The sequence below is a fragment of the Xylanibacter ruminicola 23 genome, assembly GCF_000025925.1.
GTDB classification, from domain to species: Bacteria; Bacteroidota; Bacteroidia; order Bacteroidales; family Bacteroidaceae; genus Prevotella; species Prevotella ruminicola.
Map to the genome: position 1 here is coordinate 690,935 of NC_014033.1, position 57,671 is coordinate 748,605.

General features: G+C 49.3%; 50 protein-coding genes (2 of these 50 running past the window's edge). 37 read left to right on the forward strand and 13 right to left on the reverse strand.

The window, feature by feature from the left end; all coding sequences use genetic code 11:
* Positions 1-85, reverse strand: the beginning of a protein-coding gene (locus tag PRU_RS02980; RefSeq protein ID WP_013065308.1) for a YtxH domain-containing protein. Its footprint begins 131 nt before the window's first position; the window shows 85 of its 216 coding nt (coding positions 1-85); it begins with the start codon at positions 83-85; its stop codon lies off the left edge, out of view.
* A gap of 230 nt (positions 86-315) precedes the next feature.
* Here PRU_RS02980 and PRU_RS02985 point away from each other — a divergent pair, with 230 nt between their 5' ends.
* The 8 genes from PRU_RS02985 to rplT all read left to right on the forward strand — a co-directional run bounded on the left by PRU_RS02985 (position 316) and on the right by rplT (position 7,264).
* Positions 316-810, forward strand: coding sequence for an SPOR domain-containing protein (locus tag PRU_RS02985; RefSeq protein WP_041385597.1), 495 nt, complete (start codon positions 316-318; stop codon positions 808-810).
* Positions 811-819: 9 nt separating this feature from the next.
* A complete protein-coding gene (gene ruvX, locus PRU_RS02990) occupies positions 820-1,233 on the forward strand; it encodes a Holliday junction resolvase RuvX (protein ID WP_013063827.1) in 414 nt (137 codons plus the stop codon).
* 26 nt (positions 1,234-1,259) lie between these two features.
* Entirely contained in the window at positions 1,260-1,820 is a 561-nt protein-coding gene (gene def / locus PRU_RS02995; protein ID WP_013064617.1) for a peptide deformylase, read from the forward strand.
* Between the two features lie 2 nt (positions 1,821-1,822).
* The gene (locus PRU_RS03000; RefSeq protein ID WP_013064898.1) at positions 1,823-3,772 is read left to right on the forward strand and encodes a tetratricopeptide repeat protein; all 1,950 of its coding nucleotides are present in this window, start codon (positions 1,823-1,825) and stop codon (positions 3,770-3,772) included.
* Positions 3,773-3,857: 85 nt separating this feature from the next.
* Positions 3,858-5,801: a threonine--tRNA ligase gene (gene thrS / locus PRU_RS03005; protein ID WP_041386570.1), complete on the forward strand. Its 1,944-nt coding sequence runs from the start codon at positions 3,858-3,860 to the stop codon at positions 5,799-5,801.
* Between the two features lie 99 nt (positions 5,802-5,900).
* On the forward strand, positions 5,901-6,608 hold the full coding sequence (infC, locus tag PRU_RS03010; protein WP_013063391.1) for a translation initiation factor IF-3: 708 nt from the start codon (positions 5,901-5,903) through the stop codon (positions 6,606-6,608).
* Positions 6,609-6,687: 79 nt separating this feature from the next.
* Positions 6,688-6,885: a 50S ribosomal protein L35 gene (gene rpmI, locus PRU_RS03015; RefSeq protein WP_013064185.1), complete on the forward strand. Its 198-nt coding sequence runs from the start codon at positions 6,688-6,690 to the stop codon at positions 6,883-6,885.
* 34 nt (positions 6,886-6,919) lie between these two features.
* On the forward strand, positions 6,920-7,264 hold the full coding sequence (gene rplT, locus PRU_RS03020) for a 50S ribosomal protein L20 (RefSeq protein ID WP_013064385.1): 345 nt from the start codon (positions 6,920-6,922) through the stop codon (positions 7,262-7,264).
* 62 nt (positions 7,265-7,326) lie between these two features.
* On the opposite strand, the gene PRU_RS15190 is transcribed toward rplT, so the two are convergent.
* Positions 7,327-7,635, reverse strand: a complete 309-nt coding sequence (locus PRU_RS15190) for an STAS domain-containing protein (RefSeq protein WP_013065147.1) — start codon at positions 7,633-7,635, stop codon at positions 7,327-7,329.
* A 21-nt stretch (positions 7,636-7,656) separates the two neighbouring features.
* Positions 7,657-9,873, reverse strand: a complete 2,217-nt coding sequence (locus tag PRU_RS03030) for a SpoIIE family protein phosphatase (RefSeq protein ID WP_080517160.1) — start codon at positions 9,871-9,873, stop codon at positions 7,657-7,659.
* A 214-nt stretch (positions 9,874-10,087) separates the two neighbouring features.
* Between PRU_RS03030 and PRU_RS03035 the strand changes: the two genes are divergently transcribed.
* Positions 10,088-10,723, forward strand: coding sequence for a cytidylate kinase-like family protein (locus tag PRU_RS03035; protein ID WP_013063974.1), 636 nt, complete (start codon positions 10,088-10,090; stop codon positions 10,721-10,723).
* A 30-nt stretch (positions 10,724-10,753) separates the two neighbouring features.
* Here the strand turns inward: PRU_RS03035 and PRU_RS03040 are convergent, their stop codons facing one another.
* Positions 10,754-12,949, reverse strand: a complete 2,196-nt coding sequence (locus PRU_RS03040; RefSeq protein ID WP_013065669.1) for a Tex family protein — start codon at positions 12,947-12,949, stop codon at positions 10,754-10,756.
* A 92-nt stretch (positions 12,950-13,041) separates the two neighbouring features.
* On the opposite strand from PRU_RS03040, the gene PRU_RS03045 reads away from it, so the two are divergent.
* The 11 genes from PRU_RS03045 to PRU_RS03095 all read left to right on the forward strand — a co-directional run bounded on the left by PRU_RS03045 (position 13,042) and on the right by PRU_RS03095 (position 30,690).
* On the forward strand, positions 13,042-13,659 hold the full coding sequence (locus PRU_RS03045; RefSeq protein ID WP_177168195.1) for a LolA-like putative outer membrane lipoprotein chaperone: 618 nt from the start codon (positions 13,042-13,044) through the stop codon (positions 13,657-13,659).
* Positions 13,656-15,644 (forward strand): ABC-F family ATP-binding cassette domain-containing protein, encoded by a 1,989-nt coding sequence (locus PRU_RS03050; RefSeq protein ID WP_013064443.1) that lies wholly within the window; start codon positions 13,656-13,658, stop codon positions 15,642-15,644. Before PRU_RS03045 ends, PRU_RS03050 begins: the two co-directional genes overlap by 4 nt.
* 13 nt (positions 15,645-15,657) lie before the next feature.
* Positions 15,658-17,691 (forward strand): M13 family metallopeptidase, encoded by a 2,034-nt coding sequence (locus tag PRU_RS03055; protein ID WP_013064341.1) that lies wholly within the window; start codon positions 15,658-15,660, stop codon positions 17,689-17,691.
* Between the two features lie 118 nt (positions 17,692-17,809).
* Complete coding sequence (locus PRU_RS15975) at positions 17,810-18,733, forward strand: zinc ribbon domain-containing protein (protein ID WP_013063175.1); 924 nt, start codon at positions 17,810-17,812, stop codon at positions 18,731-18,733.
* The gene (locus PRU_RS03065; RefSeq protein ID WP_041385600.1) at positions 18,733-22,185 is read left to right on the forward strand and encodes a serine/threonine protein kinase; all 3,453 of its coding nucleotides are present in this window, start codon (positions 18,733-18,735) and stop codon (positions 22,183-22,185) included. The genes PRU_RS15975 and PRU_RS03065 overlap by 1 nt, the downstream gene beginning before the upstream one ends.
* A 6-nt stretch (positions 22,186-22,191) precedes the next feature.
* Positions 22,192-25,497, forward strand: a complete 3,306-nt coding sequence (locus PRU_RS03070) for an AAA family ATPase (RefSeq protein WP_041385601.1) — start codon at positions 22,192-22,194, stop codon at positions 25,495-25,497.
* A 6-nt stretch (positions 25,498-25,503) separates the two neighbouring features.
* Positions 25,504-26,286: an FHA domain-containing protein gene (locus PRU_RS03075; RefSeq protein ID WP_074684058.1), complete on the forward strand. Its 783-nt coding sequence runs from the start codon at positions 25,504-25,506 to the stop codon at positions 26,284-26,286.
* 15 nt (positions 26,287-26,301) lie between these two features.
* Positions 26,302-27,045: a PP2C family protein-serine/threonine phosphatase gene (locus PRU_RS03080; RefSeq protein WP_041385603.1), complete on the forward strand. Its 744-nt coding sequence runs from the start codon at positions 26,302-26,304 to the stop codon at positions 27,043-27,045.
* Between the two features lie 21 nt (positions 27,046-27,066).
* Positions 27,067-27,984 (forward strand): homoserine O-acetyltransferase MetA, encoded by a 918-nt coding sequence (gene metA / locus PRU_RS03085; RefSeq protein ID WP_013063445.1) that lies wholly within the window; start codon positions 27,067-27,069, stop codon positions 27,982-27,984.
* A gap of 5 nt (positions 27,985-27,989) precedes the next feature.
* Positions 27,990-29,774: a peptidase U32 family protein gene (locus tag PRU_RS03090; RefSeq protein ID WP_013063209.1), complete on the forward strand. Its 1,785-nt coding sequence runs from the start codon at positions 27,990-27,992 to the stop codon at positions 29,772-29,774.
* Positions 29,758-30,690, forward strand: coding sequence for a hypothetical protein (locus tag PRU_RS03095; RefSeq protein WP_013064563.1), 933 nt, complete (start codon positions 29,758-29,760; stop codon positions 30,688-30,690). The genes PRU_RS03090 and PRU_RS03095 overlap by 17 nt, the downstream gene beginning before the upstream one ends.
* On the opposite strand, the gene hemW is transcribed toward PRU_RS03095, so the two are convergent.
* Positions 30,687-31,814 carry a radical SAM family heme chaperone HemW gene (gene hemW, locus PRU_RS03100; protein WP_013065325.1) on the reverse strand — a complete coding sequence of 376 codons (1,128 nt, stop codon included), beginning with the start codon at positions 31,812-31,814 and terminating at the stop codon, positions 30,687-30,689. The genes PRU_RS03095 and hemW overlap by 4 nt on opposite strands.
* A gap of 127 nt (positions 31,815-31,941) precedes the next feature.
* On the opposite strand from hemW, the gene PRU_RS03105 reads away from it, so the two are divergent.
* The 12 genes from PRU_RS03105 to PRU_RS03165 all read left to right on the forward strand — a co-directional run bounded on the left by PRU_RS03105 (position 31,942) and on the right by PRU_RS03165 (position 44,229).
* On the forward strand, positions 31,942-34,101 hold the full coding sequence (locus PRU_RS03105; RefSeq protein ID WP_013063152.1) for an elongation factor G: 2,160 nt from the start codon (positions 31,942-31,944) through the stop codon (positions 34,099-34,101).
* Positions 34,102-34,285: 184 nt separating this feature from the next.
* On the forward strand, positions 34,286-35,848 hold the full coding sequence (locus PRU_RS03110) for a sensor histidine kinase (RefSeq protein WP_013063768.1): 1,563 nt from the start codon (positions 34,286-34,288) through the stop codon (positions 35,846-35,848).
* Positions 35,849-35,900: 52 nt separating this feature from the next.
* Positions 35,901-36,605 carry a response regulator transcription factor RprY gene (gene rprY, locus PRU_RS03115; protein WP_013063842.1) on the forward strand — a complete coding sequence of 235 codons (705 nt, stop codon included), beginning with the start codon at positions 35,901-35,903 and terminating at the stop codon, positions 36,603-36,605.
* A 309-nt stretch (positions 36,606-36,914) separates the two neighbouring features.
* Complete coding sequence (rpsF, locus tag PRU_RS03125) at positions 36,915-37,259, forward strand: 30S ribosomal protein S6 (RefSeq protein WP_013063574.1); 345 nt, start codon at positions 36,915-36,917, stop codon at positions 37,257-37,259.
* Positions 37,260-37,262: 3 nt separating this feature from the next.
* Positions 37,263-37,529, forward strand: coding sequence for a 30S ribosomal protein S18 (gene rpsR / locus PRU_RS03130; RefSeq protein WP_013064765.1), 267 nt, complete (start codon positions 37,263-37,265; stop codon positions 37,527-37,529).
* A 22-nt stretch (positions 37,530-37,551) separates the two neighbouring features.
* Positions 37,552-38,142, forward strand: coding sequence for a 50S ribosomal protein L9 (rplI, locus tag PRU_RS03135; RefSeq protein WP_013064329.1), 591 nt, complete (start codon positions 37,552-37,554; stop codon positions 38,140-38,142).
* Positions 38,143-38,317: 175 nt separating this feature from the next.
* A complete protein-coding gene (locus tag PRU_RS03140; protein ID WP_041386576.1) occupies positions 38,318-38,986 on the forward strand; it encodes a helix-turn-helix domain-containing protein in 669 nt (222 codons plus the stop codon).
* Positions 38,987-39,106: 120 nt separating this feature from the next.
* Positions 39,107-39,601 carry an RNA polymerase sigma factor gene (locus tag PRU_RS03145; RefSeq protein WP_013063302.1) on the forward strand — a complete coding sequence of 165 codons (495 nt, stop codon included), beginning with the start codon at positions 39,107-39,109 and terminating at the stop codon, positions 39,599-39,601.
* Positions 39,598-40,257 (forward strand): hypothetical protein, encoded by a 660-nt coding sequence (locus PRU_RS03150; protein WP_013064309.1) that lies wholly within the window; start codon positions 39,598-39,600, stop codon positions 40,255-40,257. The genes PRU_RS03145 and PRU_RS03150 overlap by 4 nt, the downstream gene beginning before the upstream one ends.
* Positions 40,247-41,212 (forward strand): hypothetical protein, encoded by a 966-nt coding sequence (locus PRU_RS03155; RefSeq protein WP_013064218.1) that lies wholly within the window; start codon positions 40,247-40,249, stop codon positions 41,210-41,212. Before PRU_RS03150 ends, PRU_RS03155 begins: the two co-directional genes overlap by 11 nt.
* Before the next feature lie 114 nt (positions 41,213-41,326).
* Positions 41,327-41,869: a hypothetical protein gene (locus tag PRU_RS03160; protein ID WP_041386578.1), complete on the forward strand. Its 543-nt coding sequence runs from the start codon at positions 41,327-41,329 to the stop codon at positions 41,867-41,869.
* 146 nt (positions 41,870-42,015) lie between these two features.
* Positions 42,016-44,229 (forward strand): outer membrane beta-barrel family protein, encoded by a 2,214-nt coding sequence (locus PRU_RS03165; protein ID WP_373314249.1) that lies wholly within the window; start codon positions 42,016-42,018, stop codon positions 44,227-44,229.
* Between the two features lie 17 nt (positions 44,230-44,246).
* On the opposite strand, the gene PRU_RS03170 is transcribed toward PRU_RS03165, so the two are convergent.
* From PRU_RS03170 to PRU_RS15980, 3 genes are all read right to left on the reverse strand, one after another.
* The gene (locus tag PRU_RS03170; RefSeq protein WP_013065583.1) at positions 44,247-44,747 is read right to left on the reverse strand and encodes an STM3941 family protein; all 501 of its coding nucleotides are present in this window, start codon (positions 44,745-44,747) and stop codon (positions 44,247-44,249) included.
* On the reverse strand, positions 44,747-45,682 hold the full coding sequence (locus PRU_RS03175; RefSeq protein ID WP_013064633.1) for a TraB/GumN family protein: 936 nt from the start codon (positions 45,680-45,682) through the stop codon (positions 44,747-44,749). The genes PRU_RS03170 and PRU_RS03175 overlap by 1 nt, the downstream gene beginning before the upstream one ends.
* A gap of 168 nt (positions 45,683-45,850) precedes the next feature.
* Positions 45,851-46,021 carry a PG1828 family lipoprotein gene (locus PRU_RS15980; RefSeq protein ID WP_013064048.1) on the reverse strand — a complete coding sequence of 57 codons (171 nt, stop codon included), beginning with the start codon at positions 46,019-46,021 and terminating at the stop codon, positions 45,851-45,853.
* 267 nt (positions 46,022-46,288) lie between these two features.
* On the opposite strand from PRU_RS15980, the gene mtaB reads away from it, so the two are divergent.
* Both mtaB and PRU_RS03185 read left to right on the forward strand, forming a co-directional pair.
* On the forward strand, positions 46,289-47,614 hold the full coding sequence (gene mtaB / locus PRU_RS03180) for a tRNA (N(6)-L-threonylcarbamoyladenosine(37)-C(2))-methylthiotransferase MtaB (protein ID WP_041386582.1): 1,326 nt from the start codon (positions 46,289-46,291) through the stop codon (positions 47,612-47,614).
* Positions 47,615-47,631: 17 nt separating this feature from the next.
* Positions 47,632-48,654, forward strand: a complete 1,023-nt coding sequence (locus PRU_RS03185; protein ID WP_013063275.1) for a glycosyltransferase family 2 protein — start codon at positions 47,632-47,634, stop codon at positions 48,652-48,654.
* Here the strand turns inward: PRU_RS03185 and PRU_RS03190 are convergent, their stop codons facing one another.
* Positions 48,655-49,908 (reverse strand): DUF4861 domain-containing protein, encoded by a 1,254-nt coding sequence (locus PRU_RS03190; RefSeq protein WP_033151271.1) that lies wholly within the window; start codon positions 49,906-49,908, stop codon positions 48,655-48,657.
* A 204-nt stretch (positions 49,909-50,112) separates the two neighbouring features.
* On the opposite strand from PRU_RS03190, the gene PRU_RS03195 reads away from it, so the two are divergent.
* Positions 50,113-50,916 (forward strand): gliding motility protein GldB-related protein, encoded by an 804-nt coding sequence (locus PRU_RS03195; protein ID WP_013064484.1) that lies wholly within the window; start codon positions 50,113-50,115, stop codon positions 50,914-50,916.
* Here the strand turns inward: PRU_RS03195 and PRU_RS03200 are convergent.
* Positions 50,889-51,830, reverse strand: a complete 942-nt coding sequence (locus PRU_RS03200; protein ID WP_013063887.1) for a TIGR01212 family radical SAM protein — start codon at positions 51,828-51,830, stop codon at positions 50,889-50,891. The two genes, PRU_RS03195 and PRU_RS03200, sit on opposite strands and share 28 nt — an antisense overlap.
* Before the next feature lie 65 nt (positions 51,831-51,895).
* Between PRU_RS03200 and PRU_RS03205 the strand changes: the two genes are divergently transcribed.
* Entirely contained in the window at positions 51,896-54,106 is a 2,211-nt protein-coding gene (locus PRU_RS03205; RefSeq protein ID WP_013065467.1) for a S9 family peptidase, read from the forward strand.
* A 42-nt stretch (positions 54,107-54,148) separates the two neighbouring features.
* Here PRU_RS03205 and glyA read toward each other — a convergent pair whose 3' ends face one another.
* From glyA to pyrB, 3 genes are read right to left on the reverse strand one after another with little or no spacing between them, the layout of a single operon-like run.
* Positions 54,149-55,429, reverse strand: coding sequence for a serine hydroxymethyltransferase (gene glyA, locus PRU_RS03210; protein ID WP_013065107.1), 1,281 nt, complete (start codon positions 55,427-55,429; stop codon positions 54,149-54,151).
* Positions 55,430-55,480: 51 nt separating this feature from the next.
* Complete coding sequence (locus PRU_RS03215; protein WP_013065436.1) at positions 55,481-55,927, reverse strand: aspartate carbamoyltransferase regulatory subunit; 447 nt, start codon at positions 55,925-55,927, stop codon at positions 55,481-55,483.
* A 26-nt stretch (positions 55,928-55,953) separates the two neighbouring features.
* The gene (gene pyrB, locus PRU_RS03220) at positions 55,954-56,901 is read right to left on the reverse strand and encodes an aspartate carbamoyltransferase (RefSeq protein ID WP_013064233.1); all 948 of its coding nucleotides are present in this window, start codon (positions 56,899-56,901) and stop codon (positions 55,954-55,956) included.
* A gap of 107 nt (positions 56,902-57,008) precedes the next feature.
* On the opposite strand from pyrB, the gene PRU_RS03225 reads away from it, so the two are divergent.
* Positions 57,009-57,671: the start of a transglycosylase domain-containing protein gene (locus tag PRU_RS03225; RefSeq protein ID WP_013064810.1), read on the forward strand. The gene runs 1,662 nt beyond the window's last position; only the first 663 of its 2,325 coding nucleotides appear in the window; its start codon is at positions 57,009-57,011; the stop codon falls past the right edge of the window.

Consider the following 57,671-nt stretch of genomic DNA (forward strand, 5'->3'; position numbering starts at 1 on the left):
CCTTTTCGGGGGCTACCAGAATACCAAGAGCTGCGCCAGCAATGGCACCGCCAAGAAATGCGCCAATGTAACCTAAACTTTTCATAATCTTACTGCTTTTAAAATTAATACTTAATACTTAGACTATTTGTCTGCAAATATACGAAAGTTTTCGGTTGTTATGCAAAAATCAGCCAATTTTTTAATAAAAAAGTTGTGTTTTGCCCGATTTAACAAACTTTATGTGGTGTTTTGGCTCGCTTTTGCGCAATAATTAGTAATTTCGCACACAAAAATAGAATCAAATAAGTAATTAAAAAATAAAAATTAGGAAAAATGAAAAAGTACACTGTATTATGCGCAGGTTTGTGCATGGCATTGGCAATGACAAGTTGTAAGACTAACGAGAGTGCCTATAAGAAGGCTTACGAGAAGGCTAAGCAGTACGATACAGCTCAGCAGCAGGCTGCTCCTGTTGTTGAAACAGCCCCCGTTGTAGCTCCTGTAGAGGCTAAGCCAGCTACTGAGACTCAGGTAGTAGACAATCTCGACAACGTATCAGTACGCCAGGAGAGTGTATCGCTGATTAGTGGTAGTGGTTTGAAAGCATTCAGCGTAGTTGTTGGCTCGTTTGGTGTTCGCGCCAATGCCGAGGGCTTGATGCAGCGCCTGAAGAATGCTGGTTACGATGCCCAGGTGGTTAAGAACGATGATAAGAATATGTATCGCGTTGTCGCCTCTACCTTCTCTGATAAGGCTGCAGCAGCTGCTAGCCGCGATCAGATTCGTGCGTCATATCCCGATGCTTGGTTGCTGTATAACGCTCGTTAATTAGCAACATTGGCTCGAATATTATCAATAGATTACGGTAAGAAACGTACCGGACTGGCAGTCACCGATCCTCTACAGATTATAGCTGGAGGATTGGCGACTGTTGCTACATCCGAACTCTTCGACTTCCTGAAGGCTTATATTGCCCGTGAACAGGTAGAGATGATAGTGATTGGCGAACCACGTCAGCCTAATGGCGAACCTAGTGAGAACCTGGCACGTGTGCAGCAGTTTGTGAACCGTTGGCGCAAGGCTGTGCCCGAAGTTCCTATCCAGTATTACGACGAGCGTTTTACCTCGGTGCTGGCCCATCAGGCCATGCTGGATGGTGGATTGAAGAAAAAGGCTCGACAGAACAAGGGATTGGTAGATGAAATCTCGGCTACCATCATTCTCGAAGATTTTATGCGTTCAAAAAAATAATTATCAATTATTAATTTTCAATTAGAATGATATTACCTATTTATATATTTGGTCAGCCTGTGCTTCGTAAGGTGGCCGAAGATATTACACCCGATTATCCTCAGTTGAAGGATTTGATTGGTGATATGTGGGAGACACTCGCTGAGTCGGAAGGTATCGGACTGGCTGCTCCTCAGATTGGTAAGCCCATCCGCTTGGTTGTGATCGACCTGGATGTGCTTTCGGATGATCTGCCTGAGTACAAAGGCTTTAAGCAGGTGTTTATCAATGCTCATATCGTAGAGTACGATGAGAGTAATACCGATGTGTCGGAAGAGGGTTGTCTGTCAATTCCTGCTATCCACGAGAAGGTTACACGTCCTACCCGTATCCACGTAGAGTGGGATGACGAGAACTTTGAGCACCACGACGAGTGGGTTGAGGGTTATCTGGCTCGTGTTATGCAGCATGAGTTCGACCACCTCGACGGTAAGATGTTTGTCGACCGTATCTCGCCACTCCGCAAGCAGCTCATTAAAAGCAAGTTGCGTGCTTTGACACAGGGTCGTTTCCGTTGTGGTTACAAGACCAAAGTGGCCAGAAAATAAAAATGCGTCGCATTTTCCTGTTTCTGGCATTCCTGCCGTTATTGGTCCAAGCGCAGTTTAATACCGATCGCTTGGTGATGATAGGGCGCTCGGCACTCTATTACGAAGATTATGTGCTGTCGATCCAGTATTTTAATCAGGCCATCAGCATGAAACCTTGGCTCTATGAGCCTTGGTTTTTTCGTGGGGTGGCCAAATTTTATTTGGACGACTACCGTGGAGCCGAGAGCGACTGTACCGAGGCAATCGAGCGCAACCCTTATGTGGTGAGCGCTTACGAATTGCGCGGTTTGTGTCGCATTAACCAGAAGAAATATAGCGCAGCGGTGAGCGATTACGATCGTGCCCTGCGTTACGATCCTGACAATCAGGGACTTTGGCATAATCGTGTGCTCTGTTTGATTCAGGATAAGAAATACGATTTAGCTTTGGCGCAGATTGATACGATTTCGGCCCGCTGGTCGAAATATGCGCGTGCTTACTCGATGCAGGCCGAGATTTATCTGCTGCAGCAGGATACTGCCAAAGCTGTGAAATCGCTTGATAAGAGTTTGGAACTCGATCCTTACGATGGTGGCATCTGGGCCGAGAGAGCCGTGATTAGTCTGGCTCGCCAGAAGTGGAAGGAGGGCGAGGAGTTCCTGACTAAGAGTATCCACTTGTTGCCCAAACACTCGGGTAACTATATTAACCGTGCATTGGCCCGATTTAATCAGAATAACCTGCGTGGTGCAATGGCCGATTATGATACAGCGCTCGATTTAGATCCAAACAACTTCTTAGGTCACTATAACCGCGGACTGTTGCGTGCCCAGGTGGGTGACGATAACCGTGGTATTGAGGACTTTGACTTTGTGCTGAAGTTGGAGCCCGACAACCTGATGGCGCTATTTAACCGTGCCCTGTTGTTGGAGCAGACGGGAAACCTGCGTGCGGCCATCCGCGACTATTCGAAGGTAATCGAGGAGTATCCTAACTTCTGGTTCGGATTGCAGCATCGTGCCTCGTGTTATCGCCGATTGGGTAATACCAAACAGGCCGAACTTGACGAGTTCCGTATCCTGAAAGCTCAATTGGATAAACGATATGGTAAGCAGCCACGACTCTCGAAAAAGCAGATGCGTAAGCGCAGCGATATCGATCCTGATAAGTATAACCAGCTGGTTGTAGCCGACGAGCAGGAAGTGGAGCATGAGTACAAGAGCGACTATCGTGGACGAGTGCAGAACCGTAAGACTGCGGTAAGTTTGCAGCCCATGTACGGACTTACTTTTGTGCAGCCACAGAACGACGTGAAGGTTGAGAATCCATACGAAAACAGTGTGGATGCCTTTAATCAGACGTCGGGTTCGCATACTGTTTATCTTTCGTGCGAGCAGCGTAACCTGAGCGAGGTTCACATGAAGCGTACCTTTGCGTATATCGACTCGTTGAGTAATGTCATCGATCAGACGAAGGTAACGTCGAAAGTGGCACCGTTGCTGTTGCTGCGTGCCATTGCTTACGCCACTATCCAGAACTTTGATAATGCAATCGACGACCTGAGTATCTGCTTGCAGATCGACTCAACCTCGTCGTTGGCCTATTGGCAGCGAGCCGTTTGTCAGGCTAAGATTAATGAGTTTAATGCCTCTGAGGGTACCAATGTAGATCTTAAGTCGGCTAATGTGCTTGGCGATTTGTCGGATGCCATCATGTTGGCACCACATAACGCGTACCTATATTATAATAGAGGTAACCTTTACGCTATGCGTCGCGACTATCAGCGTGCCATCGCCGATTACTCGCAGGCACTCAAACTTAATCAGGATCTGGCCGAGGCTTGGTTCAATCGCGGACTGGCAAAAATCTACGCCAAACACGTGGATGAAGGTATCGAGGATCTTTCGAAAGCTGGCGAATTAGGACTCTATCAGGCATATAGTGTCATCAAAAAGTATCGCGAAAAGTAAATTTTTCGATTAATTTGCATTAATTTGGAATAAAAGCACTATCTTTGCACGCAATTTCAAAATTCAAACATATATTGTAGATATGATGATTAACATTACATTCCCAGACGGATCTGTTCGCTCGTATGAGCAGGGCGTAACTGGTTTCCAGATTGCAGAGAGCATCTCTCCGGCTCTCGCACGCAGCGTTGTAAGCTGTGGAGTAAACGGTGAGACAGTAGAGCTGAACCGTCCTATCAATGAGGACGCTACCATCGAGCTCTACAAGTTCGACGATGAGCAGGGTAAGCATACCTTCTGGCACACATCGGCCCACTTGCTGGCCGAGGCACTGCAGGAGTTGTATCCTGGCATACAGTTCGGTTTCGGACCTGCTGTCGAGAATGGTTTCTTCTATGATGTACTGCTGAAGGACGGCGAGAGCATCAAGGAGAGCGATTTTCCAAAGATTGAGGCTAAGATGAAGGAACTGGCTGGTAAGAAAGAGCCTGTTGTTCGTCGTGAGGTACCTAAGGCCGAAGCCCTGAAGCAGTTTGCTGAGTGGGGACAGACCTATAAGTGCGAGCACATCGAGCAGGATCTTGAAGACGGTTCAATCACTACCTATACCCAGGGTAATTTCACCGATCTGTGCCGTGGTCCACACCTCGTGGATACAGGCGAGATCAAGGCCGTTAAGCTCACCTCAGTAGCAGGTGCTTTCTGGCGTGGCGATGCTAACCGCGAGCAGATGCAGCGCTTGTACGGTATCTCATTCCCAAAGAAGAAGATGCTCGACGAGTATCTTGAGATGCTGGAGGAGGCTAAGAAGCGCGACCACCGTAAGATTGGTAAGGAGATGGAACTCTTTATGTTCTCAGAGAAGGTAGGTAAGGGTCTGCCTATCTGGTTGCCAAAGGGTACTGAGCTCCGTCTGCGTCTGCAGGATCACCTGCGTAAGGTGCAGAAGCGTTTCGGCTATCAGGAGGTTATCACTCCACATATTGGTTCTAAGAACCTTTACGTTACCTCTGGTCACTATGCACACTATGGCAAGGATTCGTTCCAGCCTATCCATACCCCTGAGGAGGATGAGGAGTACATGCTGAAGCCAATGAACTGTCCTCACCACTGCGAGATCTTCGCTTGGAAGCCACGTTCATACCGCGATCTGCCTCTGCGTATCGCTGAGTTCGGTACTGTATATCGCTATGAGCAGAGTGGTGAGCTGCACGGACTGACTCGTGTACGTTCGTTCACACAGGATGATGCGCACCTGTTCTGTCGTCCCGACCAGGTTAAGCAGGAGTTCCTGAACGTGATGGATATTATCGGTATCGTGCTTACTGCCTTCGGATTTAACTTCGAGGCTCAGATTTCTCTGCGCGATCCTAACGACCATGATAAGTATGTAGGTACTGATGAGGACTGGGCTCTGGCTGAGAAGGCTATTGTTGAGGCTTGTCAGGAGAAGGGCCTGCCTGCAAAGGTTGAATATGGCGAGGCTGCTTTCTATGGTCCTAAGCTCGACTTCATGATTAAGGATGCTATCGGTCGTCGTTGGCAGCTGGGTACTATTCAGGTTGACTATAACCTGCCTAAGCGTTTCAACCTCGAATATACCGATGAGGATAACCAGAAGAAGACACCTGTCATGATTCACCGTGCACCATTCGGATCGATGGAGCGTTTCTGCGCTGTGCTGATCGAGCACACCAGCGGTCACTTCCCCTTGTGGCTGACACCTGACCAGGTAGCTATCCTGCCTCTGTCGGAGAAGTACAACGACTATGCTCAGGAGGTTGCCAAGAAGTTTGATATGGGTGGTGTTCGTGCTACCGTTGATATGCGTAACGAGAAACTGGGGCGTAAGATTCGCGACAACGAGTTGAAGCGTATTCCTTACATGGTTATCGTAGGTGAGAAAGAGGCTGCCGAGGGTACTGTAGCTGTACGCCCACAGGGTGGTGGCGAGCAGAGTGTTAAGACCATTCAGGAGTTCATCGACGAGGTAAATGCTCGTGTAGCTGAGATGACCAAAGACTTCTAAAGTTAAATATTTATAAAATTATTCAGATAATTAATAGTCCAGAGCTCAAAGTTCAAAGAAAATTAGTAATTTTGCAGCCGATTTCTTAAAAAGTAGTTAATGAAGAATGACAAATTGAAGAATCAGTACCGTATCAATGAACAGATTCGAGTACGTGAAGTCCGCATCGTAGGCGACGAGGGATCGTCGGTTATGTCTACGCGTGATGCACTCAACCAGGCCCGTGACATGGGAGTAGACCTCGTGGAGATTTCTCCTAATGCCAACCCGCCAGTGTGTCGTCTCATCGACTACTCCAAGTTCCTCTACCAGCAGAAGAAGCGCCAGAAGGAAATGAAGGCCAAGCAGGTAAAGGTTGAGGTAAAGGAAATTCGATTCGGACCTCAGACTGATGAGCACGACTATCAGTTCAAGCTGAAGCATGCTCGTGAGTTCCTCGAAGAGGGCAACAAGGTACGTGCATACGTATTCTTCCGTGGCCGCTCTATCCTGTTCAAAGAGCAGGGCGAGGTGTTGCTGCTCCGTTTTGCTAACGACCTTGAAGAGGTTGGAAAGGTTGAGGGCATGCCATCACTCGAAGGCAAGAAGATGTTCCTCTACTTGGCTCCTAAGAAGGCTGGTTCGGCCAAGAAGAGCCAGCAGGCTCGCGACCGTGAGGCCGCTCAGCTCGAAGCTAAGGAGGCAGCAAAGCAGCAAAAAGAGGCTCAGACTGAAGAGACAGCTGAGATTCCAGCAAACGGTGGTCTTTTGGGTAATGCTAAGATTAGTGCCGATGCACTGAAGAAGCTGACTGAGAGCGAGGATTAATTAGAGAAGAAAAAGAAGGTGGCGCGCCCGGTATATGCGTGGCCGCTGGATATTAATAACAATTTAAATTTTTAAAACAATGCCAAAAGTAAAGACAAACTCTGGTGCAAAGAAGAGATTCTCTTTCACTGGAACAGGTAAGGTAAAGAGACGTCATGCCTTCCACAGTCACATTCTGACAAAGAAGACCAAGAAGCAGAAGCGCAACTTGGTAGGTACAACTATCGTTGATCCTAGCAACATGAAGCAGGTTCGTGATCTGTTGTGTCTCCGTTAAACCTATTGTCTAACATTTAAAAGAAGTAAGAATTATGCCAAGATCAGTAAATCACGTTGCATCAAGAGCAAAGCGTAAGAGAATTTTGAAGCTTACCCGCGGTTACTTCGGTGCCCGCAAGAATGTTTGGACAGTAGCAAAGAACACATGGGAGAAGGGTTTGACCTACGCCTATCGTGATCGTCGCAACAAGAAGCGTAACTTCCGCAGCCTGTGGATCCAGCGTATCAACGCTGCCGCTCGCCAGGAGGGTATGAGCTACTCAGTTCTGATGGGTAACCTCGCTAAGGCAGGTATCGAGATTAACCGTAAGGTTCTCGCTGACCTCGCTATGAACAATCCCGAGGCTTTCAAGGCCATCGTAGAGAAGGTAAAGTAAATTAAACGACTTACCAAGTCTTAAAATAAAACCCCTGCCAATTGGCGGGGGTTTTACTTTTGTTAATCCTTAAACTTAAACAGATGTACAAAGCCTGTGGTTTTGAACACGTCGTACACATTAGGCTGCAGGCCATGGATGAATATTTCGCAGTGGTTGATCCAGCCCTGCTGGGCGATGTGCATCAGTATTCGCAGACCGCTCGACGATATGTATTCGAGCTGGGTGCAGTCAATTACTATTTCTTGCTCAAAGTAGTCGTACAGCGGCCTAACTTCTCTTTCGGCGGCTGTTGATACCGATGTGTCCAAGCGCCCTATCAGTATCAGTGTTACCTGGCGCTCGCCTGTTTTCTCGATTTTAATTTCCATCTCTATCTCTTCTCTTTATTTTTATTTCTCAATTATTTTCTGCATGGTGAGTATGTTCTCATCATTCTTGCGCTCGTAGCTGATATGGTCCATATAGTGACGCATCAGATGGATACCCAATCCGCCCTCAACGCGCTGCTCGGCTTGCTGCTCAACATCTACTTCGGCTGCCTTGGTGGCATCAAAGGGCATACCTTTGTCGTGGAGTATAAATGTCAGCATCAAGTCGTTAGCCTCGGCCTCCAGTATAATATGACTTGGTTCGCGGTCGGGGTAAGCGTATTTCATGACGTTCACCACAGCCTCTTCAACAGCCAGGGTGGTATAGGTTGTTGCCGTCTCGTTCATCTCGAGGTCTTGGCAGATGCTGTTCACGAATGCTGTCAGCTCAACTACCTCTTCTACATCGTTGCCTAATGTGAGGCAGCGGTGATAGAGACTGCCGTAGGCAGGTTGGGGGATGTATCTGATAGCCATCAGTGAAATGTCGTCGTTTTGTGGCGTGTCGCCCACAAAGTTCTGTGCTGTTTCAAAATGCTGATGTGCATATTGACGCGCATCCAAATGCAAATCGGCCAGTCGGTTGGCTCTGTTACTGATGCGATCGCGACCAAACTGTTCGTGGTTGGCCGTCTCGGCCTCGGTATAACCGTCGGTATACATAAACAGTATCTCGTTGCGATCCATGAGTATGGTCTGATTGGTGTACTCCCACTCTGGGCGCAAACCCAATGGTATGTTATTATCTACATAAATAAAGCGTGCCAGTGTGCCTACCAGCATGGGGGGCTCGTGACCGGCATTGCTGTAGTTCAGTTGGCCTGTCTTCAGGTCGAGTACGCCTAAGAAGAGAGTAACGAACATGTACGAGTCGTTGGTGTCGCATAAAGTCTTGTTCATGCGACTGATAATGTTACTGGGATCAGTATCCAGCATCGCCTCGCAACGGAACAGTGATATGGTTTCGGCCATCATCAATGCTGCAGGTACGCCCTTGCCGCTCACGTCGCCAATGCAGAAGAACAGCTTGTTGTCGTGCATCAGGTAGTCGTATAGGTCGCCGCCTACCTCCTTGGCCGTTACTATCTCACCGTAGATGTCAACATCTGGGCGCTCGGGGTAGGGAGGATATTTCTTGGGAAGCATCGACTGCTGTATGTGACTGGCAATCTTTAACTCCTGCTCGATACCTGCCTTCTGGGCTGTGGTTTTTCTCAACTGGTCGATGTTGCGTATCAGGGCGCGACTCAGGAAGAAGATAACTATCAGACCAAAGAGCATAACAGCCAGAATGATGGCGCCAAGCACGTTGCCCTGATGGTTAATGATGGCCTCGGGTACAACAATCACTACTGTCCACTCGGCGTATTTCACAAACGAGTAGAACAATACTGAGCTCACACCGTCTTTGGTAATCTTACAGCTACCGCTCTCATGGTTTCTCATGTGGTTGGCCACTTCGTCATCTGCAGTGTCGGCTGTTTGGGATGCAACCTCCTGGAAAGTGGTTTTCAGAATAAGATCCTCGTTGGGATGAATGAGATAGGTACCATCGTTATCGAGTACAAAGCTGTACGATTTTTCCTTAAATCCCTTTTCAAAACGCTCATGGTTTTGGGCGTCAATACGCTTGTGGCGCAATCGGAGCCACTCCAGCGACACATCGGCACCCAGCATGGCCACCTTATTACCATTCTTATCGTGAATGTGTGTCATATAAGTGGTGGTAAGCTGTTGCGATGCAGCCTGATCGAAGTAAGGCGGTGTCCAATCGCCTTCATCGCGTTCATAAGCTGTTTGGTACCAGGGGTGCGTCAGGAAATCGGGATGATCCTCGTTCATCTGCTTACCCTTGATAACGCCGTCCGAATCGCGCCAGGCATATATCTCGAAGTAGTGTCCACGCTGTGGGTAGAAGTCGGGTTCAAATATCAGGCGACAGCTCGACATGTATTTGTTAAGCTTTACCATTTGCTCCAAATGTGCCTGCAACTTGTCGGGATTGTTGAGATCGTTCTCAATCACACTAGTGCTATTGATGGCTGCCACATACACGTCGGACAGCACACCACGTATTTTCTCGTTGGCGTGCAGCATAATACCCTCGTAACGCGATTCAACCTCGCGTGCGGTAGAGTTACGTGTAATGACAAATACAAAGCTCATAATGGTGGCCCACATGACTAACAGTACCACCATGATGATTAAGCTTAGTTTGTATGCAGATGCTTTCTTCATTATTCTTCCTTTTACTTTTTATTCATTCCAATTTTGTTTTAGGAGCGATGTTGGCAACAAAGGTACGTTTTTTTAGGAAAATAGCCAAATTTTTATTGTTTTTTTACAAAAAAATAGTCGGATTCTGAGAGCAGAAATACTAAAAAATACAATTATTTCTTGTATATATCACCAAAAACATGTAATTTTGTCGCAGTTATTAAAAATTACCAATATGAATAAGAACGAGAAATTTGTAATTACTATTAATCGAGAAGTAGGAAGTGGTGGACGTACCGTAGGCCGTAAACTGGCTGAAAAGCTCGGTGTGAAATATTGTGATAAGTCTGTTATCAACGGACTGACTCAGCGTTTTGGTCTCTCTGTTGAAAAGATTGAGGAGATTAAGGCACAGAAGAAAACATGGTGGAATGAGATTACCACCTATTATAATACATTGGTAAATAGTGCCTCTTTGCCTATGGAAGCTGAGGTGAAGCTTGATAATGCCAGTCTTTTCGAAACCGAGAAACGTATTCTGCTTGAGTTAGCCGAGCAGACATCGTGCGTGGTGGCAGGTCGTACGGGCTTTATGGTCTTCCGTGACCATCCTAACCGTATCAACGTTTTCATTCAAGCCTCGACCGCCCATCGTATCCAGCGCATTATGCGTCGCCAGAATGTCAACGAGCAGGAGGCACGCAACATTATAGCCCAGCTTGATGCCAGTCGTGAAACTTACATCAAGAAGTTCGAGGATACGTCGCGCTATGATACCCGTAACTATCAGCTCGTTATTTCGATGGACGGTCTGACCGAAGATGATGCCGTTGACATCATCTTGGATTATATCAATCGTACCAGTAAGTAGCTATCATTGCCTCAATACTGGTGCCATGGGCTATAGGCCTTTCATGGACAGAGAGATGCGCTGACGACGGTGATCAACCTCGGTTACGCGTACTTGTACGTGCTGGTGAAGCTTAACCACGTCGAGTGGGTGAGCAATACGGCGGTTGGCCATTTGCGAGATGTGTACCAAACCGTCGTGATGCACACCAATATCTACAAAGGCTCCAAAGTTGGTGATGTTGGTAACAATACCGGGTAGCACCATGCCCTCAACCAAATCGTCGATGGTACTAACGTTCTTGTCAAATTCGAAAGCCTCAAGCTGCTGGCGTGGGTCGCGCCCAGGCTTTTCTAGTTCGGCCATAATATCGGTAAGTGTAGGCATACCCACATCGGCTGTTACGTAGCGGTGCAACTCCAGAGCTTCGCGCTTTTCCTTGTTATGAATAAGGTCGGCTACGGTGCAGCCCTGATCTTTGGCCATTTGCTGCACAATAGGATAACTCTCAGGGTGTACAGCGGTGCCGTCAAGCGGGTTCTTGGCGTTGTGGATACGCAGGAATCCAGCACACTGCTGATAAGCTGAGGGACCCAATCGGGGAACTTTAAGAAGCTGGGCACGCGAGGTAAAAGCACCATGTTCGCGGCGATAGTCAATAATGTTTTTGGCCAGTGTGGCACCAAGGCCACTCACGTACATCAACAGGTGCTGCGAGGCGGTGTTCAAATCTACTCCTACCAGGTTTACACAACTCTCTACTGTTTGGTCGAGAGAGTGCTTGAGTTTGGTTTGGTCCACGTCGTGCTGATACTGTCCTACACCAATGCTCTTAGGATCGATTTTTACCAGTTCGGCCAGTGGATCCATCAGTCGTCGACCAATAGAAACGGCACCACGAACGGTTACATCCTCATTGGGGAATTCATCGCGAGCCACTTTCGAGGCAGAATAAACTGAGGCACCAGCTTCGGAAACAACAAAGACCTGTGGGGTGGGAGCATTTTTGTCATCAGCTTTCGCTTTGGAAGATTTTGAATCTGCTGCAACATTGTATTTACCAGCGAGTACATCTTTTACAAAACTATCTGTTTCGCGACTGGCGGTACCATTACCAATAGAGATGGCTTCTATCTGAAATTTCTGAATCAGGCGCTGCAGGGTGATAGCGGCCTCAGTACGTTTGTTTACAGGTGGGTGGGGCATAATCACATCGTGGTGCAGCAGGTTGCCTTGGGCATCTAAGCATACTACTTTGCAACCAGTACGAAAACCTGGGTCGATACCCAATACGCGCTTCTGACCTAACGGGGCGCCTAACAACAGTTGGCGTAGATTTTCGGCAAATACGTGGATAGCTTCTTCATCGGCCTTTTCTTTACTTTGTGCGGCAAACTCGGTTTCGATAGCTGGTTTCAACAAACGTTTGTAACCATCGTCGATAGCCTCGGCTACCAAGCGGCCGCATGGGGTGTTACCATAAACATAGTGGTGCTTCAGGCGCTCAAGGGCTTCATCATCGTTGGGCGAAATACTGATGCGTAAGATACCCTCTGATTCGCCTCGGCGCATGGCCAGCAGACGGTGGGACGAACAACGTTTTAGTGGTTCGCTCCAGTCAAAATAGTCGCTATATTTGGCTGCTTCGTCGCTATTGGCCTTGGCTTTTACCACTTTAGAGGTGATAACAGCTTGGCGGGTAAAGGCATTACGTAGCTGTTGGCGTGATTTCTCGTTTTCGCTTACCACCTCGGCAATAATGTCCTGAGCCCCTTTGATGGCGCTTTCTACGCTGTCCACATCGCCCTTTGCAAACTTGGCTGCAGCTGCTTCTGGATCACGCTCGCGTTGTTTCATCAGCAGCAGAGCCAGTGGCTCCAGCCCTTGTTCACGGGCCACTTGTGCGCGGGTGCGACGTTTAGGCTTGTAGGGTAGGTAGATATCCTCGATTTCGGTGGCATCCCAGCACTGATTAATGCGCTCTTGGAGTTCGGGTGTCATCTTATCAAGGTCGGTGATGGTTTTGATAACTGTTTCCTTGCGTTTCTGTATATCGAGCAGCTTCTCGTAACGGTCGCTGATAGCAGCTATCTGTACCTCATCCAGTCCGCCTGTACGCTCTTTGCGGTATCGGGCAATAAAGGGTATGGTGCAGCCCTCGTCGAGCAAGGCTAACGTGGCTTCAACGAACTTCTGACTGATGCCTAATTGTGTGGCAATTTGACAGGAAAAAACGTTCTTTTGCATAAATATAAGTAGTAATTACGTTAATTTGTGTGCAAATATAGTGATAAATCGTGAGAAATGTGTATTTTTGCAGTTCGAAAATGAAAAGATTAATGAGAAAAGGGATAATTTTAGCGGTAATCATGCTGATTGGCACCATTTGCAGCGTGCAAGCACAAGATAACGCCAACAGCCGACAGGCACGCCGCATTTTTAACAATGCCTACCAGCAGGTGTTTGGTGAACAGGGCGCTACGTTGCACTACGATGTGAATATTACTGGCATTTATAAAACCCGAGGCACCATCTGGTACAAAGGCAAGAAGAGTAAGTTCGATGAAGCGAGAATGACCTCGTGGAATGATGGCAAATACGTGTACACCTTTAAGAAAAAGAAACGTGAGGTAGAGCTGCACACAGCCAAGAACAATAAGAGTGATAAGTATTCGCAGAAGTTTAAGTTTGAGCCCGAAAACTATAACTACAGTATAGCTGAGGCCGATAATGGACTGCTGGTTACATTAAAGCTCATAAAGGGACGCAAAGGTATGAAGGAGATACACGCCTTGCTGGAGCGTAAAACCTATCACCCGATAAGTGTACGCATTAAAATCGCTTTTATATGGACTACCATTAAGATTAGCGACTTTCAGAGCGGAGGCATAACCGATGAGATGCTGCGTTTCCCCAAAGAGCAGTTTAAGGATTATAAATTTGTTGACAAGCGATGATATCAGTAGAAGGACTGAAAGTTGAATTTGGCATAAAACCCTTGTTTGATGGCGCCAGTTTCGTCATTAACGACAAGGACCGCATTGCCCTTGTGGGCAAAAATGGAGCTGGTAAATCTACCATGCTCAAAATACTGTGTGGACAGCAGAAACCTACCGCAGGCACTGTTAGTGTGCCTAACGATACAAAGGTGGGCTACCTGCCACAGGTCATGATTTTGCAGGACGATACCACCGTTCGTGAAGAAGCACAGAAAGCTTTTGCTGATAACACTCGTATGAAGGAGCGTCTGGATAAGATGAATCAGGAACTTGCTGAACGTACCGATTACGAGAGCGAGAGCTACATGCAGCTGATTGAGAAATATACTACCGAGCACGAGCGCTATATCATGATGGGTGCTGAGAACTATGAAGCCGAGATAGAGCGTACGCTCACCGGTCTGGGCTTTGAGCGTAGTGATTTCGAGCGTCCCACATCTGAGTTCTCGGGTGGTTGGCGTATGCGTATCGAGCTGGCCAAAATCTTGTTGCAGAAACCCGATGTATTGCTCCTCGACGAGCCTACCAACCATCTGGATATTGAATCAATCCAGTGGCTGGAGCAGTTCTTGGCGCAGAGCTCGAGTGCTGTAGTGCTAGTAAGTCACGACCGTGCCTTTATTAATAATGTGTCGAACCGTACGCTCGAGATATCGTGTGGTAAGGTAATCGACTATAAGGTGAAGTACGATGAGTACGTAGTTTTGCGTAAGGAACGTCGCGAACAGCAGTTAAGGGCTTACGAGAACCAGCAGAAGGAAGTGGCTGAGATGAAGGCGTTTATAGAGCGCTTCCGTTATCAGGCTACCAAGGCTGTACAGGTGCAGCAGAAAGTAAAACAGCTGGAGAAAATTGTGCCCATCGAAATTGACGAGGTAGATAATTCGGCCATGCACCTGAAGTTCCCTCCCTGTTTGCGAAGTGGTGATTATCCTGTGATCTGCGACGAGGTACGCAAGGATTATGGTGCGCATACAGTATTCGACCATGTGTCGCTTACTATCAAGCGCGGTGAGAAAGTGGCCTTTGTGGGTAAGAACGGTGAAGGTAAATCAACACTTGTGAAATGTATTATGGGCGAAATCCCCTTTACAGGTAACCTGAAGGTTGGTCATAATATCCAGATAGGCTATTTTGCCCAGAATCAGGCGCAGTTGCTGGATGAGAACCTGACTGTGTTCCAGACCATCGACTATGTGGCAAAGGGCGAGGTCCGCTTGAAGATTAATGATATCCTGGGTGCCTTTATGTTTGGCGGTGAGGAGAGTGATAAGAAGGTGAAGGTGCTGAGTGGTGGCGAGCGTAGTCGACTGGCAATGATCCGTTTGCTGCTGGAGCCTGTAAACCTGTTGATTCTCGACGAGCCTACCAACCACTTGGATATGCCTTCGAAGGATGTACTGAAAGAGGCCATCAAAGCCTTCGACGGTACAGCTATCATTGTGAGCCACGACCGTGAGTTTCTGGATGGACTGGTAACCAAAGTCTATGAGTTTGGAGGTGGTAAGGTACGCGAACATTTGGGCGGTATCTACGACTTCCTGAGAACAAAAAAGATTAACGACCTTAATCAGTTGGGTTCGCAGCCGCAGATGATGGCAGCTCCCAAGGCTGCCACCAAAGCTGCTGCAACTACAACATCGAGTGCATCGCCATCGGTTACCCCTGAGGGTGAGGCTGTGCTTCAGAAAACCCTGAGCTATGCCGAGCACAAGGAACTTCAGAAACGTAAGAACCGTTTGGAAAAGGCTGTTAAGCAGCATGAAGCCAAGATTGAGCAGCTGGAGCAGCGCCTTAAGGAACTGGACGAGCTGCTGATGCAGCCTGAAAACGCTTCGGATATGACGATGGTAACCGAGTACACCGGCATTAAGCGTGACTTGGATGAAGAGGTGGAGCGTTGGGAGAAAGCAAGCGAAGAATTAGAATCATTAACACAATAAACTCTAAAAAACAATGAAAAGATTTTTAACAATGATGACAATGGCATCTGTCTCAATGATGATGATGGCTCAGACTGAGCTGGGATCAGGCTTGAACGAGGCCGACTTTAACAAGAATGTGCGTCCGGGTGACGACTTCTATGAGTATGCCTGTGGTGGTTGGATGAAGAACAACCCACTGCCAGCAGCTTATTCGCGCTATGGTAGTTTCGACCGTTTGCAGGAAGACAACGACAAGCGCATTAACGGTATCCTGAAGGAACTGCAGAGCAACACTTATGCTAAGGGTACTATCGAGCAGAAACTGAGCGATCTTTATAAGTTGGCTATGGACTCTACACGTCGTAATAAGGAAGGTGTAGCTCCTGTTATGCCACTTATTAAGAAACTTGAGGCTGCCAAAACCGTTAAGCAGTTGCTGGCTATCCAGCTTGAGCTGGCTCCTTACGGCGAGCAGGAGTTCTTCTATGCTGGCTTCGGTGCCGACGAGAAGAACGCCACACAGAACATTCTGAGTATTTATCAGAGTGGCCTGACACTCGGTCAGAAGGAGTACTACCTGGATAACGATAAGGCTACAGCCGGTATTCGCGAGGCTTTCAAGAAGCACGTGGTAAAAATGTTCCAGCTGTTTGGTTTCAGCAAGAGTGCTGCTACCAAGAAGATGCAGAACGTTATGAAGGTTGAGACTGCACTTGCTAAGGTTAGTAAGAGTCGTACCGAACTGCGCGATCCTGAGGCTAACTACAACAAGATGACTCTGAAGGAGTTCGAGGCTAAGTATCCTAACCTGCCTTTGGTTAAGGTGATGAACGCTAAGGGCATAGACACTAAGTTCCTGCAGGAGATGGTTGTTGGTCAGCCCGACTTCCTGGAAGGCGCTAATAGGGTAGTAGGTGCCCTGAAGCCTGCTGAGTATCGCGACGTGCTGGAGTGGAGCCTTGTTGAGGGTTCGGCTAACTATCTGAACGATGCTGCTGCAGCTGAGAGCTTTGATTTCTATGGTAAGATTAAGGCTGGTCGCAAGGAGAATCATCCTCTGTGGAAGCGTAGCACTGGTCAGGTAGAGCGCGTGATGGGTGAGGCTCTTGGTAAGATTTATGCCGAGAAGTACTTCCCCGAGGCTGCTAAGCAGCGTATGCTTACTCTGATTAAGAACCTGCAGATTGCTCTTGGTGAGCGTATTGCTGCCCAGGATTGGATGGACGACAGTACTAAGGTTAATGCCCTGCTGAAGTTGAATACTTTCTATGTAAAGGTGGGTTATCCTGATAAGTGGACCGACCTCTCTAAGCTGGAGATTGATCCTGCTAAATCTTTTTACGATAACATGCAGGCTTGCGCTAAGTTCTGGAATGCTCACAACATTGAGCATACAGTAGGTAAGCCCGTGGATCGTGACGATTGGCACATGACACCACAGACTGTGAATGCTTACTATAATCCAACTACCAACGAGATTTGCTTCCCCGCAGGTATTCTGCAGTATCCCTTCTTTGATATGACTGCTGATGATGCCTTTAACTATGGTGCTATCGGTGTAGTAATCGGTCATGAGATGACTCACGGATTTGATGATCAGGGTCGTCAGTTTGATAAGGATGGAAATATGCACGACTGGTGGAAGGAAGCTGATGGAAAGAACTTTACAGAGCGTACTGATAAGTATGCCGATTTCTTCAGCGCTATCAAGGTACTTCCCGACCTGAATGGTAATGGCCGTCTGACACTGGGTGAGAACCTGGCCGACCACGGTGGTCTGCAGGTAGCATGGACTGCTTATAAGAACGCTACCAAGCGCAATCCTCTTGGCGAGAAGAACGGTCTGACAGCCGATCAGCGTTTCTTCCACGCTTACGCAGGTGTATGGGCTGGTAACATTACTGAGGCTGAAATCCGCAACCGTACCAAGAGTGATCCTCACTCACTGGGTCGTTGGCGTGTAAATGGCGCTCTGCCTCACATCGACGCTTGGTACGAGGCCTTTGGCGTGAAAGAGGGCGACAAGATGTTTATTCCTAAGCAGGAACGCCTCGAATTGTGGTAAAATACATCAAAAAATATAGAATTTTGCCGTCGTAAATGTAAATTTACGGCGGTTTTTTTTGTTTGATTCATTTTTTTATTTAACTTTGCACCTAACTTAAGTTAAAATTCCAACAACGATGAACGATATTACACAAAACCCAGATCGAATAAGCCGAGGTGCCGAGCCGCTTTATCGTGAGCACTCTGCACAGCAACCTCAGTATCAGCAAGCCATGCAGGCCAATACGGCTAATGGTATCCAATGTCCTCATTGTGGCGCACTCAACGAAGCCGAAGCACTTTTCTGTGCCTCGTGCGGCGAGCCTATCGGTATGGCCACCTGTCCCTATTGTGGGGCAGCTGTCGATGCCGACGCCGACTTCTGCGAAAGTTACCGTCACTATATCCGCAAGGACGTGTGCTCATTCTGTGGCGCCTATCTGCATGGCGCCGAGGCCTACTGCCCTGAGTGCGGTAATCCGGTGGGTGGTATCGATTGTCCTGTTTGTGGAACCCATAATGATTTCTCGTTCTGCAAACAGTGTGGTACAGCTCTTACCGAAGAGGCCCGTCTGATGAAGGAGAAGGTGATGGAGATGCCCGAGTACCAGCAGATGCAGAAACTGGCCGAAGAGTTGCAGAAGTTGGATTTGCAGATGCCTTATGTTACCGAGCAGGATAAGGAGCGCGACCGTAAGAGTCAGGAGCTGCGCCAGCGCGTACTCATGCTGTTGGCTCAGGATCGTGGTTTGGATCGTGTAGATGCCAACCTGGCCGACCATAAGGTGATGAGTAAAGACGAATACGACAAGAAGAAGCAGGAACGTATGGATATGCTGTCGCGACTGTTAGACCAGATGGCACAGCTGCCTCAGGAAAAGCCTGCTCAGGTGCGTAACTATGCTATGGCCTGCAAGCCTCAGGGTGTACGTCTGGCTTGGCAGTGCAACTTTAAGCACGCCCTCCACTCAAGTCCATGCGGATGTGCCAAGCCGCAGATGGGCGGAAAATGGATTATACTTGGTAAGGGAACAAGAAAAGAAATTAAAGACGATATCTAATGAGTACGGATCGAACTCCACAAAATAAAGTAAACGGAAACGAAGAGGTAAACGTAGATAAGACCGTACGTGCAACCAACTTTGATTTCCCACAGAATACTCCTTCAAAGGGTGAGGAGCCCGACAAACCGCTTGATGGCACCATCCGCATTGATATGCCGAAGATGGAAGCCCCCAAGCCAGCTGCTCCTAAACCACTTGACGGTACCGTGCGTGCACCTGGCCTTAATCAGCCTATTACACCACGACCTGCAGCGCCTCGTCCTGCAGCTCCACGTCCAGCAGCACCCAAAGCATTGGATGGAACTGTGCGTGCACCCGGCCTTAATCAGCCGATTACACCGCAATCTGCTGCGCCACGTCCAGCTGCTCCCAAGGCTTTGGATGGCACCGTTCGTGCCCCTGGTATCAACCAGCCCATTGCACCACAGCCCGTTACCCCACAGCCTGCAGCACCTAAACCTGCAGCACCATCAATGGGTAGTACCGTTCGTGGTGCACAGCCCCAGCCTCAAGCACAGGCTCAGGCTCAGGTTCGTCCCAACGTCAACATCTCGATTATCTCGTCGGCCAGTAATACCGACCGTGCCAAGAAACAGCGCCTGCAACGTAACCTGATTGATGAGAATATCTACACGCTGAAAGGACAGGAGTATCGTCGTGTATCGGTACTGAGCGAGAATACAGGCGAGGCCGAGGTTTTTCTGGTTGAAAAAGACAACAAGGAATATGTACTGAAAGTGTACTATCCCAATTTCGATGTGAACCGTAAGATATTGCAGACGGTTCTGAACTTCGACTTTGAGATGGTAGTAAAGGTGTACGACTTTGGTAAGACCTATGTGGATGGTAAGCACCGTTACTACGAGTTGATGGAGTACCTGCAGGGTGGCTCGATGGCCGAGTTCAATCTGGAAGGCGATATAAACAAGTTCCGTCGTATAGCTCTTCAGAGTGCTGCAGCCTTGGCTTACTGTCATCAGCTCAGAATTCTGCACAAGGATATCAAACCAGGCAACTTCTTCTTCCGTGATAAGGACCATAACCAACTGGTTCTGGGCGACTTCGGTATTTCGAGTATGCTGGAGGAAGACGGTAAGTCGCATAAAACCACCCAGGCCCGTACCCCAATCTATGCGGCACCCGAAATGTATGCCGACGTAATTGATGGTGTGGTAGAGATTTCGCCAAAGGCCGACTACTACTCTTTGGGTATCAGCTTGATGACGCTGTGGTTAGGCGAGAGTCCGATGAGTACCAACGAGCGTGTGATGATGCGCCAGAAGAACGAGGGTCGCATACCACGCATGAACGAGTTGCCAGAGCGTATCAAGCTGCTGGTAATGGGTCTTACGGTGGTTAACCCCATCAACCGTTGGGGTTATGAGCAGGTAGAGCAGTGGTTCTTAGGCGAGAGCCCGAAGGTCGACCTGTCGTCACCATTCCTGAAGTACCAGAGTTTCGTTGTCGATCCAGAGCGTAACCTGGTGGCCGAGAACGTACAGGAGCTGGTGCCCATGCTGCTGGCCAACGAGCGCTTGGCTATCGGTTATCTGTATAACGGACGTATCACCCAGTGGTTGGACGCTTGTGGTAACAACAAACTGAGCACCATTGTTAAAGATATCATTTCCAAGAAATATCCTATCGATCAGCGTGCCGGTTTGATGGCATCGCTGTACGCTATGGACCCTGCCTATCCGTATAAGGATGTGCGTGGAACCAACTGCGAGGATATCCATGCGGTATGTATCTCGCTGCTGAGTAATCAGGACGAGTATGCCATATCGTTGGCTGCCCCGAACGATAATTTCTACCTTTATGTGGAAACCCACACCAGCTGCGATGTTGATCGTTTGCGTTCTTACTTTAAGGAAGTAGACCATAACAATAAGGAGCAGGTACGTGTGGCTATCATGAAGATAGTGCTCGAGGTTGATCCTGAGATACCATTTATGGTAAAGCATCCATCGGCAGCAATTAACGATATTGTTAGCGCCTTTGGTCATGAAGATATAACCGAAGACGAGTGGCATAGTCTGACCGACGGACGCTTGCTGGCCTGGATGTACAGTCACGAGGACCAGATGGCGTGCGAGAGTCTGCGCATCATGACGCTGGATCAGCCTTACTCACGAAACTTGGCTTATAAGGTTCTTTATAACCTGAATCGCGAATCGGCCTATGATCTGGCCGGTGCCTTTACTCCTATACAAGTGGGCGAACTGCTCAACGAGCGTTTGCATAAGGCGCAGAACCTTCCTGAGAAGGAGTTCGAGGAGGAGATGAAGGACTTTACTGAACTTGACGGTCGTTTTGCTTACTATGCCCAGCTGCACGGCTGGACCGAGATGTACAACGAGCATAAGCGCTGCTTCGACTTTAAGAGCGAGGAGAATACCGAACGTATGGGCGCTTATGATGTGAAGACGGCTGTTTACCGCTTCTGTCGTATCTTAGGCGTTACACCTACCTATATGATGGGCGACGGTATTGAGTACGCCGACGGCCGTAACCTGCAGGCAAAGAAGTTGCAGGTGTTCCGCAACGAAATCCGCAACGGCTCGATGGGGCAGTGGATGTCGGTGTTCTATCACGAAGACCCCAATGCCGACTTTACGGTAGAGTACTCGTACGAGCATGCCGTTGAGGACTGGTTGATGGCAATGGGAAAAATCGATCCTTCGCAGCGTTATTATAAGCGCTTTATCGATGCCCGCGACGAAACCCAGCGCCGTGTGGCCTTTGTAAAGGACAGTTGGAAGCGCGCCAAGACCAAGGAGAAGATCTGGCGTACAGCCTTCTACACCCTGAGCGGTATCTGGTTGGTATTCGTGCTGATATTCGGCGTTACCAATCCTGAGTATATCCTCACGCATACCTTTATCAGTATCGGTCTGCCTTTGGGTGGAATGACTGGTATGATTGTGGCCACCCGCTCGTTCTTCAAGGGCTACGACTTTATGTTCTCGTTCCTGTGGGGACTGGTGGGCGCGTTTACGTGCTTTATACCTATTATTATATTAAAGTATATTGGCGCATCGCACCCCATGCTGTTTAATATCGCCATTATCGTAATCACGCTTATCTACATGCTGGTTTGTCACCTCACAGATTTCCGTGGTAATGAGAAGGCCGACAGCCGACTGATATCCGAGGTGCTCGAAAACGATATGAAATCGAACTTGATAGAACCGCTGTACTACACCTTCAAGGCCCGTTCGTACAAGTTTAAGGGATCTAAGTTCGGTTTGCTTAACGATGTTACCGATCAGGTTCGCTCTATCACGGGCGAGAGTGTGCTTCACTACGTGCTGTGGAGCCTGCTGATGCTGGTATTCGTGGTATCGTTTGTGGTATTCAGCCCATCGATGCTGAACATTGCCAATCCTAACAGTCACATGAAGGAGGCCCCTAAAAGTATTATTAAGAAAATAGATAGAGACGCATAATATAAAATGGTTTGTCAGAATTGTCATAAAGAAAACAGAAGCAAAGCAAAGTTCTGCAAGTGGTGCGGACAGCAGCTTGTTACTACTGACTTGCTTGATAAGCTGGTTGGCCTCGATGAGGTGAAGAACCAGCTGAAAACCATTGTCGATACCTATACGTTTCTGCGCTCTCGCAAGGATATCTCTAAAGCCCGTATCTCGCTCAATGCCATTGTGATTGGTGATACAGGTACGGGTAAGACGTCGCTGGCCGAGATTCTGCGCGATTACTTCTATCAGCATAAGATCATCGAGAAACCCCAGCTGATGATGGTAGATGCCGTAGATTACCAGCGATTCGTCGACAAATGGGATGAAAATATCAAGAAAGCAAAGAATGGTATATTGTTCTTCGACAATGTGCAGAAGCTTTTGCCCGATAAATACTCTAACCAGGTGAACCCGCTCGACAAGCTGTTTGTTGAGATGGACAAATGGGAGGATAACCCCATTGTGATTATATCCGGACTCTCGAAGGGTTTGGAGGACTTCTTGGAGAGCAACCCAGCCGTAGCCAACCGTTTCAAGTATACCTTCCGTATGACCACGCCAAACTTCCAGGAGCTTACCGAGATATGTAAGCTGAACCTGCAGTTGAAGTATGGCATACAGGATTTCTCGCCCGAAGCTGATAAACAGTTATTGCGTTTCTTTAAATATCAGGTTAAGATTAAGGACGAGACCTTTGGTAACGGACACCTGGCCCATAAAACAGCCGAGAATATCTTTACCCAGTATATCAGTCGTGGCGCCAATGCCACAAGGGTAGAGTTGAGCGACATCACGGGTTATGTACCCGAGGAGCGCTCGGTTGAGGATATCCTGCGCGATCTGGACAGCTACATTGGTATGGACGAGGTTAAGGCCGCCGTAAAAGAGATGGCCTACTCGGTACAGAACGCCATGCAGCGCGCCGAGCGTGGACTGGGCGAGCAGGAGAAAATGTCGATGCACATTATTCTTACTGGTAACCCAGGTACAGGTAAAACCACCATTGCCCGTAAGTTGGGCGAAATCCTGGCAGCCATCGGCTATCTGGATAGCGGTCACGTAGTTGAGGTCGACCGTGCCAAGATGGTAAGTCAGTATCAGGGCGAAACACCTAAGGTGGTTGATGCCCTTTGCGATAAGGCCAAGGGCGGTATCCTGTTTGTGGATGAGGCCTACACCTTGGCTCCTGTGAGTGCGTCGGGCGATCGTGATGCCCAGGGCGCACAGGCTTTGGAGAAACTGATGAAACGTATGGAGGACGATCGCGGACAGTTTATCGTGATTGCCGCTGGTTATCGCACGGAGATGGAGAACCTGTTCCGTGTGAACCCTGGTTTCCGCAGCCGTTTCAATTATTTCCTCGATATCAAGGACTACTCGCCAGCCGAGCTGTTCGAGATTATGCAGGTATTTGCCAAGCAGAAAAAGTATATCTTCTCGCCGGATGCCCAGGTACTTACTCAGAAGATGATCAAGGAGATGTACGATTCGCGCGACAAGGACTTTGCCAACGGTCGTACCATGCGTACGCTCTTCGACCAGATTTGCAAGAAACAGGCACAGCGCCTGCAGGGGGCAAATATTTCTGCGATGAGCAACGAGGAGCTCATGACCATTGTACGCGACGATATCCCATACGATGCACCACAGACCGTAAGCGTCGACGACTGTCTGAAGAAACTCGACGGTTTGGTTGGTCTCTCGGGTGTGAAGAAGGAGATTGCCAACCTGGCAGCCTTCCTGAACCTGCAGATTGCACGTGGCGAAACCAACACCTTCCAAGGCAAGCACTATGTGTTTACCGGTAACCCTGGTACGGGTAAAACTACCGTAGCCCGTATCATGGCCGATATCTTTAAGACGCTGGGCGTTGTGGCCCGCGGACAACTGGTTGAGGCCGACCGCTCTAAACTGGTGGCAGGCTTCTCGGGTCAGACAGCCATCAAGACCAACCAGCTGGTTGATCAGGCTATGGGCGGTGTACTGTTTATCGACGAGGCTTACACGCTGAAGTCGAACGATGGCGACAGCTTTGGCGCTGAGGCTATCGACACGCTGCTGAAACGTTTGGAAGATGATCGTGGTAAGTTTATCTGTATCGTGGCTGGTTATACCGACCAGATGCACGACTTTATCGACACCAACCCAGGCTTGAAGAGTCGCTTTACACAAACCATCCACTTCGACGACTATACGCCCGACGAGCTCACGGAGATCTTCCTGCATCTCGCATCCGGCAAGAACTTCACCGTCGACGAGGAGACCAAGGCGGCTATTCACCGTATGTTCGAGCAGCTCTATCTGCGCCGCGATAAGAACTTCGGTAATGCCCGTGAGGCACGCCGCATCTTCAACGAGGCTGTAGAGCGCCAGAGTCAGCGTCTGGTAAAGCAGATGACCAGTCCCGACTTCAAGGAGAGCGACATGTTTGCGCTCACCACCGCCGATCTTCCCCTGTCGCAGGGCGAGACCGCACGTCCGCTCGATGTGGTGCTCAACGAGCTCGAAGAGTTCATTGGTATGCGCTCAGTCAAGGATTCTATCCGTCGTCTGGCCGTACAGAGCATGTTCATGAAGCAGCGTGCCGCTATGGGTGCTGGCAGTGTTCAGCAGATGTCGATGAACTTTGTGCTTACGGGTAATCCGGGTACAGGTAAGACATCTATTGCCCGCAAGATGGGTGAGATACTCCAGGCCATGGACATTCTGCCTACATCGCGTGTCATCGAGGCCAGTCGTGCTACGTTGGTTGGTAAGTACATGGGCGAAACACCTAAGATTGTGAACAGCATGTGCGATAAGGCCATGGGCGGTATCCTGTTCATCGACGAGGCTTATACCTTGAGCGATGGCGGCGACATGTACGGCAAGGAGGCTATCGACACGCTGATGAAACGTATGGAGGACGATCGTGGTAAGTTTGTGGTTATCGCTGCAGGCTATAAGGATAAGATGGAGGAGTTCATGATGATGAACGCCGGACTGGCCAGCCGATTCACCCACAAGTTGCACATCGACGACTACGATCCTGATGAGCTGCTGGCTATTTACAAGCACATGGCCCAGAAGGAACAGTACCAGTTTACGCCTGAGGCTGAGCTTAAGGCACTCGACAAGATCTATAAGATGGTTCTTACCAAGACCGAGTCGTGGGGTAATGCCCGCGAGATGCGCAACCTGCTCGATTCTACTATCCAGCACCTGTCGGAGCGCGTATCAGCGCTGCCGGCCGATCAGGTTACAAAGGAAACATATCAGATTATACTACCAGAAGATATTTAACGAAATATGATTATTTGTCCAGCTTGTAAAGAAGAAATAGAAGACGATTCACATTACTGCGACCAATGTGGACAGCAGTTGCTGTTCTGTAAGCAGTGCGGTCATGTGGGGCTTGGACGTCGTTGTACACGTTGCGGCGGCATGATGGCTTTGCCTGCAGGTAGCATGGCAGCAGCCAATGCCGGAGCAAATCCCATGGGCGCTCCTATGGGCAACCCGATGGCTAATCCTATGGGCAACCCGATGGCTAATCCTATGGGTAACCCAATGGGTAGTCCTGCTGGTAATCCTGGGGTAGGGGCTGCTGTGCGCCCTGGTGTAAACATCAGCGTTACACCCAGTGCCTCAGTATCGCGCGCCGCAAATGTACCACCAGCACAACAACAGCAGCCTGTATCACCACGCACATCCAATGCGCAGAACATTGCAGCCAGCATATCGGTAGGTCCTGCTATCTCTATTGCTCAGGCAGGTGCCGGTCGTTCAAGCATGCCGATGATGACGTTGGTTAACGAAAGTCTCAATATACGTATCACAGCTATGAACGGTGCCATTATCGGTCGCCGTAAGGGTCCGTACGTTCAGTTCTTCGAGCAGAATTCGTACGTATCGGGTATTCATGCCCAGCTCAAGTACAAGTCAGGCGCAGGTTGGTTTGTTATCGATATGAACTCGTCAAACGGTACCAGAATTAATCAGGCTCCTATCCAGCCCGAGACCGAGAACCCGTTAAAGAATGGCGACGTGCTGTCGATTGCCAATGTCAACCTTCAAGTAGTAATTAGATAGTAATATTTAAAAACAATGATAACAATACACATGACAGCAGCCAGCAAAGTAGGCTGCGTGCGTAGTCAGAACGAAGACATGGTGCTGCTTGGCAGTCATTTCGTGAGGAATGATGCTTTTAGCACACGCGTAGACCTGACCAATAGCGACCGTTATATCATGGCTGTGGCCGATGGTATGGGTGGACATAATCGTGGTGATGTGGCCAGCAGTGATGCGCTGCATAACCTGGAGTTCTATTTTCACGATCTGCCCACAGGTCTTAGACCCGAATCCATCAAAGATAAGTTTGAGGATTGGTTAGACTCCATCAACAACATCATCGATTCAAAGGGTCGCTCCGACGAGCAGTATAAAGGTATGGGTACCACATTGGTAGGCTTGGCCTTCTACGAGGGCCAGTTCTATACGCTGAATTGTGGCGACAGTCGCTTGTATCGTTTCCGCGATGGCGATCTTACCCAGCTTACATCCGATCACTCGCTCAGCAACATGCTCGGCTCTTCGCAGCATTCTAACGTTATCACTAACTGTATCGGTGGCGGTGCTACAAGCTCGTTTATCGATATTGTGAACATAACCGATGATATCAAGGAGGGCGATGTTTACATGCTGTGCAGCGACGGACTCACTGATATGTTGCCCGATTCCATTATCTACACACTTCTTGCCGAAGGTTCTGACGCCAACACCCTCTGCGATGCCGCTGTGGCCGCTGGAGGCTTGGACAACGTGTCGTGTTGTGTGTTGCAATTCTAAAAAAGAGAGGAAAAATAAGAAATGCCACTAAGATTACCAGACAGACTGCCCGCTATTGATATTCTGAAGAACGAGAATATCTTTGTGATGGATAACTCGCGGGCAACAACACAGGATATCCGTCCGCTGAAGATTGTGATTCTGAACCTGATGCCTCTGAAGATAACCACAGAGACCGATCTGGTTAGATTGCTTTCAAACACACCATTGCAGATGGAGATTAACTTTATGAAGTTAAAGAGTCATACCCCTAAGAACACGCCGATAGAGCACATGATGATGTTCTATCGCGACTTTGAGTCGATGCGCAACGAGAAGTTTGATGGTATGATTATTACAGGTGCGCCTGTAGAGACGATGGACTTTGAAGATGTAACCTACTGGGACGAGATTACCGATATCTTTGCTTGGGCCAAAACCCACGTCACCAGTACCTTATATATATGTTGGGCAGCTCAGGCTGGCCTTTATTACCATTATGGTGTGCCCAAGTACCCCTTGGAAAAGAAGATGTTCGGCATCTTCCCACAAACACCCGTGGATACCAAACTGCCCATCTTCCGTGGGTTCGACGATGTGTTTATGATGCCTCACAGTCGTCATACCGAGATACATCGCGAGGATATTTTGGCCAACCCCGAGCTTACGTTGCTGGCCGAGTCACCCGAGAGTGGTGTCAGCATGGTGATGGCGCGTGGCGGTCGTGAGTTCTACATTACCGGTCACCTGGAGTATGCGCCAAACACACTCGACAATGAGTATAAGCGTGATCGTGGTATCCGCGACGATGTGGATATGCCAAAGAATTACTATCGCGATGATAATCCTGACAACGCCCCAGTAGTAACCTGGCGTGCACATGCCAACCTGCTGTACAACAACTGGATTAACTACTACGTTTACCAGGAAACACCGTATAATATCGACGAAATTAAATAAGCTTAGTGACTGCATTAGAACTTTTAGCTCCAGCCAAGAATTTGGCTTGCGGCATAGCTGCCATCGATCATGGTGCCGATGCCGTTTATATCGGTGCGCCCAAGTTTGGCGCCCGTGCAGCCGTAGGCAACAGCATCGACGATATTCGCCAACTTTGTGATTATGCTCATCAGTTTGGTGCCAAAATCTATGTTACGCTCAACACCATCGTTTACGATCATGAGCTCGACGAGGCGCAGAAACTGATTGATCAGCTGGCCGGGATAGGCGTAGATGCCATTCTGGTGCAGGATATGGGCTTGCTGCAGTTTATGAACGGTAAGCCTTTCGAGATTCACGCCTCTACGCAGACCGATAACCGCTCAGCCGACAAGGTACGTTGGCTCAAGCAGGTAGGTTTTTCGCGTGCCGTTCTGGCGCGTGAGCTCTCGGCCGAGGAGATTGCCGAGATTCATCGCGAGGTGCCTGATATCGAACTCGAGGTGTTTGTGCATGGTGCCTTGTGCGTTAGCTATTCGGGCATCTGCTATGCCTCGCAGCATTGTTTCCAGCGTAGCGCCAACCGTGGTGAGTGCGCCCAGTTCTGTCGTATGCGTTTCTCGTTGGTCGATGCCGATGGCGAGGAGATAGAACACGAGCGTTACCTGCTCTCGCTCAAGGATATGAACCAGAGCGATAATCTGGATAAACTTATCGAGGCGGGTGCCGTATCGTTTAAGATCGAGGGCCGCCTCAAGGATGTTACTTACGTTAAGAACGTAACCGCTGCTTATAGCGAGCGCCTTAACGCCTATATCCGTAAGCATGCCGACCAGTATTGTCGTGCGTCAAAGGGCCGTTGCGAATACACGTTTACACCCAATCTCAATCGTACGTTTAACCGCGGCTACACCACTTACTTTATGAATGGTCGCCAGCCTAATATCGCCTCGTTCGATACACCAAAGGCGGTGGGCGAGTTTGTGGGTAAAGTTAAGGAGATTCGTCACGATAGCTTTAACGTGGCCGGTACCGCCAGCTTTGCTAACGGCGACGGCTTGTGCTTCCTGAATCAGGATCGCCAGTTCGAAGGCTTCCGTGCCAACCGCGTGGTGGGTAATCGCATCTATCCTTTTAAGATGCCTGCTGGTTTGCGCCCGGGCATGTCGCTCTATCGTAACAACGATCAGGAGTTCGAGCGTATTCTCTCTAAGCCCAGCGCTACCCGTAAGATTCCTGTAAGCATAGCCCTGCGTGCTGTGGCTGATGGCTTTGAGTTAAGTGCCGAAGGTGTAACGGTACACTTTGCGGCCGAACATCAGATAGCCCAGAAGTCGCCTCGTGAGAATCTGGTTCGTCAGCTCTCAAAGCTGGGCGATACCATCTATGAGTGCCAGGAGGTTAACGTACCCGACGATTTTAATTATTTCATCCCCAATAGTCAGCTCACCGACATGCGCCGCCAACTGGTCGAGGCCCTTGTACAGCCCCAGCGCCAGGTAAAGCAGGCCAAGGTGGGTGCTAATCCAGGTGTAGACAAGCTCAGTTATCAGAATAACATCTCCAACCGCCAGTCGGCTGCCTTCTATGGTACCGATAAACTCTCGGCCTATGAGCTGAAAGGTGGCGACGGACCTATCATGCAGTGCCGTCATTGCATCCGTTATTCGTTGGGCTACTGCGTAAAGCGCGGCGGCAAACGCCCCACGTGGCACGAACCGCTTTCTCTCGTATTAGGCGATGGACGCCGATTCCGTCTTGAGTTTGATTGTCAACATTGTCAGATGAACGTCTATGCGTCGACTCGTTAGTCTCCTGTTCGTCTCCATCCTGTTATGTGGCTGCTATAACCGTGGCCCCATCACGCCCGATGCCTGGGATCTGACCGAGAAACAGCTCGACTCCATCTCGTTCTACACCACCCATCATTACACCCAGAACTACAATTTTGTGGTAACGGGCGATTCGCTGGTGGTGGTTAAGCAGCAGCCCGAGGATATGTCGGTGCCCGATGTGGTAACGTTCGAGCTGCAGTCGATGGGCGAGGAGATGAAGAAGGATTCTATCACTCTGCGCCGCAACGAGCATGTGGTGGTGGCCGATATCAAGACGGTACCCACCGATACCATCGATTCTGTGTGGGTAAAGGTGGCGCGCGATCAGCTTACTTTTGGATGGGTACACGAAAACGAGCTTCTCTCAAAGGTGTCGCCCGATGACCCAATCAGTCAGTTCATCGATTACTTCTCCGATAAGCACCTGCTGGTGTTTATGGCCTTCTGCGTGCTTACGGGTGCCGCTTATGGTTTGCGCCGCCTGATGCGTAAGGGTTGTAAGATTGTGCATTTCAATGATATCGCCTCGTTCTATCCCACAGCGCTCTGTCTGCTCATAGCCTCGTCGGCTGTGCTGTATAGTAGCATCCAGCTGTTTGCCCCCGAAACCTGGCGACATTTCTATTATCATCCCTCGCTCAATCCGTTTGCGCTGCCGTTCTGGCTGGGCGTATTCATCTCGTCGGTATGGGCGCTCATCATCTGGTCGTTGGCAACCGTCGATGATGTGTACCACCGTTTGCCCCTGGGCGAGGCCATCATGTATCTGGTAGGATTGGCAGCCGTGTGTGCTGTTATCTATGTGGTGTTCAGCATCACTACCTTGTATTATGTAGGCTATCCGTTGCTGATAGCATACTTCTATTTCGCCATCAAACGTCTGAAGCTTTAAACCAGCATCAGGTCGCTCATAATCATATCGCTTACAAAGAGTCCTTCTTTTGTGAGCGATATTTTTTGGTCGTTGAGTTTCAGCAATCCCGCCTCCAGATGGCGCTGGGCGTTTTTCAGACAGTAGGCACGCTGCTGGTCGGTCAGCGTGCTCAGGTCTAATCCCTCGCAGGTGCGCAGGGCCACGGTCACGGCATCGTTATAGCGTGTGTCCTCGTCCAGCGTCTCTGCCTCAAAGCATCGCTCGCCTTGCTCCATGGCGGTGATGTACTGCTGGATATCGGCCACGTTCCAGCTGCGTGTCTGGATGTCGAACGAGTGGGCAGCGGCGCCGATACCGATATACGGTATGCCCTTCCAGTAGCTGCTGTTATGGCGCGAACGATAGCCCGGACGGGCAAAGTTTGATATCTCGTAATGCTCGTAACCGGCTGATTCCAAGCTGTTTATTAATGTAAAGTACATCTTTCGCTCTAACTCCTCGTCAATCTCGGCCACCTTGCCTTGCTCTAACAATCGGTAGAGTGGGGTGCCCTCTTCGTACATCAGGCAGTAGGTAGAGATATGCTCCACGTTCAGCTGTAGCGCCTCGTCGATATCCGCCTGCCATTCTTCAAGTGTCTGGTTGGGAAAGCCGTACATCAGGTCGATGCTGATATTCTGGAATCCTGCTTGGCGCAAGGTTGCTACAGCCTGATGCACCTGTGCTGACGAGTGACGGCGACGCAGAAAATGCAGACGTTCATCGTTAAAAGTCTGTGCGCCCATGCTCACACGGTTGATGGGCAGCTGCTGCAGGGCAGCAGCCAATTCGGGTGTTACGTCATCCGGATTCACCTCGATGGTCACTTCGGCATCGTTTTCCACCTTATTATATATATAGATGGCATCAAAAATCCGGCGCAACTGTGGAATGGTAAGCTGACTGGGTGTGCCGCCGCCAAGATAAATAGTGCCTAAACTCCCCTCCTTTTGGGGAGGGTTTGTGGGTAGACTTCTCATTTTTATCTCCTGGCAAAGGGCATCAACATAGCGCTCGCGAAGCGCCAGCCCCGTGGTAGAATAGAAGCCGCAGTACACACATCGGCTGCTACAAAACGGAATATGTACGTATAAACCTGCCATTATTTTCGAATTTTGCCGGCAAAATTACAAATTTAGTTTAAAATTTGGAAGAAAGTTTTGGTGTTTTCTCAAAAAATAACTAATTTAGTCCCCGATAAAATAAGTATTCACCTAAAACTGAAACGATATGAAAGTATATCAAACTAACGAAATCAAAAACATTGCACTCATTGGCAGTGCGGGTAGCGGCAAGACAACTCTTGCCGAAAGTATGGTCTACGAAGCTGGCATCATCAAGCGCCGCGGTTCTGTAGAGAGTAAGAACACCATGAGCGATTACTTCCCCGTTGAGCAGGAATATGGCTACTCGGTGTTCTCAACTGTATTTCATGTAGAATGGAACAACAAGAAGCTTAACATCATCGACTGCCCAGGTTCTGATGACTTCGTAGGTGGTTCTATTACTGCAATGAACGTAACCGATCAGGCTGTTATTCTTATCAACGGTCAGTATGGCCCCGAGGTAGGAACGATGAATGCCTTCCGCAATACCGAGAAACTCAAGAAACCCGTTATCTTCCTGGTAAACCAGCTGGATCGCGAGAACTGCGACTTCGATCAGATTCTCAACCAGCTCAAGGAGATCTACGGTCCTAACTGTGTGCCCGTTCAGTATCCTATCGCCACAGGTCCTGGCTTCAATGCTGTTATCGACGTGCTCCTGATGAAGAAGTACTCTTGGAAACCCGAGGGTGGTGCTCCTATCATCGAGGATATCCCAGCCGATCAGTTGGAGAAGGCTAAGGAGATGAAGGCTAAGCTGGTTGAGGCTGCTGCCGCTGGCGACGATACACTGATGGAGAAGTTCTTTGAGAGCGAGGACCTGAGCGAGGACGAGATGCGTGAGGGTATCCGTAAGGGTATGGTAACACGCAGCATCTTCCCTGTATTCTGCGTTTGTGCAGGTAAGGACATGGGTGTTCGCCGCTTGATGGAGTTCTTGGGTAACGTGGTTCCTTTTGTAAGCGATATGCCTGTTATCCAGAATGCTGCCGGTCAGGATGTTCCTGCCGATGCCAGCGCACCTGCATCACTCTATTTCTTCAAGACAGGTGTCGAGCCCCATATCGGCGAGGTATCTTACTTCAAGGTAATGAGCGGTAGCGTTAAGAGCGGCGACGACTTTACCAATGCCGATCGTGGTTCAAAGGAGCGCATAGGTACTATCTACGCTTGTGCTGGTGCCAACCGTATTCAGGTTGATCAGCTGGTAGCTGGCGATATCGGTTGTACCGTTAAGCTCAAGGATGTAAAGACTGGTAACACCCTGAATGGTAAGGATGTCGAGAATAAGTTCAACTTCATTAAGTATCCTAACTCTAAGTTCTCTCGTGCCATCAAGGCCGTTAACGAGAGCGAGACCGAGAAGATGATGACCGCTCTGCAGAAGATGCGTCAGGAGGATCCTACATGGGTAGTTGAGCAGTCAAAGGAGTTGCGCCAGATTATCGTTCATGGTCAGGGTGAGTTCCACCTGCGTACCTTGAAGTGGCGTATGGAGAACAACGAGAAGATCCAGATCGAGTATATCGAGCCAAAGATTCCTTATCGTGAGACTATCACTAAGATGGCTCGTGCCGACTATCGTCATAAGAAACAGTCGGGTGGTGCCGGACAGTTTGGTGAGGTACACCTGATTGTAGAGCCTTACACCGAGGGCATGCCCGATCCTACATCGTTCAAGATCAACGGTCAGGAGTTCAAGATGAACATCAAGGGTAAGGAAGAGGTTTCCCTCGACTGGGGCGGCAAGCTGGTATTCATCAACTCGGTTGTTGGTGGTGCTATCGATATGCGATTCATGCCTGCTATCCTTAAGGGTATCATGGAGCGCATGGAGCAGGGCCCACTCACCGGTTCTTATGCTCGCGACGTTCGCGTGATTGTTTACGATGGTAAGATGCACCCAGTTGACTCTAACGAGCTTTCGTTCATGCTGGCTGCCCGTAACGCCTTCTCGGCTGCCTTCAAGGAGGCCGGTCCAAAGGTACTCGAGCCTATCTACGATCTCGAGGTGCTCGTACCAGGCGACTACATGGGTGATGTAATGAGCGACCTGCAGGGCCGTCGTGCCATCATCATGGGTATGGATTCTGAGGCTGGCTATCAGAAGCTGAGTGCTAAGATTCCTCTCAAGGAGCTCTCAAGCTACTCTATCGCCCTCAGTTCTATCACCGGTGGTCGTGCATCGTTCTCTACCAGCTTCTCAAGCTACGAGCTCGTGCCAAACGATATCCAGCAGGCACTGATCAAGCAGCACGAGGAGGAGATGAAGGACGAGGATTAATACGCCCCTATTATTTGTACATTGAATATGGTAGAATCCCTGCTATTTGGTTAGCAGGGATTCTTTTTTTAATTGCATATTTGCAACTAAAATGTCATAATCTTGTTAAATTTGCGAAATTAGCTCGAAATAATTAACAAATTCGGTACGTCGTTTTAAGAAATAGCTTATCTTTGCAATCGATATGAAGAAAAGTACGATTTGGATCATAGCAATAGTCATGGGCCTCTCATTTGTAGGGCTTCTGTACCTTCAGATCTCGTACATCGAGGAGATGGCGAAGATGAAGAAGGAACAGCTCGACGAGTCGGTTAAGCGTAGCCTCTATCAGGCATCGCGTAACCTGGAGATGAACGAGACCCTGCGTTATCTCGAGAAGGATGTGAAGGAAACCGAGCGCAAGGCCTATAAGCAGGACTCTGTGATGGTGGATGGTCTCGACGGCACCATTAAGCACTCACACCAGTTTGCTGTAGCTGCCGACGATGGTACCGTTTACTCAAGCTTCGAGCTCAAAACGTTTGCCATCCGTCCCGCCAACGTGCCCAAGGCCATGATTCTGCGTACCGATAAGAACAGCATCTCCGAGGCCTCTAAGTCGCTGCAGGAGATTGTGCGCAACCGTTATGTATATCAGAAGGCGTTGCTCGACGAGGTAGTTTACAACATCCTCTATACTGCCAGCGATAAACCTCTGAAGGAGCGCATCAACTTCAAGCTGCTCGAGCAGGATATCCGTACCGAACTGCTCAACAACGGTATCAACATCCCATACCACTTCCGCGTAGAAACCGCCGATGGTCGCGAGGTGTACCGTTGTCCCGAATACTCATCCGAGGGCGAGGAGAGCGTTTACTCACAAACGCTGTTCAGTCACGACCCCTCATCAAAGATGGGTGTGGTAAAAATCCACTTCCCCGACATGAGTTCGTACATCTTCTCAAGTGTGCGTTTCATGATCCCGGCAGTTATCTTTACCTTCGTGCTGCTGCTCACGTTCCTATTCACCATCGTGGTCATCTTCCGTCAGAAGCGACTCACCGAGATTAAGAACGACTTCATCAACAACATGACCCACGAGCTCAAGACACCTATCGCCTCAATCTCGCTGGCAGCCCAGATGATGAACGACCCCAGCGTAGCCAAGTCGGAGCAGATGGCCAAGCACCTGGGAGGTGTGATTTCCGACGAGTCGAAGCGTCTGCGTTTCCTGGTTGAGAAGGTGCTCCAGATGTCGATGTTCGATAAGAAGAGCATTGTATTCAAGAAGAAGGAGCTCGACCTGAACGAGATGGTTGAGAATATCGCCCAGTCGTTCACGCTCCGTGTAGAGCATACCGGCGGTAAGATCTATACCGATATCGAGGCTGTTGATTCAGCTATCTTTGTCGACGAGGTTCACTTCCAGAACGCTATCACCAACCTGATGGACAACGCTGTGAAGTACCGCAAGCCCGATGAGCCTATCGATATCTATATCAAGACCTGGAACGAGAAGGATCGTCTGTGCTTCTCAATCCGCGATACCGGTCTGGGCATCAAGAAGGAGAACGTGAAGAAGATCTTCGAGAAGTTCTACCGCGTTCATACAGGAAACGTGCACGATGTGAAAGGCTTCGGTCTTGGCTTGGCCTACGTGAAGAAGATTATCAACCTGCACGAGGGCGAGATCAAGTGCGAGAGCGAGCTGGGCAAGGGTACCACCTTTACTATCTCGCTGCCCATCCTGAAGGAGGACGAACAATAAACGTGATAATACAAATATAATTTAATTAATAACACTTTAAAATTTAACGATGATGGACGACAAAATTAAGATTTTGCTTTGCGAGGACGACGAGAACCTCGGAATGCTGCTCCGTGAGTATTTGCAGGCCAAAGGCTTTGTTGCAGAACTCTGTGCTGATGGTGAGGCAGGCTTCAAGGCTTTCCTCAAGACAAAATTCGACATCTGTGTGCTCGATGTGATGATGCCTAAGAAGGATGGCTTCACACTCGCTCAGGAGATTCGTTCTGCCAACACAGACGTGCCCATTATCTTCCTCACAGCTAAGACCCTGAAGGAGGATATCCTCGAAGGTTTCAAGCTGGGTGCCGACGATTACATCACCAAGCCTTTCTCAATGGAGGAGCTCGTGTTCCGTATTGAGGCCATTCTGCGCCGCACTAAGGGTAAGAAGAGCCGCGAATCTACTGTTTACCGCCTGGGTCAGTTCACTTTCGATACCCAGAAGCAGTTGCTGCAGATTGGCGAGAAGCAGACCAAGCTTACCACCAAGGAGAACGAGCTGCTGGCTCTGCTCTGCAGTCACTCAAACGAGATTCTGCAGCGCGACTTCGCTCTGAAAACTATCTGGATTGATGATAACTACTTCAATGCCCGCTCTATGGATGTTTACATCACTAAGCTGCGCAAGCACCTGAAGGACGATCCACAGATCGAGATTATCAATATTCATGGTAAGGGCTACAAGCTCATTACTCCTGAGGTAGACGATGAGTAAACCGGGCATGGTGAAAAGAGGAATCATAAAAGCATATTTGGGAGTAGCACTGGTTTTGGCCGGTGCTCTCCTTTTATTGGTTAGTTATCTTACCGGCTTCACCCGTTATAACCTGGTGTTACTTACCGGTCTGATTTTCATTGTTTTAGGCGCAGTTTTGCACGTTCGGCAACAGAAAAGAGACGGAAAGTATTAAATATTCTTAAATCATAGGGATGTTCAATGGTCAATGGTCAATGTTCAATAAAAATTTTGTACCTTTGCACCCGCTTTAAGCAATAACATTATTAATTTATTTTATTAAGTAGTATGAATCAATACGAAACCGTTTTCATTTTAACTCCCGTTTTGTCTGATGAACAGATGAAGGAAACGGCCGCAAAATTCAAGAAGGTTCTCACCGATAAGGGTGCAGAGATCATCAACGAAGAGGCCTGGGGATTGAAGAAGATGGCTTATGCTATTCAGAAGAAGTCTACAGGTTTCTACTGCCTGGTAGAGTTCAAGGCTGAGCCAGAAGTGATTAAGACATTGGAGACTGCTTTCCGTCGTGACGAGAAGGTAATTCGTTTCCAGACTGTTAAACTTGACAAGTATGCAGTTGAGTACGCCGAGAAGCGTCGTGCAAAGCTTGGTAAAAAAGAGGAGGCTTAAACTATGGCAGAACAGAGTGAAATCCGTTATTTGACAGCTCCTTCTATCGACACAAAGAAGAAGAAGTATTGCCGTTTCAAGAAGAGCGGTATCAAGTACATCGACTACAAGGATCCCGAGTTCCTGAAGAAGTTCCTCAACGAGCAGGGTAAGATTCTTCCCCGCCGTATCACTGGAACATCTCTGAAGTATCAGCGTCGTGTGGCTCAGGCCGTTAAGCGTGCCCGCCAGATCGCACTGCTGCCTTACGTAACCGATTTGATGAAATAATTAAAGAGGAGGACGCAAGATTATGGAAATTATACTGAAAGAAGATATTATCGGTCTGGGATTCAAGAACGATATCGTGAATGTAAAGTCTGGCTATGGCCGTAACTACCTCATCCCTCAGGGAAAGGGTGTTATTGCTAGCCCTTCAGCTAAGAAGATTCTCGCAGAGAACCTGAAGCAGCAGGCTCACAAGCTGGCTGCCCTCAAGGCTGCTGCCGAGGAGAAGGCTGCTCAGCTCAATGGTGTAGTTGTAGAGGTTGCCGCTAAGGTAAGCGTAACTGGCCAGCTCTATGGTTCAGTTGGTGCTGCTCAGGTTGCCGACGAGCTCGCTAAGCTGGGTAAGGAGGTTGATCGCAAGATCATCACCATGAAGGATGCCAAGAAGGTTGGCGACTATGTAGCTCTGGTACACTTCCACAAGGAGGTTATCGTTGAGCTCCCTGTAAAGGTAGTTGCTGAGAATGCTGCTGAGCTGCAGGCTGCTGCTGATGCTGAGGCTGCCATCAAGGCTGCTGCTGATGCAAAGAAGGCTGCTGCTAACGAGGCAGAGGCTGCTGAGGCTGCCGACGAGGCTGAGGCTCTCGAGGCAATCGATGCTCCTGCTGAGGCATAACTTAAAAAGATTAAATCATAACAATTAATAACATGCTGTAAGGCATCATTATTTATTATGACACAGCGTCCCGAGGGTTCTCCCTCGGGATTTTTTGTGCCAAATAATGTAAAAGCCTTGCTTAACTGCCCGAAAGTGCTTATCTTTGCAACCAGAATAATAAACCTTGATGAAGATGAAACAGAAATACGCCGTATTGGTGTTCCTGATGCTGATTGCCGCATCGGCAGTTACAAGTTTCAGTAGCTATCGCGCTACCGAGAGTCTGGTCCAGAAGGATATGAGTCAGGCTTTGGCTTTTGCCCTCGACGAGCAGCAGAGCGATGTGATTACTGCCGATACCATTAAAGTGTTTAACCGTCATCTGCAGTTAGATGCTCTGCGCGGTCAGGCCCTGCTGGCTGTCGATACCCGTCAGCATGCGTTCCGTTGCGAGGCCCAGTGTTCAGCTGCTACCATTTTCTCGATGTCGGAGCAGCGCCCGGCTTTGGCTTTGTGCACCTTGGCCATGCTGTGGGGTATGTTCTGCCTGTATCAGCACCGCCGACAGATGATTGAGGGTCTTTATGGCGGGTTGGCTTTACTGGATGGCCGCATTGTTGATGCCAAAGGCAACGTGGTAAAACTCACGCCCATGCAACAACAGCTGATGGAGATGTTTTTCCGTTCACCCAATCACAGCCTGTCGAAAACCGAAATCTGCGACACGTTATGGCCTAAAAAGGATGATGCCAGCGAAACGCTTTACACGCTTATCCGTCGTTTAAAGCCCATCATCGAGGCCCATTCAGATTTAAAGATCGAGGCCGACCGCGGAAAAGCTTACGAATTGAAAATCAAGTAGTTATCACATAAATACCTTATCTCTTCATACCATGTATGGGGAGACTTTTTTGTTAAATACAGTTAATGCTTGTTTGGTTTCGGACCGTTTATGTGTCTGATTAGTGTAAAGCAAAAGTAAATGGAAAAAAATGCATTCGAACAGATAGCCCGCACGTGGCGCGAAAAAGCCATCAGTGTAAGTCTCCACTATGGTGCGGGTAGGGAAGAGGCCGAGGACATCGCACAGGATGTGATGCTTCGTCTGTGGCAGATGCACCATGAACTGGAGCGATACCAATCGGTAGAGGCCATCGTGTCGCTGATGTCGAAACATCTGCTGCGAAACCACCAAAGGCGAAAACCTACCGAGGCGCTCAACGAGGCCACCGTGGTGGGGCTAACAACCAGTCCGCACGAAGAGCTGGAGAGCAAGGAGAACGAGCAATGGCTACATAACCGACTGGCCCAGCTGCCCACAACACAGCGCACCTTACTTTACATGCGACAAGTAGAGCGGCGCAGTCACGAAGAGATAGCCCAACTGTTAGGCATCGAGCCCACATCGGTAAGTACCCTGCTGGCCAGAGCCCGACGAACATTATTACAAGAAATCAAACAGCGAAACGAGTTATGATACAGTACACCAAGGAATACATTCAGGAGTTGCTTACCAAATATATGGACGGCACTTCTACGCTCGACGAGGAGGATATCCTGAGCAGCTACTTCAAGGGCGATAACATCCCCGAGGAGTGGACCTGCTACCAGCAGCTGTTCCAGGAGATCGAGGCCATGCAGCCCGTTGCAGAGCCTGCTGATATTCAGTCTGCCGCAGAGCAGAAACCCAAAAGCCGTCGCCGTTGGATGGTTTGGAGCCTGGCTGCTGCAGCCGTTGTTGCCGGTGTGGTGTATCTGGCCGTTCCCTCTCATCAGTCGGCGTTTGTGCCCGCAGCACCGCTCACCGCTCAGACCGATACCACAACGGTACAGTCGGCAACCGAGATGGTGATGCCTCAAAACGAGACGGTTCGTGCCGATACGCTGTTGGCACCCAAGGCGGCTGCCCAGCCTGCCCCCGCCAAGAAGCGTAGCAAGCGCAAGATAGTGCCCACTATCCACGATATCGATAAGGCATACGCCCTGATGGCGCAGGTTAAAGCCCAGGCACAGGCCGAAGACGAGATGATAGAGGCGAAGATGGCCGCTTACGGCTACATTCCCGTGATGCAAGAAGATGGTACCATAGTATATATTAACGAACAAACAAATTTTATTGCATATGAAGAGTAAAAACTTAATTCTGTCGGCCATGCTGATGGCGCTGCCCTCAACTTTGATGGCGCAGCAGAACATTCAGAAGGCATTTGATGCCCTGCTGAAGGATAAGATAGTAGAAACCAAGACCGAGCATATCTTGGAGCATGATCCCGAAACGGGACTGAAGAGTGCTCAGGCCGATGTCTATGATTTTGTGATCACTAACGCCTCTGCGCTTAAGCATATCAAGAATATCCAGCAAGCTTTCGAGCAAGATAAGAGTGCTGCTTATTCTCTGCGCACAGTGAATCGTACTAACAACGAATCGCAGCGCGGCTTCTTTGAGCAGATGGGATCCAAGATGGGTTTGAATCAAGTGGCGCTGAGAGTGGGCGACGGCATATCGCAGTCGGTAGCTATTGGCAGTATGCCCAATTCAAAGTATATCTATGCTTGTTTCCTTGATAAGGAGCGTACCGATAAGGACTATCGTTATGCCTATGCGATGGAGTGGGCCGAGAACGACGGCAAGACCGAGTTCCGTCTTGCTATTACCTATGGTACAAAGAACGAGCAACGCAAGTCTAAAATCAAGCATATTTCGGTAAACAGTAAGGACTTTGATCTGAACAGTCTGGATTCGATTTTTAGCAATGTGGGTAATTTGGCCGAAATGATTAAGGATAACATAGGGTATAACTTCGATGCCAGTTTGGATTACGATTCTATCATGCCGGCTGGTGCCAAAGCGTCTCACATCTGGCTCAGCGAGTTTAACTCTTACAAGAAGTTCTTCCTAAAGAATCCCGATGGCAATACTGCTACCCACCACGCCACCTCGATCTACAATCTCTGCAAGAACGCAGATGGACTTGAGCCTGACGAAAAGAAGTTGGCTGCCAAGGAAATAGCGAAGCTTAAGAAAGCCACCAAGGACGATTTTATCCAGAATCTGTTCGATATGTGCATCGAACGACTCGGCAAATAACCTGCTGAAAATTAGATGGTTCGCTCGTTGTCAGTGAATTGTCAGACAAATGTCAGCCAAATAATTCTCTCTCTTTATATTCTCTTCATACCTTTGCAGTCAAAAACTACAGGTATGAGGAGATTCTTATTTTTAGCGTTTGGTGCGTTTGTGATTTTTATGGTATATATGTCGAACTGTGGTGGATGTAATGACCGTCCGTTGGCCGAGAAGCTGGAGCGGGCGATGACGCAGACACGGCTGGTGACTTATCACGATGATGATTACGATTACACCATTAAATACCCGATGTTTTTTGAACCTTCCGACGATTCGCTGATGGAGAAAGGTAGCTGTAGGTTCAGCTTCTGGCAGGACAGCATCGAGATTGTGCTGGCGGCCTTTGTGCAACGTAATGCCGACTCGCTCAGCGTCGATCAGGCTGCCAACAAATACGCAGCTGAGCTGCATGCCACGCACCAGCGCACGGGTAATAACTTCTTTATTCTTTCAGGCTCGCTGCATAGCGACACAGGTCAGATTACCGGGCGCCGCTTTTATGCAAAGTTTGTGCGTCATCGCAAACTCTGGTTTGTACAAACCCTCACGTATCCCGAAGAATGCGAGCGCGCCATGAGTCGACTGCTTAAAGAGATAGCTGCCTGGCAGGTTTGGTAATCACAAAAAATATTAAATACGTGCAAGTAAGAAGAGTTTTCTCGGAAAGAATGCTTACATTTGCACCGCTAAATTACATAAACATTATATTAATGAAGAAACTGACATTTCTAACTCTCATGGCATTAGCTTCGGCACATGGAGCTATGGCTCAGACTCAGGCCGACTCGCTCAGAGCCGACAGCATTTTTAAATCGCTCGAACTACAGGGCGTTGAGGTCGTTAAACAGAAGGCATTGGTCAAGTCGGATATCGACAAGATTACTTATAATATCGAAGATGACCCTGACTCCAAGTCGAATTCCACTCTCGATATGCTGCGTAAAGTACCGATGGTGACCGTCGACGGCGAAGATAACATCCAGGTAAATGGTTCAAGTTCGTTCAAGGTGTATGTAAACAGTAAACCTAACCAAATGATGTCGAACAACCCTAAGGAGGTACTTAAAAGTATGCCCGCCAGCAGCATCAAGCGCATCGAGGTAATCACCAATCCCGGTCCCAAGTACGATGCCGAAGGTGTAGGTGGTATTCTCAATATCATCACTCATGGCAAAAATATCGAGGGATATACCGCTACCTTTAGAGCAAATGTGCATAATCAGGGCTTGGGTGCAGGCGCCTATACCACAGTCAAGAGCGGCAAACTCACTATGAGCGCCAACGTTAACTACAACTACAACGATCGTCCACGTGGCTATTCGGGCAGTACCCGTAAGACCGTCGGTAACATCAGCAATTCATCGTCCGACATCGAGAGTTCAAGCTGGTCGGATTCTCACGGCAACTCTAAGTATGGTTCGCTCGAAGCCAGTTACGAGATTGATACCCTTCGCCTGCTTACTGCCTCGTTCGATCTCTATGGTGGAGGCAGCAATGGCGAAGGTGAAAGTTCGCTTTTGGCCACATCGCCGCTCACGGGCAATCATCTGTACAGCTACAACACGTTTCAGCGTTCAAAGAGCAGCTATGCCTATATCGATGGAGGTATCGACTATCAACGCACTTTTTCCGTCGAGGATCGCTTGTTTACGCTGTCGTATAAGATAAGCGCAGAACCTGATGACAACGACTCGTACGTAGATTATGCCGACCTGCAGGCCGCTGATGGTTGGGAGACATTCCTGCAGCGAATGAAGAACCAGCACAACGATGGCAGCCACAACACCATGGAGCACACGTTCCAGGTGGATTATACCACGCCATTCGCCAAGTATCATAATATCGAGATGGGATTAAAGTATATCCTGCGCAACAATACCTCGGAGGATGACCGCTACGAGAGTGATGTCTTCGACCGCGATTATTCGTCGCACTATAAGCATCGCAATGATATCATGGCTGCCTATTTGGGGTATGGACTGAAGATCAAGAAGTTTTCTGGTCGCTTAGGACTGCGCTACGAACATACCCTACAGGATGTGGAGTATAAACTCGGTCGTGGCGATGATTTCACCAAACATTTCAATGATTTCGTGCCATCGGCCAGCATAGGCTATAAACTCGGTCAGGCCACCAATCTGCGCCTGGGCTACGATATGCGTATCTACCGTCCGGGCATCTGGTATCTTAATCCATATCTCGACGATTCTACACCCACCAACATCAATCAGGGAAATCCTAATCTCGACAGCGAGAAAAATCATTCGTTCAACCTCAGTTTCAGCAATTTTACGCCCAAGTTCAATATTAATCTCGCCTTGCGCTATGGCTTTACTCGTAATAGTATTGAGAATGTGGTAAAGATGATGCCCGACACCAAGATTGCTGGACTTAAGAACCCCACCGGCAAGGATGTGCTCTACACAAGCTACGAAAACATTGGTCATCGCGAGGGCGTTAACCTGAATGCGTATGTAAACTGGAATGCCAGCAAGAATACCCGTATCTATATGAACAGCAGCCTGTCGTATACCGATATGAACGATGGTGGCACGCTGTCGAACTCAGGATGGGAACTCTTTGCCTATGGTGGCGCCCAGCAGACTTTGCCTAAAGACTGGCGCATCTCGTGCAATATCTATGCTATCACACCTAACGTACGTTTGCAGGGACGTGGCAGCAGCTACAGTAACTATTCGCTTAGCATCCAGAAGTCGTGGCTCAAAAATCGCCTCAATCTTACGCTGAGTGCCTCAAACTTCCTGAAGAAGTATAAGTATTTCAACTATCATACTACCGATAGTTTCTTCGAGGCTGCTAACTGGTCGAAGAACCTAAGTCAGACATTCTCGCTCAGCATCAGCTATCGCATAGGTGAGCTGAAGGCCAGCGTTAAAAAGGCCGAACGCTCTATCACTAACGATGACGTGAAGGGCGGCGGCGGTTCTAATGGCGGTAGTAATTCTGATTCAAATTAATCATAAAATAAGCCGCACTATTCTGTGCGGCTTGTTATTTTCTGGAGATGTAATCTCTCGTTTAGTTGCTTCAGTAGCTCTTGGGGCTTGATGTCCAGGTAGCGCGTGGGGATTTCGTAGGGAGCACCGGGACTGAGTTTATAGCCCATGCGTGTTTCGCGGGTTTCGTCCAGATACTCATCGGTACGATAATTCTCGTGTTCCTGCTTGTAGTGTATGCCTATCAGATACTGCCCCTTGTAGGTAAGCGGATAGAAATCCTCTACGTCGCGGAAGCAGACCGTCCACTTATACCTGCTTTTTATCTCTACGCATTCGTCGTTGACAATGATGCGACGCCAACCTCTGATCAGTTCGATCGCTAAATTAACGAACATGACAGCAGCGAATGCACTAACGAATCTGAAGGCGTCTTCGTTGCACATAGAAAAGTATGCCACAACGCCAACCAATGGAACAAGAATCAGCAGTCCTATGGCGGGCAACTTTTTCGAGTAGTTAACTTTAAGTACTTTCATTATTTTCTCTTTATTAGTTCTACTTTATAGCCTTCTTTGCGCAGCAGTTGGATAATGCCCGACTGACCAATCAGATGTCCTGCGCCGAATACAAATAGGGTTGGTGTTTGGCTGATGGCGGTTTTGATTTTGGGCAACCATCGTTCGTTGCGGGCCTTAAACAGTTCGGGCTGCTTGTTAACCTGCGAAATCCAGTAGTCAGATTGTGCAAAACTATCGTAATCGCCCTCTTTCCAATAGGTTCCGGTCTTGGCTACCGTGTTCAGCTCGTCGGCTATCATCTGTTTGCGATGCTCCATGTCGCTCAGAAAAGCCACCAGCGAGTCAACCTGCACGTCGATCTTGGCATTCAGCGAGTCGCGCATCTTTTTCAGCTTATCCTCGGGCTGTACCTCGTCGAGCTGTCCGAAGCTTAATCCGCGCTCCTTGGCACGATTGATGCAGAACATGTCTATCGGTGTGCCGGTCATGCCTAACTCGGGATGTTTCTGCATCTCCTGACTTGTAAATATCAAGCTGAATGTGGTAATCAGCACGTTGGGCTGATAGTTCCATACGCTTTTCATCACCGAGTCGGTAAAGTTCACTTGGAAAGTCTCTTTAAAGCGCGTGTTCAGCAGGTCTATCTGGTCCTGATTCAGTACGTCAAAGATGTTTTTCCCTTCGGGCAGACTGATAGCCTGCTGTCCTGCAGCCTGTGCCTGGGCCATGGATTGCTGACTGCTGATATCGTACTCGGCATAAAGCTGACGGCATTTCGATTCGGCCTCGACAAATTCGGGGATACTGTCGAGCAGAGAGCCGGGCAATGTATGTACTGATCCGAGGATATAAGATGGCTCTTTGATTTTCTTGCCGCTGATGCGGAACAGGAACTGAGCGTTGGCACTAACAGCTGTAAAGGCTATGGCCAGGATAAGGAAGGTTTTCTTCATAACTTTTTTGGTTTATAAGTTTCACGTTGCAAATATAAGCAACAAATCTTGATTGTGCAAGAAATGCGCGCGCCTTAACCTAATAATAACATTGGGTTGGGGGACAGAACAAAAATAAAGCCCGCAGAACTGAGTTCTACGGGCTCTTTCTCTCAATCGTTCGTTCAATTACTGAGCAACTGAATCAGCAGCAACTGTGTCAACAGCGAGGCTGTCAGCTACAGTGTCAACTACCTCGGCGATAGAGTCAGTGTCCTGTACAGGAGCCTGAGCCTTGTTACCACATGATGCGAAAGAGATAGCAGCAACTGCTACGAACATGAATACCAATTTCTTCATTTTTTCTAAGCTTTTAAAATCTGTAAAACAATCATTTGTTTATTAAAACGATGCAAAGGTAAGCATTATTTTAATACAACGTATCATTTTTTTCGATTTTTTTTTAGGGGTTTTTGTAACTTTTTTGCAAACCGCTGTAAATCAGCCACTTACGAAATGTTAAATTTAGTGTATTTTTCGCACATAACTTAAAAATGGCTCAAAATGCGTGTTTTTTGCAAAAAATGTCGTACCTTTGTGCCCGCAAACAATACACCTATTTTATATATGATAGATACCTCAGCATTTCAAGGCAAAAAGGCTGCCTATTTTACACTCGGATGTAAGTTGAACTTCTCAGAAACATCTACTTTTGGTAAGATGCTTCAGGACCTGGGCGTAAGTACTGCCCAGAAAGGCGAGCAGGCCGACATCTGTTTGATAAACACCTGTTCGGTAACCGAGGTGGCTGATAAGAAATGTCGTCAGGCCATTCACCGCTTGGTGCGCGAGAATCCCGGCGCCTTTGTGGTGGTAACGGGATGCTATGCCCAGCTCGAGGCCGACGAGGTGGCAAAGATCGAGGGTGTAAGTCTGGTGTTAGGCTCTAACGAGAAGGCCAACCTGGTTCAGTTCTTGTCGGATGCCTGGACAGGCGCCCCCACAGCTAAGTATTATCGTGAGAAAACCAAGGATATCAAATCCTTTGCGCCCAGCTGCTCAAAGGGTAACCGCACGCGCTATTTCCTGAAGGTGCAGGATGGTTGCGATTACTTCTGCACCTACTGTACCATTCCCTACGCCCGTGGTTTTTCGCGTAACCCAACGATTGCCTCGCTGGTAGCGCAGGCCCAGGAGGCCGCTGCCGAGGGTGGTAAGGAGATTGTGCTCACCGGTGTGAACATCGGCGACTTTGGTAAGACTACCGGCGAGAAGTTTATCGACCTGGTTAAGGCGCTCGATGGGGTAGAGGGCATTCAGCGTTACCGCATCAGCTCGCTCGAACCCGATCTGATTTCGGACGAGCTCATCGAGTACTGCGCCAAGAGCCGTGCCTTCATGCCGCACTTCCACATCCCCCTGCAGAGTGGTAGCAACACGGTGCTCAAGCTCATGCATCGTCATTACGATCGCGAGCTGTTTGCCGAGAAGATCCACCGTATCAAGGAGTTGATGCCCGATGCCTTTATCGGCGTGGATGTGATGGTGGGCTGCCGTGGCGAAACACCCGAGTGCTTCGAGGAGACCTACACGTTCCTGGATAGCCTGGATGTTACTCAGCTGCACGTGTTCCCATACTCCGAGCGCCCAGGCACATCGGCCCTCAGCATCCCATACGTGGTTCCCGAGAAGGAGAAGAAGCAGCGTGTAAAGCGCCTGCTGGAACTCTCTGATCAGAAAACCCATGCTTTCTACGAGCGTTATATCGGCCAGCAGGCCGAGGTGCTGTTCGAGAAGGCTACCCGCGGTCGTGCCATGCACGGTTTTACTAAGAACTATATCCGTGTAGAGCTGCCCGCCAAGGATGCTAACCCCGATTTCGACAATCAGCTTATCAGTGTGAAGCTGGGCGAGATGACCCGCGATAAGGAGTCGTTAATGTGTATTATATAATGTACGCGCGCGAAAAAATGGAAAAAGTAGCAATAGTGATACTTAATTGGAACGGTCGCCAGATGCTCGAGCAGTATCTGCCCTCCGTGCTTAATTACTCAAAGGACGAGGCCACGGTTTATGTAGCCGATAACGCATCAACCGACGATTCGTTGGCGTTCCTGCAGCAGCATTACCCCGAGGTAAAGCTGGTTGTGCTGGATCAGAACTGGGGCTTTGCCGAGGGTTACAACCGGGCTTTGGCACAGATCCAGGCCGAGTACTACCTGCTGCTCAACTCCGATATCGAGGTTACCCACCATTGGCTCACCCCGATGATCGAGTACCTGGATGCCCATGCCGATGTGGCTGCCTGTCAGCCCAAGCTGCTCTCCATCTTTGATAAGGACCGCTTTGAGTATGCCGGTGCCAGCGGTGGCTATCTCGACCGCTTTGGCTATCCTTTCTGTCGTGGTCGTATCTTCGATACCGTCGAGGCCGATAACGGACAGTACGACGATGTGGCCGATATCCTGTGGGCCACAGGCGCCGCGCTCCTCATCCGCAGCACCGATTACTGGGCTGTAAACGGACTCGATGCCCGGTTCTTTGCCCATAACGAAGAGATTGATATGTGCTGGCGATTGCGCATACGTGGTCGCCGTATCGTCTGCATTCCAGATAGTTACGTGTACCACGTTGGTGGTGGCACGCTGCCTAAGGGTAACCCGATGAAGACCTTCCTGAACTTCCGCAACAACCTGACGATGCTGTATAAATGCCTGCCCGATGGCGAGCTGCAGCACGTGATGCGTTGGCGCTGGTTCCTGGATTACCTGGCCGCCTGGGAAACCCTGATTCTGGGTCGTAACTGGGGCGACTTCAAGGCCATCTACCGTGCCCGTCGCGCTTTTAAACGTTGGAAGAAAGATTTTGAAGCCGACCGCCAAGCCATTCAGGCTTCGCGTCAGACCATAAAAATACCAGAGCAAAAATCGTTCTCTTTGCTCTGGCAGTATTACGCTAAAGGTCGCAAGCTGTTTAGTGCCTTGCCCCTTTAGTTATGGCTGGGTAATCACCACCTTTACGGGCTGTTCAACCTCCTTGCGCCACAGCTTCAGGAAATTGAACCAATCCTTAGCGGTATGATAGCCAAATGTCTCGTTATCAGAGGTATACGCTATCTTGTACTTCAGTATATTCTGGTTGGCTTTTACCACAAAAGCATAGTTATCTTTGTTGGCTGGCTCCTCGCTGGCCATGTACTGCTGGGGTATCAATATACCCAAGCCCACCGTTTCGCGCTTAAAGTTGATGGTGTCGCCTGTGGGGAAGTCGCTGCCCCAACAGCCGCGCAAACCCTTATGGTCGGTAAACTCCTCCGAACCCTTTACGTTAATCACACCGGTAGAGAATCGGTAGTTGCTCACGTCGGTATGCTTCTTGGTGAAATATACTTCTACATCGGTGTCGCGATGACCGGCGTACTGGATGTAGCGTATCGTTAGGTTGATGGGTGATGGGTGGTAGGTGTTGGTGGATGGTGCCTGCCAACCTTTATCTACTAACTCTACGATGGTGCGCAGCGGACCGTACGAGATGATGCGCTGTGTGCGCGAGGCTACGGGCTCAATCATCGTGGGTTGCTTGCCGTCCCAACCGCGGAACGCACCCAGTCCAAAGGTGTTGCCTACCCACAGCACATCGTCGCCGTAACCTTGTGCCTTCTGCTCAGGCTGGGTGTAGAACTGGGTTTCCTCCAGCTCCAGGCGCTTCTGGAACTTACCGTACAGGTCCAGTGTCTGACGTTTGTCGAAGTAGATGCGGATACCGTTCAGCTCGCTCTCAAAATCCACGCCGTGATGGTGCTGCAGGTTGTACGAGTTAGCGCAGTCGCCGCGCGCGGTGATGGCCTCGATAAAGTTGTTGTGCTTGTTTTTCTCCTTCACCTTGTCGTTGCGAATCAGCATTTCGGCAAACACGCGGGCAGGGTATTTGGCAGGCTCGTCGCACAGGTCGGTAAACAGCTGTACCTGGTACTTCAACTGCTGTTTGCCCTTCAGATCGGCCAAAAAGCAGAGCTCGTCGAACACCTCGTCCTGGTCCAGATCATCTAGCTGACAGGGTATCTCCTTGCCCTCGCAGGTAACCAGCGCGCGGCGCACTTCGCCGTAGCTGTTAAGGGGGATTATCACCGCCTGATCGGTGCGTGCGGCAGCCGATGGGTTAGTAACGCTCACGGTCAGCTGCTGCTGAGCCTGGGCGGTCATCACACTGATGGCAGCAAGTGCCAACGTTATCATTTTCTTCTTCATCTTTTTTATTTGTCTTAGCAGAGAGCAAAAGTACACAAAAACCATCAAACGGCCCCCGATTTTTACACAAATAAACAAAAATGTGCAGGTTTTTATACTTTTATTTAAATATTTTAGGTTAAAATTTGGTTTTTAAAATATTTTTTAGTATATTTGCAACGATTTTTTTAACATAAGTATATCATTACCCCACAAAAATAGCCCGTGCGCAAGGTATATTATTTCCTGTTGATAGTGCTCTTTGGATGCATTAGCTGTGAATGGCAATTTACAGCAGGCGACGACCTTATAGTTAAGGTTGATCGCTACGACCGTATCCAGAGTCTGTACCTTACCACCGGCGATTTTTCGGCTTTGCAGCAGATGAACACCGCTTATCCCATGCAAACCCGCACGCTTATCGAGGATGTGCTGCGTATCGGTAAGGTGGATGATCAGCAGATTAACACCAAGTTCCTGCGATTCTATCAGGATTCTACCTTGCAGGCGCTCATTTCCGAGGCCGAGCAGCAGTATGCCAGCATGGATGATATCAATGCCGATTTTACCAAGGTGTTCAAGTATCTGCGCGAGCATATCCCTGGCATCGAGGTACCCGAGGTGTATGCCCAGATTGGTTCGCTCGATCAGAGTGTGATTGTGGGCAACGGCTCTATCGGTATCTGCTTGGATAAGTACCTGGGCAGCGATTATCCCCTTTACAAGAATCCGCTCTACGGCTATTCCAAGAGTCAGCTGGCCACGATGACCCGCAGCTACATTGTGCCCGATTGCGCCGGGTTCTACCTGCTCAGTCTGTACCCCATGCCGCACGACCGCGCCCTCAGTCAGCAGGAGCGCGACATGCATATCGGCAAAATCCAATGGGTCATCAATCAGGCTTACGGCAAGCACGTGTTCAACACCGTTTATACCCGTATGGTTGATCGCTACATGAAGAGCCACAACCTTACCATCGACCAGATGCTGCGAAACAACAACTATTCTGAGTTCCGCAAAACCAACTGACCTTGGTGTATATCATTCTGCTTCAGGTAGTTTACCAGTTTGTTGGTAAACTCGTAGTTCTTTAGTCCCCAATGCGGCGCTATCAGCAGTTCCTTAGGCGATTGCGACACAAAACGCTCCAGCACCATATCCGGTCGCAGGCGTTGTATGTACTGGGCAATCAGTTCGATGTACTCATCCACGCTGTAGATGTGGAACGGCTCGCGTTCGTACTCGTCGGCCAGTCGGGTGCCGCGGATAATCTGCATCTGATGAATCTTCAGAATGTCGATGGGCAGCTGCGATAGGATAGGGGCCTGGCGCAGACTCTCGGCCGCATCCTCGCCCGGCAGTCCCAGGATGATGTGCGCGCCGGTGAGCAATCCGCGTTGGTGGGTGCGCTCCAAGGCCGATACCGACTGCTCGAACGTATGTCCGCGATTGATATGTTGCAGCGTTGCGGCGTTGCAGCTTTCCAGTCCGTACTCCACCAGCACAAACGTACGCTGGTTCAGCTCGGCCAGGTAATCCAGCAGCTCGTCCGATACGCAATCCGGGCGTGTGCCAATCACAATGCCCACGATATCCTCAACCGCCAGCGCCTCTTCGTACAGCGCTTTCAACTGTTCGATAGGGGCGTATGTATTCGTAAACGCCTGGAAATAAGCCAGGTACTTCATGTCGGGATACTTATGCGCAAAAAACTGCTTGCCCTCGGCCAGCTGCGCGCTCACCGACAGGCGTCGCTGACAGTACGAGGGGTTAAACGTGCGGTTGTCGCAGTAGATGCAGCCGCCCGTTGATATCCGTCCGTCGCGGTTCGGACAGGTAAAGCCGGCATCTATCGATATCTTCTGCACACGGTACGGAAACTGGCGCCGTATCCACGTGCCGTAGTCGTTATAATAGGGTGTATTCACTTTATTTAAATCCATCAGTGTGCAAAGTTAACGAAAAAAACGCTATCTTTGCAGTCTGAAACAGTAAAAACTCGAAAAATATGAAGAAATTAAGATTATTCTCGCTTGGCGTGTCGCTGGCGCTGGCTGTGAGTGCTTCGGCTGGCAAGCAGATTACGCTCACCGACATTACCAAGGGCGAGTTCCGCAGTAAGTCCATCAGCGCCGTTTACCCCTTGGCCGATGGCGAGACCTACGCGCAGATTAGCAGCGATGGTAAGCAGATTGTTACTTACTCGTTTAAAACCGGCAAACAGGTAGGCGTGCTGTTCGATGCAGCCACCGCCCGTGGCGCTGAGATCAGTGAGGTGGATGGTTACATCATGAGTCCTGATGGCACCCGATTGCTCATCCAGACCAACACCAAGGCCATCTATCGTCGCTCGTTCACTGCCACCTATTATATATATAGCATCCGCAACAACAAGTTGGAGCCCCTGTCGGATGGCGGTCCTCAGCAAACGCCCGTGTTCTCGCCCGATGGTAACCAGATTGCCTTCGTACGCGACAACAACATCTTCCTGGTAAAGCTGCTCTACGATAATGCCGAGAGTCAGGTTACCAAGGACGGCAAGCGCAACGAGGTGATCAACGGTATCCCCGACTGGGTGTACGAGGAGGAGTTCTCAACCAACTCGTCGATGGTGTTCACCGCCGACTCTAAGCAGATTCTGTGGATCCGTTACGACGAGAGCGCCGTTAAGCAGTACTCTATGCAGCTGTTCAAGGGCCTGAAGCCCACCCGCACCGAGTTTGCCGAGTACCCTGGCGACTACACCTATAAGTACCCCGTGCCCGGTCAGGTTAACTCCAAGGTTAGCGTGTGGAGCTACGATATCAAGAGTCATCAGACCCGCAAGATCGACGTGCCCCTGGGTGCCGAGGATTATATCCCCCGTATCAAAGCTACCAGCGATCCTGCCAAGGTGGCCATCATGACCATGAACCGCCACCAGGACGTGCTGCGTATCTATATGGCCAACCCGCTCTCAACCGTTTGCAAGCTGGCTATCGAGGATAAGGTTGATAAGTACATCAAGGAAGAGGTGCTCGACGACATCCAGCTCACCGATCAGCACATCCTGCTGCCCAGCGAGCGCGATGGCTACAACCATCTGTATCTGTACAACCTGAACGGACAGCTGCTGCGCCAGATTATCCACGAGAATTTTGTGGTAAAAGCCGTTTACGGTTACGACGAGAAGACCGGCGACACCTATTTTGCCGCTAACCCCACTGGTGCTACCGAGCAGCAGGTGATGGTGGCCCACCAGAATGGCAAGGTAGAGGCGCTCACTCCTAAGTCGGGTGTCAGCAACGCCATTTTCAGCAAGAACTTCAAGTACTTTATCAATATCTGGAGCGATATCAACAATCCCGCCCAGTACACCATCTGCCAGAACAACGGCAAAAAGCTCACCACACTTATCGACAACCACGAGCTCAAGGCAAAGTTGGCCGATTACGAGCTGGGGCAGAAGCAGATGTTTACTTTTACCACCAGCGAGGGCGTGCAGCTGAACGGTTATATGGTTAAGCCCGCCAACTTCGATGCCAACAAGCAGTATCCCGTCATCATGTATCAGTACGGCGGTCCTGGCTCGCAGCAGGTGCTCAACCAGTGGGGCCTGGGCATGGCTGGCAATGGTGCCATCCTCGAGCAGTATCTGTGTCAGCAGGGTTATATCTGCGTGTGCGTTGATAACCGTGGTACCGGCGGTCGTGGTGCCGAATTCGAGAAGTGTACCTACCTGCGCCTGGGCGAGCTCGAGGCTCGCGACCAGGTAGAGACAGCCCTTTGGCTGGGTAATCAGAGTTATGTAGATAAGGATCGTATCGGCATCTGGGGTTGGAGTTATGGTGGCTGGAACACCCTCATGTCGATGTCCGAGGGTCGCCCTGTGTTCCGTGCCGGTGTGGCCATCGCGCCTCCTACCTGCTGGCGTTATTACGACTCTATCTATACCGAGCGTTACATGCGTACACCTAAGGAGAATGCCAGCGGCTACGACGAGGTTAACCCCATCGCCCGTGCCAACAACCTGCATGGTGCGCTGCTCATCTGCCATGGTTTGGCCGACGACAACGTTCACTATCAGAACACCGCCGAATACGTAGAGGCATTGGTACAGGCCGATAAGGATTTCCGTCAGTTAGTATATACCAACCGCAATCACGGCATCTCGGGTGGTAACACCCGCAACCACCTGTATCGCCAGGCCATCAATCATTTCAATGATAATTTGAAATAAAACAAATAAAAACCCCAGCCAATCGGCTGGGGCTTTTATTTATTAATAAGCGAACAAAGGATAATCCTTCATTTTCTCGTTAACGCGGGCGCGAACGCTTGCGATAACCTCTGGGTTCTCAGGATCGTTCAGTACCTCCTCAATCCAGGCAGCAATCTGAACCATCAGGTCCTCCTTAGCACCACGTGTGGTGATGGCAGGTGTACCCAGACGGATACCAGAAGTCTGGAAAGCGCTGCGGCTGTCGAATGGAACCATGTTCTTGTTAACGGTAATGTCGGCAGCAACCAGAGCGTTCTCAGCTACCTTACCAGTCAGCTCAGGATACTTAGAGCGCAGGTCAACCAGCATTGAGTGGTTGTCGGTACCACCGCTAACGATGCCGAAGCCACGCTTAACCAGCTCGTCGGCCAGTACCTTAGCGTTCTTCTGTACCTGCTTAGCCCACTCCTTGAACTCAGGCTGCAGAGCCTCGCCGAAAGCCACAGCCTTGGCAGCGATAACGTGCTCCAGAGGACCACCCTGCTGTCCGGGGAATACGGCTGAGTTCAGCAACTGACTCATCATCTTGGTTACACCCTTTGGTGTCTTCAGACCCCAAGGATTCTCAAAGTCCTTACCCATCAGGATGATACCACCACGAGGACCACGCAGAGTCTTGTGGGTTGTTGATGTTACGATGTGAGCGTACTTCACAGGGTTCTCCAGCAGTCCGGCTGCAATCAGTCCTGCAGGGTGAGCCATGTCGATCATCAGCAGTGCGCCAACCTTGTCGGCAATCTCACGCATGCGCTTGTAGTCCCACTCGCGGCTGTAGGCACTACCACCACCGATAATCAGCTTTGGCTTGTGCTCCAGTGCCAGCTGCTCCATCTCGTCGTAATCTACGCGACCGGTCTCCTTGTTCAGGTTGTAACCGATGGGGTTGTAGATCAAACCAGATGTGTTTACGCGTGATCCGTGCGACAGGTGACCACCGTGATCCAGGTTCAATCCCATGAATGTGTCGCCTGGCTTCAGTACGGCCAGCAGTACGGCAGCGTTAGCCTGAGCACCTGAGTGAGGCTGTACGTTAGCGTACTCAGCACCGAAAAGCTTGCAAACGCGGTCGATAGCCAACTGCTCAACCTCGTCAACCACCTGGCAACCACCATAGTAACGGTGTCCAGGATAACCCTCGGCGTACTTGTTAGTCAGGTAAGATCCCATGGCTTCCATCACCTGGTCGCTTACGAAGTTTTCACTTGCAATCAGCTCAATGCCTTTCAGCTGGCGCTGATGCTCTTTCTCAATCAACTCGAAGATTGTGTTGTCTCTGTTCATTGTTTTGTTTATTGGGGAAAATTTAATGTTTCATGTTTAATGTTTAATGTATCAACAAAGTTCCACTTTGTTGATATCCTGCTCCTTCTCGCAGTAGTGGCAAGTCAGAATGCCGTTCTCAACGTGGAAGTGGGTCTTCATCGGCTCATTGTTGGTAATACACTTGGGGTTATTACACTTCACAATGCCCTTAATCTCCGATGGTGTAACCACACTGCGCTTCTCAACCACCTCGTAGTCGCGTATAATGCTCAGTATCACGTTAGGTGCAACTACCGAGAGGCGCGACACCTCGTCGTCGGTAAAGAACTTATCGCTCACCTTGATGATACCTTTCGAGCCCACCTTTTTCGAGGGATAGTTAAAACCGATGGTAACAGGTGTTTTCAGTGTAAACAGTCCCAGCAAGCTGGCCACCTGGTATGTCTTGTCGGTTGGAATATGATCAATCACAGTGCCGTTCTCAATCGCGGCAACCAATCGCTCTTTCTTATTCATAATGTTCAATGTTCAATGTTCAATGTTCAATGAATAATAGTTTTATCTGTTTTAACTTCGTCGAGTGTAATTCCCAGCACATCGCAGAAGATGGCCTCGCGGGCAAACAGTCCGTTACCGGCCTGTTGTATGTAGTAAGCATGTGGGTTGTCGTCCACCTCGTAGGCAATCTCGTTTACGCGTGGCAGCGGGTGCAATATCTTCATGTTAGGTTTGGCGTTTTTCAGCAGGTCGTTGTTCAGCACATATACGTTCTTTACGCGTTCGTATTCCATCAGGTCGCTGAATCTTTCTTTTTGCACGCGCGTCATATATAATATGTCGGCATCGGCTATCACCTTCTCGTTAAACGCCGTGTGCTCCTGATACTTAATGCCGTGTTCGTCGCAATAAATCTTGTATTCCTTCGGCATGGCCAGTTCCTTCGGCGCCACAAAGTGGAAGGTGGGGTTGAAGTGCCTCATGGCCATAATCAGCGAGTGTACCGTTCGTCCGTATTTCAGGTCGCCCACCAGATAGATGTTCAGATTCTCCAGCGTGCCCTGCGTCTTGTAGATCGAGTAGAGGTCAAGCATACACTGCGAGGGGTGCTGATGTGCGCCGTCGCCGGCATTCACGATGGGCACTGGGGCTACCTCCGAAGCATATTGAGCGGCGCCTTCGATATAATGGCGCATCACAATCACGTCGGCGTAGTTCGATACCATCAGGATGGTGTCCTTCAGTGTCTCGCCCTTGGTGCCGCTGGTAATCTTCGGATCGGCAAATCCGATAACACGGGCACCCAGACGGTTAGCTGCTGTTTCAAAACTAAGTCGGGTTCGGGTTGAGGGTTCGAAGAAAAGGGTTGCCACAACTTTGCCCTTCAGCAACTCACGATTGGGGTGCTTCTCGAACTCTTGCGCCATCTCAATCATGTAGAGGATCTTCTCTCGAGTGAGATCGGCAATTGTTACAAAATTATGCTTTTTCATCAATAATTTAATTTTCTCGGCGCAAAATTACACAATATTTCTGATTTCCGTGCCGTATTTTGAAAGAAAATAGTAATTTTGCACCAAAAAGTAACTAAAAAGAGGATATGAGAAAGCTATTTGTCTATTTTCTATGGACATTATTGACATTAACCATCCTGGGCACGGCCGGTGCTTTTTACGCCATCGATAAGGGTTGGATTGGTTATATGCCACCTATCGAAGACCTTCAGAACCCCATCAGTCGCTTCGCCACCCAGATTTATTCTGCCGATGGCCAGCTGTTGGGCACCTGGAATTATAATCGTGAAAATCGTGTGATGGTAGATTACAATAAAATCGCTCCATCACTCATTCAGGCATTGGTGGCTACCGAGGATGTGCGCTTCTACGATCATTCGGGTGTGGATTTCATTGCCCTCGCGCGCGCGATAGTAAAAAGAGGTATCTTAGGTCAGAAGAGTGCCGGTGGTGGATCCACCATCACCCAGCAGCTGGCCAAGCAGTTGTATTCCGATCAGGCTCACTCTACCGTCGAGCGCCTGCTGCAGAAACCCATCGAGTGGGTGATAGCCGTCAAACTGGAGCGTACCTACACCAAGGACGAGATTATTACCATGTACTTGAATTATTTTGACTTTCTGCACAATGCGGTGGGCATCAAGACAGCTGCCAACACCTACTTTAGCAAAGAGCCAAAAGACCTGAGCGTTACCGAGTCGGCCACACTCGTGGGCCTGTGTAAGAACCCTTCTTACTTCAATCCCGTA

Bases quoted from the DNA above. Each gene is read 5' to 3' on its own strand.
- rplT (WP_013064385.1), top strand. From the start codon at position 6,920: ATGCCAAGATCAGTAAATCACGTTGCATCAAGAGCAAAGCGTAAGAGA.
- PRU_RS03155 (WP_013064218.1), top strand. From the start codon at position 40,247: ATGAAGAGTAAAAACTTAATTCTGTCGGCCATGCTGATGGCGCTGCCC.
- rplI (WP_013064329.1), top strand. From the start codon at position 37,552: ATGGAAATTATACTGAAAGAAGATATTATCGGTCTGGGATTCAAGAAC.
- PRU_RS03095 (WP_013064563.1), top strand. From the start codon at position 29,758: ATGCGTCGACTCGTTAGTCTCCTGTTCGTCTCCATCCTGTTATGTGGC.
- rpsR (WP_013064765.1), top strand. From the start codon at position 37,263: ATGGCAGAACAGAGTGAAATCCGTTATTTGACAGCTCCTTCTATCGAC.
- PRU_RS03160 (WP_041386578.1), top strand. From the start codon at position 41,327: ATGAGGAGATTCTTATTTTTAGCGTTTGGTGCGTTTGTGATTTTTATG.
- PRU_RS03170 (WP_013065583.1), bottom strand. From the start codon at position 44,747: ATGAAAGTACTTAAAGTTAACTACTCGAAAAAGTTGCCCGCCATAGGA.
- PRU_RS03045 (WP_177168195.1), top strand. From the start codon at position 13,042: ATGAGAAAAGGGATAATTTTAGCGGTAATCATGCTGATTGGCACCATT.
- PRU_RS03215 (WP_013065436.1), bottom strand. From the start codon at position 55,927: ATGAATAAGAAAGAGCGATTGGTTGCCGCGATTGAGAACGGCACTGTG.
- PRU_RS03050 (WP_013064443.1), top strand. From the start codon at position 13,656: ATGATATCAGTAGAAGGACTGAAAGTTGAATTTGGCATAAAACCCTTG.
- PRU_RS15190 (WP_013065147.1), bottom strand. From the start codon at position 7,635: ATGGAAATTAAAATCGAGAAAACAGGCGAGCGCCAGGTAACACTGATA.
- PRU_RS03035 (WP_013063974.1), top strand. From the start codon at position 10,088: ATGAATAAGAACGAGAAATTTGTAATTACTATTAATCGAGAAGTAGGA.
- rprY (WP_013063842.1), top strand. From the start codon at position 35,901: ATGGACGACAAAATTAAGATTTTGCTTTGCGAGGACGACGAGAACCTC.
- glyA (WP_013065107.1), bottom strand. From the start codon at position 55,429: ATGAACAGAGACAACACAATCTTCGAGTTGATTGAGAAAGAGCATCAG.
- PRU_RS02985 (WP_041385597.1), top strand. From the start codon at position 316: ATGAAAAAGTACACTGTATTATGCGCAGGTTTGTGCATGGCATTGGCA.
- PRU_RS03150 (WP_013064309.1), top strand. From the start codon at position 39,598: ATGATACAGTACACCAAGGAATACATTCAGGAGTTGCTTACCAAATAT.
- PRU_RS03140 (WP_041386576.1), top strand. From the start codon at position 38,318: ATGAAACAGAAATACGCCGTATTGGTGTTCCTGATGCTGATTGCCGCA.
- metA (WP_013063445.1), top strand. From the start codon at position 27,067: ATGCCACTAAGATTACCAGACAGACTGCCCGCTATTGATATTCTGAAG.
- rpsF (WP_013063574.1), top strand. From the start codon at position 36,915: ATGAATCAATACGAAACCGTTTTCATTTTAACTCCCGTTTTGTCTGAT.
- PRU_RS03065 (WP_041385600.1), top strand. From the start codon at position 18,733: ATGAGTACGGATCGAACTCCACAAAATAAAGTAAACGGAAACGAAGAG.
- PRU_RS03200 (WP_013063887.1), bottom strand. From the start codon at position 51,830: ATGGATTTAAATAAAGTGAATACACCCTATTATAACGACTACGGCACG.
- hemW (WP_013065325.1), bottom strand. From the start codon at position 31,814: ATGGCAGGTTTATACGTACATATTCCGTTTTGTAGCAGCCGATGTGTG.
- PRU_RS03110 (WP_013063768.1), top strand. From the start codon at position 34,286: ATGAAGAAAAGTACGATTTGGATCATAGCAATAGTCATGGGCCTCTCA.
- PRU_RS15975 (WP_013063175.1), top strand. From the start codon at position 17,810: ATGAACGATATTACACAAAACCCAGATCGAATAAGCCGAGGTGCCGAG.
- PRU_RS03075 (WP_074684058.1), top strand. From the start codon at position 25,504: ATGATTATTTGTCCAGCTTGTAAAGAAGAAATAGAAGACGATTCACAT.
- PRU_RS03000 (WP_013064898.1), top strand. From the start codon at position 1,823: ATGCGTCGCATTTTCCTGTTTCTGGCATTCCTGCCGTTATTGGTCCAA.
- PRU_RS03145 (WP_013063302.1), top strand. From the start codon at position 39,107: ATGGAAAAAAATGCATTCGAACAGATAGCCCGCACGTGGCGCGAAAAA.
- PRU_RS03040 (WP_013065669.1), bottom strand. From the start codon at position 12,949: ATGCAAAAGAACGTTTTTTCCTGTCAAATTGCCACACAATTAGGCATC.
- PRU_RS03175 (WP_013064633.1), bottom strand. From the start codon at position 45,682: ATGAAGAAAACCTTCCTTATCCTGGCCATAGCCTTTACAGCTGTTAGT.
- PRU_RS03105 (WP_013063152.1), top strand. From the start codon at position 31,942: ATGAAAGTATATCAAACTAACGAAATCAAAAACATTGCACTCATTGGC.
- mtaB (WP_041386582.1), top strand. From the start codon at position 46,289: ATGATAGATACCTCAGCATTTCAAGGCAAAAAGGCTGCCTATTTTACA.
- infC (WP_013063391.1), top strand. From the start codon at position 5,901: ATGAAGAATGACAAATTGAAGAATCAGTACCGTATCAATGAACAGATT.
- PRU_RS03080 (WP_041385603.1), top strand. From the start codon at position 26,302: ATGATAACAATACACATGACAGCAGCCAGCAAAGTAGGCTGCGTGCGT.
- pyrB (WP_013064233.1), bottom strand. From the start codon at position 56,901: ATGAAAAAGCATAATTTTGTAACAATTGCCGATCTCACTCGAGAGAAG.
- def (WP_013064617.1), top strand. From the start codon at position 1,260: ATGATATTACCTATTTATATATTTGGTCAGCCTGTGCTTCGTAAGGTG.
- PRU_RS03185 (WP_013063275.1), top strand. From the start codon at position 47,632: ATGGAAAAAGTAGCAATAGTGATACTTAATTGGAACGGTCGCCAGATG.
- PRU_RS03190 (WP_033151271.1), bottom strand. From the start codon at position 49,908: ATGAAGAAGAAAATGATAACGTTGGCACTTGCTGCCATCAGTGTGATG.
- PRU_RS03070 (WP_041385601.1), top strand. From the start codon at position 22,192: ATGGTTTGTCAGAATTGTCATAAAGAAAACAGAAGCAAAGCAAAGTTC.
- PRU_RS15980 (WP_013064048.1), bottom strand. From the start codon at position 46,021: ATGAAGAAATTGGTATTCATGTTCGTAGCAGTTGCTGCTATCTCTTTC.
- thrS (WP_041386570.1), top strand. From the start codon at position 3,858: ATGATTAACATTACATTCCCAGACGGATCTGTTCGCTCGTATGAGCAG.
- PRU_RS03055 (WP_013064341.1), top strand. From the start codon at position 15,658: ATGAAAAGATTTTTAACAATGATGACAATGGCATCTGTCTCAATGATG.
- PRU_RS03205 (WP_013065467.1), top strand. From the start codon at position 51,896: ATGAAGAAATTAAGATTATTCTCGCTTGGCGTGTCGCTGGCGCTGGCT.
- PRU_RS03030 (WP_080517160.1), bottom strand. From the start codon at position 9,873: ATGAAGAAAGCATCTGCATACAAACTAAGCTTAATCATCATGGTGGTA.
- rpmI (WP_013064185.1), top strand. From the start codon at position 6,688: ATGCCAAAAGTAAAGACAAACTCTGGTGCAAAGAAGAGATTCTCTTTC.
- PRU_RS03165 (WP_373314249.1), top strand. From the start codon at position 42,016: ATGGCTCAGACTCAGGCCGACTCGCTCAGAGCCGACAGCATTTTTAAA.